The 57,671-nt window shown below is 40.2% G+C and carries 45 protein-coding genes and 1 pseudogene; 28 read left to right on the plus strand and 18 right to left on the minus strand.

Annotated features, from left to right (window positions below; genetic code table 11):
- The 3 genes and pseudogenes from RMY16_RS09755 to RMY16_RS09765 all read right to left on the minus strand — a co-directional run.
- A pseudogene (locus tag RMY16_RS09755) lies at positions 1-229 on the minus strand (hypothetical protein); the annotation flags it as partial.
- Between the two features lie 97 nt (positions 230-326).
- On the minus strand, positions 327-1,568 hold the full coding sequence (locus RMY16_RS09760) for an aminoglycoside phosphotransferase family protein (RefSeq protein WP_322736180.1): 1,242 nt from the start codon (positions 1,566-1,568) through the stop codon (positions 327-329).
- Between the two features lie 1,204 nt (positions 1,569-2,772).
- A complete protein-coding gene (locus RMY16_RS09765; protein WP_322736181.1) occupies positions 2,773-3,093 on the minus strand; it encodes a TMEM14 family protein in 321 nt (106 codons plus the stop codon).
- Positions 3,094-3,180: 87 nt separating this feature from the next.
- Here RMY16_RS09765 and RMY16_RS09770 point away from each other — a divergent pair, with 87 nt between their 5' ends.
- From RMY16_RS09770 to RMY16_RS09780, 3 genes are all read left to right on the plus strand, one after another.
- The gene (locus RMY16_RS09770; protein WP_322736182.1) at positions 3,181-4,530 is read left to right on the plus strand and encodes an ATP-binding protein; all 1,350 of its coding nucleotides are present in this window, start codon (positions 3,181-3,183) and stop codon (positions 4,528-4,530) included.
- Positions 4,531-4,776: 246 nt separating this feature from the next.
- Positions 4,777-6,066, plus strand: coding sequence for a tellurite resistance TerB C-terminal domain-containing protein (locus RMY16_RS09775; RefSeq protein WP_322736183.1), 1,290 nt, complete (start codon positions 4,777-4,779; stop codon positions 6,064-6,066).
- 94 nt (positions 6,067-6,160) lie between these two features.
- Positions 6,161-7,489 (plus strand): ATP-binding protein, encoded by a 1,329-nt coding sequence (locus RMY16_RS09780; RefSeq protein WP_322736184.1) that lies wholly within the window; start codon positions 6,161-6,163, stop codon positions 7,487-7,489.
- A gap of 46 nt (positions 7,490-7,535) precedes the next feature.
- Here the strand turns inward: RMY16_RS09780 and RMY16_RS09785 are convergent, their stop codons facing one another.
- The 3 genes from RMY16_RS09785 to RMY16_RS09795 all read right to left on the minus strand — a co-directional run bounded on the left by RMY16_RS09785 (position 7,536) and on the right by RMY16_RS09795 (position 10,003).
- Entirely contained in the window at positions 7,536-8,018 is a 483-nt protein-coding gene (locus RMY16_RS09785; protein WP_322736185.1) for a cupin domain-containing protein, read from the minus strand.
- A 138-nt stretch (positions 8,019-8,156) separates the two neighbouring features.
- Positions 8,157-8,744 carry a Uma2 family endonuclease gene (locus RMY16_RS09790; RefSeq protein ID WP_322736186.1) on the minus strand — a complete coding sequence of 196 codons (588 nt, stop codon included), beginning with the start codon at positions 8,742-8,744 and terminating at the stop codon, positions 8,157-8,159.
- Positions 8,745-8,815: 71 nt separating this feature from the next.
- Positions 8,816-10,003 carry an AGE family epimerase/isomerase gene (locus RMY16_RS09795; RefSeq protein WP_322736187.1) on the minus strand — a complete coding sequence of 396 codons (1,188 nt, stop codon included), beginning with the start codon at positions 10,001-10,003 and terminating at the stop codon, positions 8,816-8,818.
- A gap of 177 nt (positions 10,004-10,180) precedes the next feature.
- Here RMY16_RS09795 and RMY16_RS09800 point away from each other — a divergent pair, with 177 nt between their 5' ends.
- Positions 10,181-11,113, plus strand: a complete 933-nt coding sequence (locus RMY16_RS09800; RefSeq protein WP_322736188.1) for an aspartoacylase — start codon at positions 10,181-10,183, stop codon at positions 11,111-11,113.
- Positions 11,114-11,215: 102 nt separating this feature from the next.
- On the opposite strand, the gene RMY16_RS09805 is transcribed toward RMY16_RS09800, so the two are convergent.
- The 4 genes from RMY16_RS09805 to RMY16_RS09820 all read right to left on the minus strand — a co-directional run bounded on the left by RMY16_RS09805 (position 11,216) and on the right by RMY16_RS09820 (position 15,930).
- A complete protein-coding gene (locus tag RMY16_RS09805; RefSeq protein WP_322736259.1) occupies positions 11,216-12,010 on the minus strand; it encodes a Tab2/Atab2 family RNA-binding protein in 795 nt (264 codons plus the stop codon).
- 267 nt (positions 12,011-12,277) lie between these two features.
- The gene (locus RMY16_RS09810; RefSeq protein WP_289799149.1) at positions 12,278-12,547 is read right to left on the minus strand and encodes a YciI family protein; all 270 of its coding nucleotides are present in this window, start codon (positions 12,545-12,547) and stop codon (positions 12,278-12,280) included.
- Between the two features lie 150 nt (positions 12,548-12,697).
- Positions 12,698-15,148 (minus strand): phenylalanine--tRNA ligase subunit beta, encoded by a 2,451-nt coding sequence (gene pheT / locus RMY16_RS09815; RefSeq protein WP_322736189.1) that lies wholly within the window; start codon positions 15,146-15,148, stop codon positions 12,698-12,700.
- Between the two features lie 284 nt (positions 15,149-15,432).
- Positions 15,433-15,930, minus strand: coding sequence for a hypothetical protein (locus RMY16_RS09820; RefSeq protein ID WP_322736190.1), 498 nt, complete (start codon positions 15,928-15,930; stop codon positions 15,433-15,435).
- A gap of 301 nt (positions 15,931-16,231) precedes the next feature.
- Here RMY16_RS09820 and RMY16_RS09825 point away from each other — a divergent pair, with 301 nt between their 5' ends.
- Entirely contained in the window at positions 16,232-16,357 is a 126-nt protein-coding gene (locus RMY16_RS09825; RefSeq protein ID WP_322736191.1) for a hypothetical protein, read from the plus strand.
- Positions 16,358-17,169: 812 nt separating this feature from the next.
- Positions 17,170-18,333 (plus strand): hypothetical protein, encoded by a 1,164-nt coding sequence (locus RMY16_RS09830; protein WP_322736192.1) that lies wholly within the window; start codon positions 17,170-17,172, stop codon positions 18,331-18,333.
- Positions 18,334-18,585: 252 nt separating this feature from the next.
- On the opposite strand, the gene RMY16_RS09835 is transcribed toward RMY16_RS09830, so the two are convergent.
- Positions 18,586-19,971, minus strand: coding sequence for a response regulator (locus tag RMY16_RS09835; protein ID WP_322736193.1), 1,386 nt, complete (start codon positions 19,969-19,971; stop codon positions 18,586-18,588).
- A gap of 747 nt (positions 19,972-20,718) precedes the next feature.
- On the opposite strand from RMY16_RS09835, the gene RMY16_RS09840 reads away from it, so the two are divergent.
- The 22 genes from RMY16_RS09840 (at position 20,719) to RMY16_RS09945 (ending at position 49,586) form a co-directional block, all read left to right on the plus strand.
- A complete protein-coding gene (locus RMY16_RS09840) occupies positions 20,719-21,393 on the plus strand; it encodes a vWA domain-containing protein (protein ID WP_322660910.1) in 675 nt (224 codons plus the stop codon).
- Positions 21,394-21,444: 51 nt separating this feature from the next.
- Positions 21,445-22,227, plus strand: coding sequence for a PP2C family serine/threonine-protein phosphatase (locus RMY16_RS09845; RefSeq protein WP_322736194.1), 783 nt, complete (start codon positions 21,445-21,447; stop codon positions 22,225-22,227).
- 57 nt (positions 22,228-22,284) lie between these two features.
- Entirely contained in the window at positions 22,285-24,447 is a 2,163-nt protein-coding gene (locus RMY16_RS09850) for a tetratricopeptide repeat protein (RefSeq protein WP_322736195.1), read from the plus strand.
- Positions 24,448-24,774: 327 nt separating this feature from the next.
- Positions 24,775-25,548 carry a glucose-1-phosphate cytidylyltransferase gene (gene rfbF / locus RMY16_RS09855; RefSeq protein WP_094351583.1) on the plus strand — a complete coding sequence of 258 codons (774 nt, stop codon included), beginning with the start codon at positions 24,775-24,777 and terminating at the stop codon, positions 25,546-25,548.
- 102 nt (positions 25,549-25,650) lie between these two features.
- The gene (lhgO, locus tag RMY16_RS09860) at positions 25,651-26,865 is read left to right on the plus strand and encodes an L-2-hydroxyglutarate oxidase (RefSeq protein ID WP_322736196.1); all 1,215 of its coding nucleotides are present in this window, start codon (positions 25,651-25,653) and stop codon (positions 26,863-26,865) included.
- Between the two features lie 441 nt (positions 26,866-27,306).
- Complete coding sequence (locus RMY16_RS09865; RefSeq protein WP_322736198.1) at positions 27,307-28,335, plus strand: SDR family oxidoreductase; 1,029 nt, start codon at positions 27,307-27,309, stop codon at positions 28,333-28,335.
- Positions 28,336-28,556: 221 nt separating this feature from the next.
- Positions 28,557-29,510, plus strand: a complete 954-nt coding sequence (locus RMY16_RS09870; protein ID WP_322736199.1) for a glycosyltransferase family 2 protein — start codon at positions 28,557-28,559, stop codon at positions 29,508-29,510.
- Between the two features lie 37 nt (positions 29,511-29,547).
- Entirely contained in the window at positions 29,548-30,555 is a 1,008-nt protein-coding gene (locus RMY16_RS09875) for a glycosyltransferase (RefSeq protein ID WP_322736200.1), read from the plus strand.
- A 50-nt stretch (positions 30,556-30,605) separates the two neighbouring features.
- The gene (locus tag RMY16_RS09880) at positions 30,606-31,448 is read left to right on the plus strand and encodes a phytanoyl-CoA dioxygenase (protein WP_322736201.1); all 843 of its coding nucleotides are present in this window, start codon (positions 30,606-30,608) and stop codon (positions 31,446-31,448) included.
- A 21-nt stretch (positions 31,449-31,469) separates the two neighbouring features.
- Positions 31,470-32,315 (plus strand): phytanoyl-CoA dioxygenase family protein, encoded by an 846-nt coding sequence (locus RMY16_RS09885; RefSeq protein ID WP_322736202.1) that lies wholly within the window; start codon positions 31,470-31,472, stop codon positions 32,313-32,315.
- A gap of 132 nt (positions 32,316-32,447) precedes the next feature.
- Positions 32,448-32,993 carry a dTDP-4-dehydrorhamnose 3,5-epimerase gene (gene rfbC / locus RMY16_RS09890; protein ID WP_322660926.1) on the plus strand — a complete coding sequence of 182 codons (546 nt, stop codon included), beginning with the start codon at positions 32,448-32,450 and terminating at the stop codon, positions 32,991-32,993.
- A gap of 362 nt (positions 32,994-33,355) precedes the next feature.
- Positions 33,356-34,669, plus strand: a complete 1,314-nt coding sequence (locus RMY16_RS09895) for an NAD(P)H-dependent oxidoreductase (RefSeq protein WP_322736204.1) — start codon at positions 33,356-33,358, stop codon at positions 34,667-34,669.
- A gap of 285 nt (positions 34,670-34,954) precedes the next feature.
- The gene (locus RMY16_RS09900) at positions 34,955-36,055 is read left to right on the plus strand and encodes a glycosyltransferase (protein WP_322736206.1); all 1,101 of its coding nucleotides are present in this window, start codon (positions 34,955-34,957) and stop codon (positions 36,053-36,055) included.
- Positions 36,056-36,177: 122 nt separating this feature from the next.
- Positions 36,178-38,406 (plus strand): polysaccharide biosynthesis tyrosine autokinase, encoded by a 2,229-nt coding sequence (locus RMY16_RS09905; RefSeq protein ID WP_322736207.1) that lies wholly within the window; start codon positions 36,178-36,180, stop codon positions 38,404-38,406.
- A 914-nt stretch (positions 38,407-39,320) separates the two neighbouring features.
- On the plus strand, positions 39,321-40,028 hold the full coding sequence (gene hepC, locus RMY16_RS09910; RefSeq protein ID WP_322736208.1) for a heterocyst development glycosyltransferase HepC: 708 nt from the start codon (positions 39,321-39,323) through the stop codon (positions 40,026-40,028).
- A gap of 337 nt (positions 40,029-40,365) precedes the next feature.
- Positions 40,366-42,216: a heterocyst formation ABC transporter subunit HepA gene (hepA, locus tag RMY16_RS09915; protein ID WP_322736209.1), complete on the plus strand. Its 1,851-nt coding sequence runs from the start codon at positions 40,366-40,368 to the stop codon at positions 42,214-42,216.
- 183 nt (positions 42,217-42,399) lie between these two features.
- Complete coding sequence (locus tag RMY16_RS09920) at positions 42,400-43,560, plus strand: glycosyltransferase family 4 protein (RefSeq protein ID WP_322736210.1); 1,161 nt, start codon at positions 42,400-42,402, stop codon at positions 43,558-43,560.
- 64 nt (positions 43,561-43,624) lie between these two features.
- Positions 43,625-44,617, plus strand: coding sequence for a glycosyltransferase family 2 protein (locus tag RMY16_RS09925; protein WP_322736211.1), 993 nt, complete (start codon positions 43,625-43,627; stop codon positions 44,615-44,617).
- A gap of 199 nt (positions 44,618-44,816) precedes the next feature.
- Positions 44,817-46,013: a glycosyltransferase family 4 protein gene (locus RMY16_RS09930; protein ID WP_322736212.1), complete on the plus strand. Its 1,197-nt coding sequence runs from the start codon at positions 44,817-44,819 to the stop codon at positions 46,011-46,013.
- Positions 45,931-46,887 carry a glycosyltransferase family 2 protein gene (locus RMY16_RS09935; protein ID WP_322736213.1) on the plus strand — a complete coding sequence of 319 codons (957 nt, stop codon included), beginning with the start codon at positions 45,931-45,933 and terminating at the stop codon, positions 46,885-46,887. Before RMY16_RS09930 ends, RMY16_RS09935 begins: the two co-directional genes overlap by 83 nt.
- A 63-nt stretch (positions 46,888-46,950) precedes the next feature.
- On the plus strand, positions 46,951-48,420 hold the full coding sequence (locus RMY16_RS09940; protein ID WP_322736214.1) for an O-antigen ligase domain-containing protein: 1,470 nt from the start codon (positions 46,951-46,953) through the stop codon (positions 48,418-48,420).
- Between the two features lie 32 nt (positions 48,421-48,452).
- On the plus strand, positions 48,453-49,586 hold the full coding sequence (locus RMY16_RS09945) for a glycosyltransferase family 4 protein (protein ID WP_322736215.1): 1,134 nt from the start codon (positions 48,453-48,455) through the stop codon (positions 49,584-49,586).
- Between the two features lie 126 nt (positions 49,587-49,712).
- On the opposite strand, the gene RMY16_RS09950 is transcribed toward RMY16_RS09945, so the two are convergent.
- The 7 genes from RMY16_RS09950 to galE form a co-directional block, all read right to left on the minus strand.
- Positions 49,713-49,925, minus strand: a complete 213-nt coding sequence (locus RMY16_RS09950; protein WP_322660947.1) for a hypothetical protein — start codon at positions 49,923-49,925, stop codon at positions 49,713-49,715.
- A 221-nt stretch (positions 49,926-50,146) separates the two neighbouring features.
- A complete protein-coding gene (gene ubiG / locus RMY16_RS09955; RefSeq protein WP_322736216.1) occupies positions 50,147-50,908 on the minus strand; it encodes a bifunctional 2-polyprenyl-6-hydroxyphenol methylase/3-demethylubiquinol 3-O-methyltransferase UbiG in 762 nt (253 codons plus the stop codon).
- A gap of 108 nt (positions 50,909-51,016) precedes the next feature.
- Entirely contained in the window at positions 51,017-52,285 is a 1,269-nt protein-coding gene (locus tag RMY16_RS09960; RefSeq protein WP_322736217.1) for an ATP-grasp domain-containing protein, read from the minus strand.
- Positions 52,286-52,477: 192 nt separating this feature from the next.
- Positions 52,478-53,350, minus strand: coding sequence for an isoaspartyl peptidase/L-asparaginase family protein (locus RMY16_RS09965; RefSeq protein ID WP_322736218.1), 873 nt, complete (start codon positions 53,348-53,350; stop codon positions 52,478-52,480).
- Positions 53,351-53,364: 14 nt separating this feature from the next.
- Positions 53,365-55,053 (minus strand): GTPase HflX, encoded by a 1,689-nt coding sequence (hflX, locus tag RMY16_RS09970; RefSeq protein ID WP_322736219.1) that lies wholly within the window; start codon positions 55,051-55,053, stop codon positions 53,365-53,367.
- Between the two features lie 372 nt (positions 55,054-55,425).
- Positions 55,426-56,382: a UV DNA damage repair endonuclease UvsE gene (uvsE, locus tag RMY16_RS09975; protein WP_322736220.1), complete on the minus strand. Its 957-nt coding sequence runs from the start codon at positions 56,380-56,382 to the stop codon at positions 55,426-55,428.
- A 119-nt stretch (positions 56,383-56,501) separates the two neighbouring features.
- Complete coding sequence (gene galE, locus RMY16_RS09980) at positions 56,502-57,488, minus strand: UDP-glucose 4-epimerase GalE (protein WP_322736221.1); 987 nt, start codon at positions 57,486-57,488, stop codon at positions 56,502-56,504.
- Positions 57,489-57,671 lie beyond the last annotated feature (183 nt).

Genomic DNA, 57,671 nt, shown 5'->3' on the forward strand with positions numbered 1-57,671 from the left:
TTTGTAGAGAGCCATTGTAATAGATTCCATAGAGAAAATTTCGCAGTAGTAGAGTAAGATACTTCTGTTGTAAATCTACGGAATTTTTCTGAAATCTATCGGCTATTTTAGTCGGCAGAGCAAAGGGTTGATAATTGGGATGGTAAATACAAAAATTTGACTCAATCTGGATATTCTGAGCAATATCAAATAGAGAATTTAGCGATTGATTGATAGAGGAATTTAGCATTAATCCATTCAGAAATCAAACTGTAATAAAATAGAAGAAGTCAAAATACAGAATTCAGAATTGTGTATTCTTCTTCAGATTGTTCTACTCTTTACTACTAACAACCACGTAGCCGAGTTTTTTCGTAATAAATCCGAAGTAACTGCTGCTCTTTCACAGGCTGAGGAAATTTATGAATCTTTGCCACAGGATTCAGGATTTCTGACTCTGATATTCCGAAAATGGTCAGTACAGCTTGCTCTGGCATTACAAGTAAACTTTTAGCTACTTGCAACATACACAGTTCAACATTGTTAAAGTGTTTCTGGCACGTAATTATCTCCTGAATTTGATGAATTAGTGCTAGTCCCGCAAACTGGATAACCCTCGAAATAAAGTCACTGCGGTATTCTAAAATCATCGGGAAAGCATTTATATAAGCTCTAATTAAGGCAATAATTGAAGGTTGTAAAATCTCTAGCGGTGTTAACGCTAAATGTAGAGATTCTTCTAACTCAATGGTAGGGTCTACTACCAGACTCTTGAGCCAAATTTCTAAATAGCTTGCCAGTAAAGTTCCTAAATCAAAGGCTGGGTCTCCCCAAGAACAAGCTTCCCAGTCAATTAGTCGTATAAGACAATTGTCTAGTTGCTCCCATCTGGAATGAACCAAAATGTTGTTCAATTTCAGGTCGTTATGAGTTAAGCAGCAAGGATTCCAGCTATATGCCAAATCTGCGATCGCAGATTCCAAACTCTCGTATTCTTGATAAAGAACATAGAATTTTAGTGCATCCGTGGGAACAGTCCCAAGAATCTCCGGCCCAATTGACCCTACCCCTTGAGCTGGATTGTAAAACCCGTAGCGAAACTCTCCTTGGGGAGCAGTTGCCATAAAATCCCGATATTCTCGGCGGTTGTAGGTGGCGCGATGCAGTCCCGCCAAAGTTGTGCCGATGGCAGAGGCAATTTCTTGTGGAAAAATCTCATTATTGTGGTACAATGTCGCAAGCTCTAGATATTCATTCAAGTAGCTACGGACAAGAATCGAATTTTCTTCGTCAAAATGCACTACTAATGGCGCGATTGCTGAAGTATTACCTAAAACTGGAAACTGTTGTAGCAACTGGTGAAACAGCCACTCCTGAAACAATTCATGAGGCGCGCCGTCATTGTTGTTAACGTTACGTTTTTGTTTAATGAGCAGTTGGCGATTATCTGCTAAAGTCACTAGTAAATTGAAATTGTTCTGACTACTTCCTGGCAACTCAGATTTGTCTGATGGGCCATCTTCTGAGCTACACAGACCCGCCTCTTGCAGATACTGGATAACATTATGAGAAGACAGTGATAATACCATGTATTATTTCCTACTTCATTAAATTACTTAAACTTATCGTGTCAAATTTGCTTGGTCTTAAGAGTTTTTAGTAGATAGGAACTAATGCAAGAAGAGAAATGTGAATAACAATAAAGATTTCTACAATCTACTAATATCTCATATTTGGGAGTAAAACCTGCCAAAATGGCACCAAGTCTTTTGCAATTCCTTTAAAATTTGCTCCAAGATGCCGTGACATCTTTACACTTTATCAGCATAGTTACTTAGATACATCTAGAGTAAGTTTTGTGGTAAAGCCTTTTTTGTGGCCAAGAAGCATCCCCAGCAAAAAACTGATTGGTAGCAGATGTTGTTTGATGTTCAGTAGTCATCCTCAAAGCAGCGAAGAATTTGAATAATCCTTCGCGATACGAAGCATGACATTCAACACTATTACTTTTATTTATCATCACCAAGCCAAAAAAACCGGAGTTTTTTAGCAATTAGTAATTATTTTTTGATTTAATTTTCAGAATTGGTGTCTGGAAAGCTTGTTATCACGTTATTTTCGTCACCTACAAATTGTAGATGACTATGGGCGATCGCAAACAAAGCCTATATGAGCGCATCTTATGTAAGTGTACTTTTGTCAAGCTTGAAACACGGCATTTTTCAAGTATGATTTGTGATTACCAGTTGGCGGATAACTGTTAAAACTTTAGCCTGAGAATGCACAAGCCTACTTTGGATGGGGTATTGTCTATCAGAAGAAAGGAAAGAATAACGCCGCACTATCAGAATATAATCAGACGCTAACAAAAGATGAAAAACTCTTGTCAGCCATCTTTAACCTTGGCTACATCAAGTACGAAATGGAAGATGTGGAAAGGCAATTCAACAGTAGTCTCGTAGAAGCGTAACAGCGATAAAATTTTTGCTTTTCTCTCTCTACTCTCTGTGCCTCTGTGGTTGAAAAGTAATTTATTTAACTAAAAATGCACAGAAAACACAGTCCCAAGAGCAATTATTTGCCAACAATTTTGCTCACCTTGATAAAGGTACTGTGCGCCCCTACCCGTTTACCTTATTTAGACAGAAATCGCCATAACTCATTGAGAATGCTAGAAGTTATTAGGCAAGGTAACAACCTACAGTAATATAAATGTACTAATATAATTCAAAGCAGGGAAAGTCATGCCATACCAAAAAAAACAGGAGGGTGGTTATTGCTGAGAGACTAATGCTACCTTAAAGCCACAAATTGATTCACCATCACCGCCAATGCCAGCATACCCAAAATTGTCATTAATCCCGCAGGCATAAACTTGCGTGTTTTTGCCAGTCGAAATGCAAAGAAAACTACTAAAACAGTAGTAACTAACACTGCTAAAATCGCACCCCAAGTTTGTCCTTGGAGTTGAAAGTAAGCGGCAAGTATTAGTAATAAACCGCTAATGCTACCACTTAGGAGTGAAACTCTACTTGTAGCTTGAATGTAGCCAATAACGCCACCCACTATCGCTAATATGCCGTAGGCAAAAGCAGCAACTATACTTAAATTCATTGTTAAAACCTATGTAGACTTTGACTTTACTGCCAGGGTCAGCAGACAATTTACCATAGCTATTTAGCTATACCACACAGTTGATTAATGGATAATAAAGCGATGCCAATGGCAATTACTTCCTCATATACAAGGGTTCAATATCTCCAGCGCCAAGCAGCCTCACTTTTACTGTACCAATCTGTTCTGCAAGGTGAAGTGGGGATAGCATTTCTGGAACTGTTGCAAGCTATACGTTACACTGAAGCCGATGCACGGGGTTGTCTCCAAGCCTACGGTAGTTACTTTCACGCTTTGGCTGCTAGAAATCAAAACTGGGAAGACTATTTAATTACTCAAATTCTCTTTTCTGACAATCCTTTTACAAGGTTGGCGGGAGTGCGAGAATTTGAAGATTTGCCTCCAGCTTTAGTAACAGCAGTTCAGCATGATTTACAAGTATTGCAAAGTCTCTATGAGTGTAGCAGCGCGTCTTTGAGCGAATGGGTACAAGGCGTAGCTCACATGCCGATTTCACCAGTAGTGTGGTATAAAGAGCAAGAATTAGTAGGAGTAGAGACAAAATTTACTACATATCTACAAGAGTTAGATAATTGGGGTGATGCTGTAGAAGAGTTAGCAGCTTATTATCGGCAATGTGGCTCTGGTTTATTTGCAGAATATCGCGCTTTACGATGGCAATCTGGTCAGTTTATCGGTATTAGGTATTCTGACCCAGTTAAACTGAGTGCGCTTGTCGGTTACGAATCTCAAAAAGATGCTTTGCTGAAAAATACAGAGTTTTTATTATCAGGAGAGATGGCACTACATGTATTACTTTACGGTAGTCGCGGTTCTGGCAAATCTTCTTTAGTGAAATCTTTGTTGAATGAATATAGCAATCGCAGCCTCCGCTTATTGGAAGTAGCAAAATCTGATTTAAAAGACTTACCAGAAATCGTGGAACATTTACGGGGTGTGTCACAAAAATTTATTATCTTTGTCGATGACCTTTCATTTGAAGAAGATGATGATGCCTTTAAAGCTCTCAAGGTAGTTTTAGAAGGTAATTTAACTGCGCGACCTCAAAATGTAGTAGTGTACGCTACTTCTAATCGCCGCCACCTGATTCGAGAGTTTTTTGTGGATAGACCTGCACCAAAGGATAACGAGGAAATCCATGCCTGGGATACGATGCAGGAGAAGCTTTCATTTAGCGATCGCTTTGGTTTAACCTTAACTTTTGAACCAGCCAATCAGAAAACTTATTTAAAAATTGTACAACATCTAGTGGCACAAGCTGAAATTAATATTACCCAAGAAGATTTGGAATTTCAGGCATTACAATGGGCCACTCGTCACAATGGTCGTTCTGGACGTACAGCACGACAGTTTGTTGATTTTTTAAAAGCAGATTTAACACTTTTCAATACAAATAATAATATATCCAACACGTAATATTAAATTTTATTGGTGATTGTACTTTTTTGTGATTTACACAACAATGCTATGCACCAGTCAGTCAAATTAAATGTTTGAGAACGACTATGATACTAAAGCTGACAAATATGCCTTGTTTCCCTAAACAAAACAATGGATTAGCAACTACTTACATTAAGCATTTTATATGTATATAATTTTTAATTAAAAATTACTATGAGAGCTACTTATTCAGATAATTTAATTACGCTAAAAACCAGCAATATGCAATCAGTAACGATCAGCAATCGATTTATACTAGTGATAGTTGCCTTTAGTGTGAGTTTTGGTCTTAGCCTTGTCCCAAGCTGGGATTTTAATAAAGCCTTTCTCACAGGTGTAATTACTGCCGTTACTATCCATACAACAGCATTATTCATAGACAAGCGACGCAGAAATTATGAAATGTTTGTTATAGGTTCTCTGCGCAAGCGAATTAAAGATATGGAGGGATTAAAGGCTCGCGTTGTCAGAGAAATAAATCAAATTCAAGAACATCATAATTTATTATATGCTGAATCACAACAGTTGCAAAATCAAGTCATAGAAAGCCGTAGCAAAAGAGATAGCCTACATCGAGAATTAAGAACCTTTGCAGGACAAAAGAAGCAATTAGAAACAGAAGTTAGTAGTCTGCAAACTGAAATTAACAATTTGCAGAAAAATCAAACTGAATTGAACAATGCATTTTCTATCCTCACAGCAGAGAAGCGCCGTCTAGAGTCAAATTGTAATGTATCTCGTGCTGAAATCACCCAATTACAAAGCCAAATTTATGAGCTACAACACGAGAAACAAGAAGTTGAAAGTAATTTAACTCTTTTAGGCAGACTCAAACCCCAATTAGAAGAAAAATTATATGAACTGCGAATTACAATTCAAGAGCTAGAAGTTGAGACAAACCAAAATAATCAATTGTTGGTAGCAACGAAAACCGAAAGAGAAAATATCCAAGCTATTCTTAATTCTTCACAAACTCAACTAGCAGAATACAAAGCCGAGTTACAGCAACTACAAGGGCAAGTTTCATTATTGCAAGAAGAACGAGACTCATTACAAAATCAAGTATGGGAATTATTACAACAAGTAGAAACCTTGAATCCAGAGCCTTTGTCGGAGAATTCCCAAGAAGATGATATTGAATTGTTTCCATTTTCGGAAATAATTGAATCTTCAAATGTAATTGTCAATTCGGAAGTTGAGACATCGGAAAATATCCCCGAAGAATGGACTAATTTTCTCGGAAATCTTCCAGGACATGAATTACAAGTATTAAAAGCTATAGTTGAACAAGATAATCCCAATAGTGCTATTAAAAAAATTGCCGAAGCAAATATTACTATGCCAAATTTATTAATTGATTCTATAAATGAACGGGCAAATGATACTATTGGTGAATTAATAATTAATTCTGATTCGGAAAGTCCAAAAGTTTATCAAGAGTATATAACAGATGTCAAAAAAATGATAGCGATGTATGAAGACCTCATGGCTAGACATACTTCGTCAAATTAAATTGTTATTGCCGTCGTAAGATTTAGTAGTAAGGTGATGTACCTTACCTACTTACTGCGTGCTTCTACGTTTAGAATAAAGTGAAGTGTAATATATGGCAAAGCTCAAAATCTCGAAAAAAATTTCCACTGCTTTAATCAATTCTCTTGGTACAGGGGTCGTACCAAGAGTGGGAGTTGAATATATCGCGGTAGGTCGAGAAAAAGAACTCAAAAGCCTATTACAAAATCTTGACGATATTGCAGAAGGTGTCGCAGCATTTCGCTTCATAATTGGTAACTACGGTTCTGGAAAAAGTTTTTTATTGCAACTAATTCGTAACCGCGCTATGGAGCAAGGTTTTGTAGTAGCTGATGCTGATTTAGCCCCTGAACGCCGATTAGCTGGAAGCAACAATGAAGGTGTAGCCACTTATCGAGAATTAATGAGCCACCTAGCTACAAAAACTCGTCCTGATGGTGGTGCTTTAGTCTCGATTTTAGAAGGATGGATTAATAAAATTCAGCAAGAAGTGGTTAAAGAAACTGAAATGCGTCCCAATGACGATGGTTTTGATGACCAAGTTGAATCAAAAATTAGGGAAGTAGTTCAGTATATTGAAGATTTAGTTCACGGTTTCGATTTTGGTAGCGTGATTATCGCTTATTGGCGTGGCTACCGATTGGATGATGATAATTTAAAAAATGCAGCGATGCGCTGGTTGCGCGGAGAATTTACTACTAAGGTTGAGGCGAAAGCTGCTTTAGGAGTGCGGGTAATTATTGATGATGATAGTTGGTATGACTATATAAAACTCTTTGCTAAATTTGTTGCTGAAATTGGCTATAAAGGACTGTTAATTTTAGTTGATGAAGCTGTACATTTATATCAAATATCTACCACCGTTACACGAGAAAAAAATTATAATCGACTCCTCGCAATGTTTAACGACACCATGCAATGTAAAGCAGAACATCTTGGCATTGTTGTTGGTGGAACAACTAAATTTTTAGAAGATCCTAAACGAGGACTTTTTGCAGACCAAGCTTGGCAAAGACGCACAAAAGAAAGCCGTTTTGTTGCACAAGTTAATGTTCAGGAACATTTAGGGTCAGTAATTCGACTAAATCCGTTGAGTGAAGCAGAAATTTTAACGCTTTTGCAACGTTTAGCTGAGATTCATGCACTCAATTTTGGTTATGAACAGACTTTGACAAATCGTGAGTTGAAGGAGTTTGTGCAAGAAATTATTAATCGCTTGGGTGCAGAAGCCTTACTCACACCAGGGGAAATTGTGCGAGATTTTATGAGTGTGTTGAATATTCTTCACCAAAATTCAGGAATTGCGTTTAGTGAATTAATTCATGGCTCTAAATTTAAACCTACTGCTATGGGTAAGGATGCAGATGTGGATGAGGATGGCGCAGCCGAATTTAGTTTGTAATTAATAATGAAGACACTGAGCCAGAAGAACAAGCAGATTGAAAAATTTATCTGTTTTCAGGATTAGTTAAAATAACTTTTGGTTGATTAGCATTAAATAGAGAAGCAGACAACAGAATAATCGGTTTGTTTGTTTGGTTTTCTCCATAATGAACCATTCCGGCAGATTCAACTAAAGAATCTCCCACTGTCATCTGTATAGTTTTTCCTTTTTGAAGAATCAACTCTGTGCCGTTAGCTTTGGTAACTTTAGCTTCTCTTTCCACAACAGTAAAAGTTAAAGTTCCCGCTTCTACATGTACAACCTGCATTCCCGGATGAGTATGAGTAGGGAGTTTTGCTCTTGGTGCAATGGTATAGCGTACAAGCTCAAGAATCTGCTTTTGATCTTGAGCAGGATAACCACTCGTTAAAACTTCACGGGTAACAGATTGAGTGTAAGTATTGGGTGAGGAAATTTCTTGGCTTTTAACAACTACACTGCCAAAAGCTAGGATAGCTAAGGGGAGAATCAAAGACAGTTTTCTCATATTAAAAGTTTTTTGTTTAGGCAATACCTTTAATTAAATCATTTAAAGCATAAGGTATCAGTATTTAAACGTGTTTCAGAGAATAGAATACTCTTTTACGCGTAGGCGTAGCCCGCCGTAGGCATCGCACCAACAAAATCATTCACTAGCACTGTCTGGAAACAAGCGACTCAAGTCTAATAAAGTATTTTCAAATCCAGGAATCGCCACTGACTGGTTAGATAGAGAAATCTGCTTGCTGAGATAGCTAAACTTATTTTGAGCATTTTGATACGGTTGGCTATGACGCTCAAGTTGACGAGCCGATAAATTCACAATCCAGTAATGAGAAATTCCGGCTTCTGCATACAATGACAACTTGATTGTTTGGTCGTAATCTATGGTTTTATCCGAAATTTCAATTACTAACAAAATATCTTCGGGATAGGGATGATGAGTAAGATAATCTTCATCTCTTCCTCTTGCAATGACAACATCCGGCTCAGGTTCACTTTGATTAGGAAGGGTAATAGGATCTTGTCCACGGATGACTGCTCCATCGCCTAAAAGCCGATCCAATTGACGGCATAGGATAGAACTACAAACTGTATGAGGCGTTCCCTTTGCTGTCATTTGAATCAGTTCCCCTCGAATCAATTCAATACGATCGCTCTCTGTCAGAAATCCGAGTTCAATCAATTGATGGTATTCTGCGATCGTAAATCGCTTAGGTGTCACAACATTCATGAGACATCTTTCCAATAGTACTTGTACACTAGCAGAGATTAAACTGACTGCGTTGTTTACTGCCGCAGGTATCACAATGCCTCAAACTGCTGCCAACAAAGGTACAATGCACGCGGTACGTGAAAACATCCTTTCCATTTGCCGCCTTTGAGGTTCAACAATACTTCTCCACGGCGATTGAGATAGCCAAACCACTCACCGTATTCTGAATCAGCAAAGTGTGACCAGGCGTAATCGTGCATCTTTTGATACCATTTCCAACACGCCTCACGCCCACTCAGGCGATAACCCATTGCTAATGCAACCAAAGATTCTAGGTGAACCCACCACAGCTTTTGATCCCATTCCAATTGTTGTGGGGGATGACCATCTGCATCCATAAAGTAATACAATCCGCCGTACTCGCTATCCCAAGCAAAATTCAGGATGTTTAACACCACATCAACGGCTTGGTTGATAGTTTTGGTGTCGTTTTGGCGACGGGCGATGTCCATGATAAACCACATCGCTTCGATACCGTGACCTGGATTAATCAGTCGTCCTTCAAAAGAATCTATGTGAGAACCGTTAGGGGCAACGTTTTCGTACATTAGTCCCCGTTCTTGGTCGAGAAAATCGGTCATCACTTCGCGGACTGTCTCAGCTAAGACATTCTCTAGTGTTTCTTTTGGCAACAACCATTCCATTTCTAGAGTCAGGTTAGCTAAAATCATCGGTACAGCCAATGATTTCATCGGGCGTGTGCCGGGATAGGTTTTATTATATTTGCCCTTTGGATTGTCCTTGCGGCGTAATACGTTGTTGTAAGCCTGTATCGCTACATCCTTTGCCCATTCTTCACCGCCAGCGAGTGCATATTTACTAAATGCCATCGCCGCAAAGCAATCAGAAAAGATGTTGTAAGGGTGAACCAATGGTTTCCCTTCACGGGTGAGGGCAAAGTACCAGTTACCATCGCTATCTCTGCCATGTTGGGCGAGAAAATTAGCGCCGTTGCTGGCAATTTTTAGCCAATTTTCGCGCTTTTCTAACTGGTTGTAAAGCATGGAAAAAGTCCATACTTGGCGGTTTTGCAGCCAGATGAATTTGTCTGTATCATAAATTTTGCCTTCGCGATCAAGGCAGGTGAAATAGCCGCCTTGCTGCCAATCAAGAGAATATTTTTCCCAAAAGGGGAGTACGTCCTTAAGGAGAGCGTTTTTGTAAAGTTCAGCGTAGGCGTAGCCCGTCGGAGGCATCGCTTGAAAGTCCTTCTCCATAAATTTGCTCCCCTTTTATACCAAAACCAACAGCTTAACAGTTATCATATTTTGACTCGAACATGGAGCGATTGAGTCAGGCTTTTACAAGATTTAGTCAGCAGCAGGTATACTTCTATCTTGGATCTTGCACCATTCTCAATAACTGTAGGGTAGTTTTTTAGATATGAGGTTGTTATGAGTCAGATTGAACGAGTTGCGATCGTTGGAGGAAACCACGGTAATGAGTTAACAGGAGTACATTTAGTCAAGAAGTTTCAGCAATATCCTAATTTAATTAATAGGGCAAGTTTTGAAACTCTGGCATTACTTGGCAATCTCAAAGCTATTGAAGAAGGCAAACGATACATTGAAAAAGATTTAAATCGTTGTTTCACTAATCAAGGTTTACAAAATCCCCAACTCTCAAGTTATGAAGATATGCGGGCAAAAGCAATTCAACAGATATTGCAACCGCAAAATCAGCCTTTTGTAGATGTAATTGTTGATTTGCACAGCACAACTGCCAATATGGGGTTAACTCTGATTTTTTGTGATATGCATCCTTTCTTGCTGCGGTTAGGCGCTTATTTAAGTTCTATCAATCCTTTGGTGAAAGTCTTTATTAATCAAGAATCCAAAGAACATGGTTTTCTCCGTTCTTTGTGCGAATTGGGTTTTGTTATAGAAGTTGGTGCCGTAGCTCAAAATGTTTTAAACGGCGAATTATTTCAAGAAACAGAACAGCTTATTTATGCAGTTTTAGATTATTTTGAAAGGTGCAACCAGGGGAATATTCCGCAGACAACCAACCACCTTACACTTTATAAATACATTGGAACTGTCGATTATCCTAGAAGCGATGCCTACGGCAAGCGGTTCCTGAGCGCAGCATCTCGTAGAGAAGGGCTGCCCCTACGCGGGGAAATTCAAGCCATGATTCACCCCCAGCTTCAGTTTAGAGATTATCAACCTTTGCATCCAGGCGATCCAATGTTTCTGACTTTTGAAGGAAAAGATATTTTATATGAAGGAGCGTCTACTGTTTATCCTATTTTTATTAATGAAGCAGCTTACTACGAGAAAGGAATTGCGATGTATTTAAGTCAAAAGCAGGAAGAAATAGTTTAAGTTGTTCATTGCCTTTGTCTCACTTTTATCTCTATTTTTATTCTCTAACACCTCTAAACCACAAATCCCAGAACTACAGACAAATATTTTTGGCAATTAATATCAATTTTCTGTCTGCAATAACCAAAAGCCGCTATAAGTCATACCAGAATCATCGGGTTGAACTAACAAAAAATGTAATCCTCGGCAATGCTTTTTGCGTTCTTCAAATGCTTGGGCTGCTGTTGTAATTTCTGGATCTTCAAATGTGGCAACAATCCATCTATCCACCAAGCTAGCTTCTAATATTAAGCCATCCGGTGCGCCAGAAATGTAGTTCAAGCTGACGGCACGGGCTTGCTGCAACCACCGTGCTAGGCGCATTGATTGCCGTCCTCCATAAATTACTACACCAGGAACGGGGACTGTTGATGCCAAACCTAAATTGATCGGTTTGAAATGTTCTGGGATGTGCAAAACGGGAATGGGGCGATCGCTAAATCTCGTTTCTACATCACCAGCAGCTAGAGTCGCAAAACGCCATTGTTCTCCCCAAAGGTTTTCTGGTAATGGTGCTGGGGGTGGTTTATCCAGCGTTGAGGGATATTGCTTTTCTTGTAACCACTGCTTTAACGCCAAGGTGTGGCGGGTAGGTTCGACATTTATACTTAAGTTGCGTCCAGCCGCCTCAATTAAGCTTAGAGACTGAGGACGAAATACCTGAATTACATCTGGCAATTTTTCACCAGCAGCTAGCTCAAGTTGAGTCGCAACCCAATTAGAATTTGCTGCTGACTGGAGACAGCTAGCTTCATACTCAAAGCTGCGAGTTGCGTCACAAATCAACAAGTCCCATAAAATTTGTCCAGACGCATCTTGTGAGGGACGACGATAAAAATCAACCTGCCAAATTTTCATATTATGTGGGGAATGGGCATTGGGCATTGGGCATGGGGCATGGGGCATGGAGGTATGGGAGAGATGGATGAGAGTTAAAACTAAAAGTTTTAGGTTCAGAGGCTCAACTTCCGAGTTAAAAGGCTCAACGTTCATGCTCAAAAGCTCAACTTCCGAGTTCAGAGGTTCAACTTCCGAGTTAAAAGGCTCAACGTTCATGCTCAAAAGCTCAACTTCCGAGTTAAAAGGCTCAACTTCCGAGTTCATTTCCCCATACCCAACACCAATTTATAAAGCCTGAATCCATTCTTTGACTGAATATTCAGTCCAGATGCCATTTTTCCAGTAAGGATCGTTTTCAATTAACTGGCGCACAGTGGCTTCGTCTTCGGCTTCGTAAATCCCAAAAACTTTTGTAACATCCTTGGTGGGGCCGATAGTAATCAGCACACCGGATTCTTTCTGTTTTGCTAATCCGTCTAAATGAGCTTGACGATAGGGGGCGCGTTTTTCGATAACGTCTTCGCAGTAAGTTCCCCAGAGTACATATTTAGGCATGGTTAAGACTATTTTGAATTTTGGATACTTCGACTTCGCTCAGTACAAGTTTTAGATTTTGGATTTTAGATTTTGCAGCCAGTGCATCGGGGAGTAAGAAATGATTAATTTCTCACTCCTAGCAAATGACAAATGACAAACGACAAATGACTAACTTCTCAAGTTAACACCGAATTTTTCCACCAAAGCTTCGCGGACTTTATTATGTACTGGTTCGACTTCAGCCTCAGTCAGAGTACGATCGCTAGCCCGATAAATTAAGCGGAATGCTAAACTCCGCTGTCCTTCGGGGACGTTTTCACCCCGATATTCATCAAATAATTCCACCGATTCGAGCAAATCTTTACCAGCTTTGGTAATTACTTTTTCAATTTCGACAACTGAGATTTTCACGGGTGCGAAAAAGGCAATGTCGCGATCGCTAGCTGGATATGTAGAATAAGGCTGGAATGTGGGGACGAGAACTTCATCTTCTCCCAGAGAATCTAAAAGCACATCTAGATCCAACTGGAAAACATAAACGGAATCTGGTAAACCTTTTTCTCGTCGCAATTGGGGATGGAGTTGCCCAAAAATCCCTAGTCTGTTACCCCGAATCCACAGGGAAGCGGTACGTCCTGGATGTAAGCGATCGTCACGGCGATCGGGTTGAAATTCGATTTGCAAGCTCAGTTGCCGAAATACACTTTCTAAAATGCCTTTGGCTTCAAACCAGGTGATGGGTTCTTCGCGTCCACTTTTTGACCATTTGCCAAGGCTGCGATCGCCTCCGATAATTCCCGCCAAGGCTTCTGTTTCTTGCAAACCGTCTTCTTCTTGCCAGAAAATTTGCCCGATTTCAAAACCGTTAAGGGCACCATTACCCTGCTCTAAATTGTATTGAAAGGCATCAATTAACCCAGATATCAAATCGGTTCGCAGCGCTGAATATTCAACAAATAAGGGGTTTGACAGGACTATATTTCTGTCTTCTCCTGGTTTGACTAAAGAATAGTGGATTAATTCTGTCAATCCTTCAGCTCGGAGGAAAGCTCGTAATTTGCGAATCAGTTCCTCGTCTAAAGGCAGATAACCAGCTTCCGCTTTTTCTGGTAAAGTATCGCAGAATTTGTTGTAACCATAGAGACGGGCGATTTCTTCAATTAAATCAATTTCTCGCTCTAAGTCGCGGTAACGATAGGGTGGGACAGAAACAGACCATGTAGGTTGATGGCTGCTATCTTCTCCTGAAGAAGTTAACTGACACCCCAATGCAGTCAGGATGCGCTCAACATCTTGTCCTTGGAGTTCGCCTGTGTCCTCTTCTAAATCGATGGGCCCTAATATCTGATTAACTCGTTCTAAACGCAGGGCGATAGAACGACTCCAAGTAGACGGATCGGGGCGGGTGTCGGCAATTTCTTGCTGGACAATAATTCCACTGGCTAATTCGCTAATTAAGGATAAAGCGCGGCGATTAGCTATTTCCAATTCAGCTCGGTTAACTCCCCGTTCGTATCTGCCAGAAGCCTCACTTCTTAAGCCCACACTCCGAGAAGAACGGCGAATTGCCACGGAATCGAATAAAGCTGCTTCTAAAACTAGACTTTGAGTACCTGCATGGACTTCTGTTTCTTCTCCACCCATGACTCCCGCTAGTGCAACGGGCCTTTCGTTAGCCGTGATTAACAAATTTTGGGATGCTAGGGTGCGAGTTTGCCCATCTAGGGTTTTGAGCGATTCTCCATTATTGACGAAGCGAACGCCGATGGTTAAATTTTCGCTACTTGCAACAGATTTTAGGCGATCGCCATCAAAGGCGTGCAGTGGTTGTCCCCATTCCAACAAAACGTAGTTAGTAATATCCACAACATTACTGATGGGACGTACCCCAGCCGCCCGCAAACGCTGTTGCAACCATTCGGGAGATGGAGCAATTTTCACCTGTTCAATTACCGTACCGATGTATGCAGGACAAGCTTGGGTATCGGCAATTTTTAAAGCTAAATTTCCGGCATTTTTGGGAATAGATACTTCAGCAGGTTCAGGAATGCTCAACTTTCCACCCGTTAAAGCGGCTACTTCTCTGGCTACACCTACCATACTTAAAGCATCAGCGCGATTGGCAGTTGCGGTGAGGTCTAAAATTACATCATCTAAACCCAACAACGGCCGCACATCACCACCCAATGGTAAATTTTCCTGGGTAAAAATATGAATTCCGTCTACATCGGTGGGCAAACCGAGTTCCTTTAAAGAACAAATCATGCCCTGAGATGGGACACCACGTAGTTTTGCAGGTTTGATTTTTAAATCAATTTTGGGTAAGTAAGTACCCGTAGTTGCTACAGGCACATAGATATCTGCCTTCACATTGGCAGCGCCACAGACAATATTTAAAGTTTCACCTGTACCGATATCCACTTGGCAAACACTCAATTTATCGGCGTTGGGATGGGGTTGACGCTCAAGCACTTTGCCGATCACCACGCCATTTGCCCAAGTGCGGCGGTCTTCAATCTCTTCAACCTCAAACCCCGCCATTGTCAGGGTTTCGGCTAATTCTTCTGGACTAAGTTTTATCTCTACTAGTTCGCGCAGCCAATTTAGAGAAATACGCATGGAGTGTGCTTGTTTTAGGAATCGTCTTTTGCTCTTATTTTAGGGTGCCTGCTAGCGATCGATGGCTACTCGCCCTGCAAGGCGTACCCTTTCACTTGAACAATCCTACTACGTTAGACTGGCAATGTAAAAATTAAGTAAATACTGAGAATGTATCTACGCAGGGAAGTATGACATTATTTTTATTTGGTTGATTTTGACTTAAACTACATACGCCCGGATTTTTCACAAGTGAGAAATCCGGGTGTTTTGTTTCAGACAAAAGCGTGTCAAAAGTTGGCCATCTAATTTTTACTAACAACAATTTTAACAATGTAGTCTTTGAGTGCGATCGCCTTTTTGCTATTTGGGTACGGGGAAACCCCTATCAATGTCACCGAATATTTATCTAAAAATTGAATTGGTAAAGCATCACGACCTGGCACAAGGGTTAGCGTTAACGTTGAAACTTGCTTACCATTTTTTATGATGTCTAATCCAATAATAACTTGCCCTTGCCAAATACAAGTTACATCAGAAGGGCACCGAGAATCCTGGATAACTTTTGAAAATTTGATTTCAATATTTTCAGTGGGGAGGTAGGCTGTCCTTCCATATCTAAGATAAAATGGAGTATTTAAAGTAGTTCCAACTCTAGCCATCAATTGCTGATGATTACCTTGAGCAATTGATTTAACTTCTATGCTTGAAGGCTTGATATTTGATAATATTCCATAGCTAGGAAGACAATTTGCTCCACCAATCAATGTTAATATAACTGCTGCGCTTACTACACTTTTCATTTTTTATACTCCATAGTTAGGAATTTTATTATTAGTTGAGCCAGAAAGCAAACTTATAAATTATTCTGTTTTCTACTAGAGTGAAGCTTTAAAAGATAAAACAAAAGATAAAACGCAATTAGCTAACTTTTGTGTGTGGGCGCAGCCCGCACTTCTCTACGAGATGCTGCGCGTAGCTTGGTTCCCCGAAGGGGTACGACATGGTTCGGCTCCCTTCCCTGCGGGACGCTACGCCTAGATTGCTTCTCCGGGGTGGTACCACTGCGCTACCTCGGCTCCGGCTCCATCGAGCAAAGTCGAGATGCTCGGCACAAGTCAGGGCAAGCTGCTCACCAGCCGCTCTGTTACCATCGTAGACATCGCTTCTTGGATAACCATTACGATTGAGAGCCATTTGGTTTCTCACGCTTTAGCTAAAATACCATAAAACGAGCAATCTAAATACACAAGCTTTTTTCTGATTTCAAGAACTTCAACACAACAGCGCTTTTCAAAGAACTCGTTGCTTAATTTATCTGGAATATTCACTCTAGTTTTACTTTTTAGCATTATTACTCCATAGTTGAGCAATTATTACATTATGTAAAAGGGACATTATTTTTTCTCTGTTCTCAACAAGCCCAGCTTTTTGCGATGAGCAATGACCACGATTTTACAAGGCGTAGCCCGTCGTAGACATGGTTTTGATGGAAAATAATCAAATAATAAATGCTGCTTTTTTCGTTGGTTCTTAATATTAGTTGGATCAAGAGTAATTTAGATGTGTTTGCTCTGGCGATCGCAGAAATTGAATTTTTCAAACTCGATAAAACCTCATAAGTAATATTTTCTTACTTACACTTAATAGACTAAAAAAATAAAATTTTATTTTTTTAGTGTAATCGCATTGTATTTTATTCTAGAACTCCAAAGAGTTAAATTTGCCCTGTTTGAGCCAAAAAAGAACTGCAAATACTCCTACTCAAGCATTCACCATAAGGATTGCCGGACAATTTATTGAAATCTACCTGAACAATATCGAAAGAATAGACAATCGAATCTAAAGAATCGGCAATCCAATCTAAATTTTGTTCATTTGAAATGGATATCTAATTTTGTATACTTTTGCTAAGTATAGTGTTTGCTGTTTTTATTAGTATTTCTTTATTGAAAATGAAAGTAAAAAAATGCTTTCATTCATGTCGTTGATCTTCCTCTTGATAGAGGGATTTCAGTTTGGGTAATAGGAGTTCAATTCTAATGGCAACTTCTGACAATAGCAATCAAACTGTTGGGTCACAAAGTACTAACAACAATCCAACTGGTAATGGTAATTTTTCTTTCAGTGATGGCAAATGGCAGTCTACCGATGGCAGCAGTTTAGATGGTAGCAGTGCCTCCGGTGGCGCTGGTAGTGGTAGTAATACTTTCGCTTCCTTCATCGGTGGTGGCAACTCATCCACAACCAGTGAAGATGGAAAGTACAAATATAATTACGAGCGACCACTTGACGAGCGGGCTTTAACTGATACTAATAATCCGTTCAATCAACTCATTGGAGTCCTTGACGGTGATATTAGTGCGTTAGGTGGTAGCAACCCTTTTTCTGGTGGTGGCGCATCTGGTGGTAACGCATCTGGTGGCGGTAGCAACCCTTTTTCTGGTGGTGGCGCATCTAGTGGCGGTAACAACCCCTTTGCTGGTGGTGGCGCATCTGGTGGTGGCGCATCTGGTGGTAACGGCAACCTCCCTGCTAACTTACCATTTGGCAACACTCCGCCCTCCAAGGAAAGTGGTAGCAACCTACCTGAAACTGGCAACGGTCAACCTGTACCTTATAAGAGCGACAACTGGATATCTGATATTAAAAAATTAGATGGTGCAGATGCGATCGGTAACAGTGGCCAAGGTAACGGTAACTGGCTATATGGTAGTAACAACACAACCGACGGTAATGGTAACTGGAATTTTGGTAGCGATAACACAACCAACGGTAACGGTAACTGGAACTACGGTGATGGCAGCAAAACCGAAGGTAATGGCAACTGGGGCTTTGGTAGCGATAGCGCAACCAACGGTAACGGTAACTGGAACTTAGGCAATAACAATGACATCCTTGGTAATGCTAATACACTACCTGGCAGTAAAAACGATATCCTTGGTAGTGGCAACACTGCCAATGTAACTAACAGCAATCTCCTTGGAAACCGAATTGAAGCCAGTGGTGATGACAAAACACTCGTTGGTAATGAAAGCTGGAATTTTTCTGTTGGTGGCGAACTGATATCGCTAGGTAGTACTACGCCCAGCCAAGATATAGGAACTGATGTCAGAAGTTTACTCAGCAGTTCTGACCTTGTAACATCCGCCATATCAAATCCAGGCTACAACAACCCAAATTATGATTTCTCTACCATAGCCTAAAAGTTTGTAGCAGACATGAGCCAGTTTTTGCATCGGTAAGCCTGTCTATTGTGGCAATAGGCCTTTTCGCCAACTTGAGTTAATTACATTCTGAATACAATACTTCTGGGTTAAGCTTTGCAGTGTGCAAGAATCAACCTTCTAGCACTTCAAAAAATTCAATCTGTAATTAACCCAGAAGTATTACTCTTTGAAAGGTAGTGGGTAAGCTACAGATTCTTCTAATTACAAATTACCAATTACGTAGTTAATTTAAGTCAGATGCATAAAGACTATTTTCAGTAATTCGGCGCGAGTAAAGGGTTTAGTCAGATATCCAGAAGCCCCAACTAATTTCGCTTTTACTTTGTCTACAATCCCTTTATTCCCAGTGACAAAGATAATAGGAGTGTTTTGAAATAGTAAATTATTTCGTATAATCCGGCACAACTCATAGCCATCGATTCCTAGCATGTTTAAATCCAACAAAATTAAATCCGGTTTGTGCCTTATAATTGACAAAACTGCTTTCACTGGATCGTTAATAGTCACTACAGAAAAATTTTCGTTTTCTAAGAAATAACTGATTTCTTTAAGAATTGTAGGGCTATCATCTACGGAAACGATTTTGTGGACTTTTTGTACCGTTACCGTAGCAGCCGTTACTCTTTGGGAAGCAGAATTTATGTTATTTGATATTGTTGATTCTTGAAAGTTTTCTTTTGGAGGAGTAGAAATCTGTGGTAATCGTTGAACAGGAACTATTTTCTCTTCAGGAATATTTGGAGAAGAATTGACAGAGCTACTTAGTTCTTGTTTGGTGTCAACTAACCCTGAAATCAATTTTGAGAAAAGCGATTGCTCCTCAAAAATCTTTGGTAATTTATCAAATGGTGGATCGGGTTCATGGAGGATAATCGCACCCTTAAGAATGTAAGGGTATAAATTGCGAGCTAATTGAATTTCATCTTGATTCAAAATTACAGCCAGATGACACAGGCTAAAACCCTTCATCCAGTTAATTAAATCTGGCTGTAGATTTGGTAAATCTTGATCGTCAAACTTGCTGTTAATCAACAGATATGGACGTTGATATAGAGAAGAAATTTTAGGTACAAAAGCCTGCCAATTCTGTAATCTTACTTGGCAATAATCTAGAATTTTTTCTACACCTAGCCTGCAAATTTTTGGCATTTTCTCAATTGGTTCTGTTAATTCATAAGTACCTTCTTTGATGAGTAAAAATGATTCAATGACCTCTTTAACTAATTCTTGAATCAGCACTGCTGCTTGTGTAGAATGTAGATGTTGTTGACTAACAAGCCAGGATATAGCCTGATACTCAGCAGGGTGGCTTCTCGAATTACTGTCATCTTGGATTAGTTGACTGTGTGAGTCAGGTTCAAACATCAGCCGTACTTGAATGCGAACCTCGTTAGTAAGGAGTGGAATTTGCTGGCTGAGGCGTCGCAAATGGCGTTCTAGTCGATCAAAGGGTTCCACGGAATGGGTAGCGTAAGTTATTTTGCCCTGTTCTAAGTAAATCGACCAAGCAACTGAGTTACTCAATACTTGTAAACAAGTACTGTCGGAACAATTGGATAATTGTCTTAACAAACTTAGAGGGCGTAGTTTGGTGAATGTACCTGAGTTATTCATATTTTTCAAGTTTTTTGCGGAATCAACAACCGAACATTTGTAGATTGAAAATATGATCTATAAAGTATTCTCTTCTTTGTAATATCTTTCTAACCACAAATTATTTATTTGAAAATATGTACATATATTAAAAAATGTAAGGTTTCTAAGTCGTTTGTTACATTTAGCACATTTCACTGAATCTGTCTCAAAGAGCAAGTAGGTATGAATAAAGGTAAGCATCTATCATAGCTAGATTATCAGTAGATGTTGGTTAATTCTGGATTTTACTAACTACTGACAACTTTTGAGTGAAGACCTTAATAATGACGTTTATTTATGCCCACTCACTTCAAGATGCAAATTTGATTCCAACTTCGCGTAGTTACACTGGTATACTTCTAAAGTTAACAAGCTTAATTATGGTTAATTACTTTTCCTTAAAGAAACGATTCTTCTACATAAAATCTTTAAAAACTTATCTAGGAAAGTTTACGTATTTATTGTACTGTAGGTTTAATGGATATAACTTTTTGGTAGATACATTACAACAGGTAATGCTGGGTTTTGATAAACTCTTTTTTGCTAAACTAAGCTGTGCTCAAGTTCATCTTAAATATATAGAGAACTTCATGAAAATAATTTGTTTAATAAAGATTAGAGCATCTACCAATAGATACTATATTCTGTAGTCGCCTTGGCGATTGAAACTATATACTCTGAGCAAAGGGAAATAAAGCTTTGGACTTTAACATAACACAAAAAGTTATGCATGATACATTAAGACTTGATGAAGTAGTAGAATTTGCTGAGAACCCAGAACCCCGTTGTCCTTGTGTACTTTTATTAGACACATCTGGGTCGATGCAAGGAGAGCCGATTGAGGCTTTAAATCAAGGTTTACTAAGCTTAAAAGATGAATTAGTCAAAAATTCCTTAGCTGCCAGACGGGTGGAAGTGGCGATCGTCACTTTTGATAGTAATATCAATGTAGTACAAGACTTTGTGACTGCCGATCAATTCAATCCGCCGATTTTGACAGCCCAAGGCTTGACTACAATGGGTGCAGGAATTCATAAAGCTTTGGACATAATTCAAGAGCGGAAATCTCAGTATCGTGCCAACGGGATTGCTTACTATCGTCCTTGGGTATTTATGATTACCGATGGAGAACCGCAAGGTGAGTTAGAGCAAGTGGTAGAGCAAGCATCCCAGCGCCTACAGGGAGACGAGGCCAACAAGCGGGTAGCATTCTTTACAGTTGGAGTAGAAAATGCGAATATGACGCGTTTAAATCAAATAACTGTACGTACTCCCTTAAAGCTTAAAGGATTAAATTTTATCGAGATGTTCGTCTGGCTGTCAACTAGTATGTCGGCTGTTTCTCATTCACAAGTAGACGAACAGGTAGCACTACCGCCGATTGGTTGGGGAACTGTTTAATGGAAAATCGCAGCTTGATGTTTACACAGCTAGCTGCTTGAAAAAAAATTTATGAACATATCAAAACAGATTGCTCAATGGCGGATTGTGGCTGCGTCTGTATGTGGTACAAGCCACTTAAAAAACAATCAATTATGTCAGGATGCTCATCACTGGCAGATATTGTCAGATAATGTTTTAGTGGCGGCCGCAGCAGATGGCGCGGGTTCTGCTAGCCTTGGAAAAGTGGGAGCGATGGTTGCTGTGGAGACAGCAATCGAAAACATTTCAACCAAAGGGCTGACCCGAAAAAGTTTGACTGATGATATCCTGGTGCGATCGCTCTTAAATGATGCCATACTAGCCGCCAAAAAAGCTGTAGAGGATGAGGCGGCTACTTGTGACAAACAGCCTCAAGATTTAGCAACTACCTTAATTATGCTGGTTGCCACACCAGAAGTTGTAGCTGTAGTTCAGATAGGTGATGGTTTGGCAGTGGCAAAAGATCGTCTAGGCAATCTGCTGGCACTAACTACGCCTGACAGCGGTGAATACATCAACGAAACCACTTTTTTAACTTCGCCTAATGCCTTAGATGCAGCACAAATGAGATTATGGCGCACAGACATAGTAAACGTTGGTATTATCACCGACGGATTACAAATGCTGGCTTTGAATATGGTTGTTGGCGAACCTCACAAACCATTCTTTTTTCCACTGTTTGAATTTGTCGCCAATACCGAGGATAAGACAGAAGCGAAGGAGCAATTAGTAAAATTTTTACGCTCAGAGCGGATTACGCAACGCACTGATGATGATTTAACACTCATTATAGCCGCATTCAACGACTCATGAGCAATCGATTTACAGGTTTCACATCTTACAATAACTTCCGTTAGCGGTAATTTCATTATGCAGGTACTACGTTGTTCCCCCAGAAAAGAAATCCTCAGCCTCAATGTCAGTTTGGGACGTGGCGGTGAAGCTTGTGTTTATGCAGTGCCATCCGATAACGACTTGGTGGCGAAGATTTACCACAAGCCAACCACTGCCCATGCTGAAAAACTCCAGGCGATGCTTGCCAACCCGCCAGAAAACCCTACGGCGAGTTTAGGGCATATCTCTATCGCTTGGCCAGAGGATTTATTACGGGCGGCAGATGGCAAAAATAGCATCCTGGGCTTTTTGATGCCACGTATTCAGGGGATGCGTCCAATCATCGACTTTTACAACCCCAGAACCCGTCGGCAACACTGCCCTTTATTCAACTATCAGTACCTGCTCCGCACGGCTCGTAACTTGGCGGCAGCTTTTGCCGCTTTGCACGCTAGTGGATATTGTATTGGTGATGTGAACGAGTCTAATATCCTCGTCAGTGATACGGCACTGGTGACTTTGATAGATACAGACTCTTTCCAAGTAACCGACCCAAACAGCGATGTTGTTTATCGCTGCCCAGTAGGTAAACCAGAGTTTACTCCACCAGAACTACAAAATAAAACTTTTGCCCAGCACGATCGCGAAATCTCTCACGATTTATTTGGGTTAGGGGTGCTAGTATTTCAACTTTTAATGGAAGGCACCCACCCCTTTTCGGGGATTTTTCAAGGTGCAATTGAGCCACCACCTTACGAAGCCCGCATTGCATCGGGTCATTTTACTTACAGCCAAAAGCGCTACGTACCCTACCTACCTACTCCCATTGCCCCCCCTTGGGAAATTCTCCATCCCAGCTTACAAGAACTATTTGTCCGTTGTTTTGAAGAGGGTCACAACAACCCACAGTTGCGCCCCAGTGCCCAGACTTGGCTCTCAGCAATCGCTGAAGCCGAAGATTCCCTGATTACCTGCACAACAAATCCCCAACATCGCTACAACAACCACATGCGTAGCTGTCCGTGGTGCGAACGTACCGTGCGATTAGGTGGACGCGACCCCTTTCCATCACATCGGGCTATAGAAGCTAGAGAACATCTCCAACCGCGAATCAAAGCGAAAAAACGCTACAATCAGACACCGCATTTTCCGCAGCGCGCCATGTCACCGCAGCTAGCTAATTACTGGCAGCCAATGACTCCCAGCGGTTCATATAAACCTTCCAAAAAGTCAAAGTTGTACCCGATTATTTGTTGTTTGCTGGGTTTTGGTTTATTGGGATATGCAGACTTAATGATTAAATTTACTCAGCCGTTGGTTTCCCAAAATGCTTACACCCAACAAACAATCAAACCTTCCCAGCCAAATAACAAACTCAGCTTTGCTGATTCTTATCAGCAGGGTTATATTGCTTACAAAGAGCGAGACTATGACAAAGCAATTGTCAACTTTAGCCAAGCAATTGAACAAGAACCGACACACGCTAGAGCAATTGTAAATCGTGGCAATGCCCGCTATAACTTGAAAGACTATGAAGGAGCAGTTACAGATTATAGCCAAGCTCTGAAAATCAATCCCAATCAAATCAAAGCTCTGGTAAATCGGGGCAATGCTCGCTATATGCTCGCCGAATATAGCAACGATCCCGATCGGGAATATAATCTAGCGATCGCAGACTATAATCGAGCCATTGGTCTGGATAATAATGAAATTGAAGCTTATGTCAGACGGGGGATTGTCCGCGCCCAAATGGCTAAATACAGCGGTGAATCTCAACAAGCCTACAAAAAAGCGATCGCAGATTTTACTCAAGCCATACAACTTAATATCTCCAAAGCCGAAGCTTACTTCCAGCGGGGCGTTGTCTATTATCAAATTGCTCAATATAGCAGCAATTATCAGCAAGAATATAATCAAGCGATCGCTGACTTTAACCAAGCATTAACTCTAAGCCCTAAACTAGCAAAAGCATATCTCAAACGAGGTATGGTTCGCTATGAACTGGCACAGTATGGCGGTAGTGAATCTAACAAAAACCAAGCGAAAGCTGTCGCAGATATACAGGCATCTGCCAAAATATTTCTTGAGCAAGATGACATGGATAATTATCAACAAGCACTCAGTAATATGTGTGTAGTCATCGAAAACAAATGTGACCCTTTATTCCAAGGCTCAAGTAACATGGAAAAAACTAACTAGAAATAAGTAACTTTTGTTACTTGTATATTATTGGTTTTGATTGAAAAAATCAAGCCTGACTAGGGTTAGCGCCAGCTAACCCTAATTATTTTATCGGTGATATTTTTATTTCATTGAGTAATTTATTTCTGTATTTATAGATATTCATAGAGCTTTTATATAGAAAAGATTTTAATTTATCTTACCTTTATAATTTCATCGGAAATTACAGTTAGATTATTGACGGAGAAACAGAAATCAGAAATACATTTCTCTCCCTTGAAGTGCATCCTCTTCATCTCGAAAAAGTCGAATAATCATATCCCTACAAATCTCCGAGGTAATTGCATGAAAGCGGTGATTTTGGCTGGAGGTCTTGGTACACGCCTCAGTGAAGAAACCAGTGTTAGACCCAAGCCGATGGTTGAGATTGGTGGTAAGCCAATTCTCTGGCACATAATGAAAACATACTCTGCCCACGGCATTAATGACTTTATCATTTGTTGTGGTTACAAAGGTTACATCATTAAAGAGTATTTTGCTAACTACTTCTTACATATGTCAGATGTTACCTTTGACATGCGCTTTAACCAGATGAACGTGCATTCTGGTTATGCTGAACCCTGGCGTGTCACCTTAGTAAATACGGGTGATAATACAATGACAGGCGGACGCTTAAAGCGAATCAGCGAACATCTTGGTAATGAGACTTTTTGCTTTACTTATGGCGATGGTGTCAGTAATATTAATATCACCGAGCTAGTTAAATTTCATAAAGAACAAAATAGCTTAGGAACACTCACAGCCGTTCAGCCGGCTGGACGTTTTGGTGCCATTTCTTTAGGATATGAGCAAACCAAAATCACCAGCTTTCGGGAAAAACCTGAAGGTGATGGAGCTTGGATTAATGGCGGTTATTTTGTGTTAGAACCAGAAGTAATCAACTTAATTGCTGATGACTCTACGGTATGGGAGCAAGAGCCATTAGAAAAGCTAGCTGATATGGAACAGCTATCTGCTTTCAGACATGATGGGTTTTGGCAACCAATGGATACTTTACGTGATAAAAACTATCTCGAAGGGCTGTGGAAAAACAACCAAGCTCCTTGGAAGGTATGGTAAGAAGAGTTAGGAGTTATGAGTCAGGAGTCAGGAGTCAAATAACAAATGACAAATGACAAATGACTTTATAGATTTACTGTAATTTGAAGTGCGATAATACTAATGTATGATTTTGCGATTATAGGTGGGGGAATAGTTGGACTCTCAACAGCGTTGGCTTTAGGAAAACGCTATCCCAATGCCCGGATTTTAGTACTAGAAAAAGAGAGTCAATGGGCATTTCACCAAACTGGTAATAATAGCGGGGTAATTCATTCTGGTATTTACTACAAGCCAGGGAGTTTCAAAGCTAAATTTTGTCGTGATGGTTCTCGTTCAATGGTAGAATTCTGCCAAGAGCATGGAATTGACCATGAAGTTTGTGGTAAAGTAATTGTCGCCACTGAAAAACAAGAACTACCACGCTTAGAAAATCTCTACCAACGCGGCTTAGACAATGGCATAGAAGTCCAGAAAATCAGCCCCGAAGAAGTCAAGGAAATTGAACCTCACGTAAGATGTGTAGGTGGAATTCGTGTATTTTCAACTGGCATTGTTAATTACAAGCAAGTTTGTTTGAAATATGCCCAGCTTATTCAACAGCAGGGTGGAGATTTGCACCTGAATACGAAAGTTCTGAAAATCTCTCCAAGTGGTAAAAATCAGGTATTGCAAACAAACAAGGGTAACTTTGAAACCCGCTTTGTAATTAATTGTACTGGATTGCATAGCGATCGCACCGCCAAACTAGGTCAAGTTGAACCCCAAGCCAAAATTGTGCCATTTCGGGGAGAATACTACGAACTCACCCCAGAAAAACGCTATCTAGTCAAGACACTAATCTACCCAGTTCCCAATCCAGATTTCCCCTTCCTGGGTGTCCACTTTACCCGGATGATTGATGGTAGCGTCCATGCAGGGCCAAACGCGGTTTTATCCCTTAAACGCGAAGGTTACAAAAAAACCGACTTTGACTTACAGGATTTTATGGAAGTCATCACCTATCCCGGTTTCTGGAAGTTAGCAGCTAAACACGCTGATGAAGGCATCCAAGAAATCATTCGTTCTTTTAGCAAAGCAGCCTTCACCAGAAGTTTACAAAAACTAATTCCCGAAGTGCAAGCAGAAGACTTAGTTCCCACCCATGCAGGAGTTCGCGCTCAAGCCTTAATGAACGATGGCAAGCTTGTAGACGACTTTTTGATTGTTTCCGGTCAAAACTCCATTCATGTTTGCAATGCTCCTTCTCCTGCTGCCACATCCTCTCTAGAAATCGGCAAAGCACTTGTAGCAGAAATTCCCCAACTTTCGCATCTAGAGAGTGTAGTCACTGCATAGATATCATAGTTGTTATTTCCGGGACTGCTGAATAAAAGGATGAATCTTGTATAGTCGGCATCTTTTCCAGCCTGGAAATACAAGAGACGGGTAAGATACCTATCTCCCAAGAAAAAAGTCTAGTGCATCAATTAAGAACCGCTATAGAGTCCTGCTACCCAATGGGCTAGTCGGCAACTATGTAATAACTGTTAGCCGTATACATAGCGCTTCTGGTTTTAGTCCAATGACCATAACCCCCAACCCCTTCCCTACAAGGGAATGGAAGTAAGATTCAAAGCCTCTCTCCTCTTAGGAGAGAGGTTTGGAGAGAAGTCAAGTTATTGCATACCAATGAAAAATATAGCGGTTCCCTCTTAGATGCAACACCCTATAGGGCAATATCTGTGCGTCCCTACTAAACGAAAAATTTAACTCATCAATACAAAGGAATTAACCACAATGAAAATATTAGTAACTGGTACAGAAGGCTATCTAGGTTCACTATTACCACCTCTGTTAATCGAACGAGGACATGAAGTTATTGGTCTAGATACCGGCTTTTATAAAGTTGGTTGGCTTTACAACCCTAGTGGAGTGACACCCAAAACCCTCAACAAAGATATCCGCAACATCACCCCTGATGATTTGGAAGGGATTGAAGCCATAGTTCACATGGCGGAACTCTCCAACGACCCAGCCGGGCAATTAGCGCCCAATATTACCTACGAAATTAATCATGTAGGTTCAGTTCGTCTAGCTAGCCTAGCTAAGGCTATGGGTGTGCGCCGTTTTGTATATATGTCTTCGTGCAGTGTCTACGGTGTTGCTACCGCAGGTGATGTCACAGAAAAATCCGCAGTTAATCCCCAAACAGCCTACGCAGAATGTAAAACTCTGGTAGAAAGAGATGTCGCACCACTCGCTGACGATGACTTCTCTCCCACCTTTATGCGGAATGCAACAGCCTTTGGTGCTTCTCCCAGAATGCGCTTTGATATTGTTTTAAACAACTTAGCAGGGTTGGCATGGACTAGCAAAGAAATCAAAATGATTAGTGATGGCACACCTTGGCGGCCATTAGTCCATGCATTGGATATTTGCAAAGCAATAGTTTGCACCTTAGAAGCACCACGAGACATTGTACATAACCAAATCTTCAACGTGGGAGATACAGCGAATAACTATCGCGTTAAAGAAATCGCGGAAATTATTGCTGATGTTTTTCCAGATTGTAAATTGTCCTTTGGTAACAACGGCGCAGATAACCGCAGCTATCGCGTATCCTTCGAGAAAATCAACACAATCCTACCTGGATTTAAATGTGATTGGAATGCCCGACTTGGTGCCCAGCAGCTATTTGATTTATTCAGTCAAATACACATGGCTGAAGATACTTTTTTGTTTAGAGGATTTACTCGTTTAAAACAGCTAGAGTATCTAATTCGGACAGAGCAAATTGACAAAGATTTCTTCTGGAATAAAAAATAGCTCAAGTTGCCTAGCCGCAACGGAAAAACAATCTAAGCTTCCGAATCAATACTATTTGATTCGGACTTATTCCATCCATCAAATTATTTGCAATCAGCAAGTTAAATTTTATGGCGCTCACCTCAGCATTAGTAATCGAGTTAGCCATCTGAAAGCTAAATAAATTGCCGCTAGACTGCATCTCTACATTTTGAGAAAAAGCCAAAGAAACAAAGCAGAAGATGAATAAATTGCTGACTATCGCAATTCCTACATTCAATCGTGCCCAGATTTTAGACAAACAACTTACTTGGTTAGCTAAATCTATTAAAGGGTTTGAGTCTGACTGTGAAATCTTTATTTCTGATAATTGTTCTACAGATAATACCCAAGAAGTTATTAATAAGTGGCAGACAATTCTTAGTAATGTCACATTTACATCAAATAGGAATAGTGAAAATATCGGGGTCATGGGTAATATTGTCTGTTGCTTAAAAGCTCCAACTAGTAAATATGTTTGGACAATTGGTGATGACGATCCAATTCAAGAAAAAACCCTAGATTATGTGTTAACAATACTAAAAAAACATTCAGATTTAGCACTAATGTTTTTAAACTTCTCTGGTCGTCAAAAACAAACAGGTCAACTTGTCGTCGAACGCTGGTTGAATAGCGATAACGACGAACTAAAAGTTGATGGTAAAACTGTATTTCAAAGTTACCTGAATGAAAATTTTGGTGGTGTACTTTTTATATCAGCAGCAATTTATCGTACAAATCTAGTGCAACGCGCTTTACAAAAATGGCCGTCTGCTACTAGTAATTGGGCATCTCAAGCATATTGGACTGCATTTTGTGCTGCTCATGGAAGTGTCATCGTCACTAAAGACACTTATTTAGAATGTACTATGGGCGCTAGTCTTTTGGATCTCGACCCGACATGGAACTTTAAAATGCGATATGCGTACATACCTGAAGTTTATATAAAACTACTAAAAGTAGGATATTGTCATAAATTTTGTCAGGAAATGATGTGGCAGAATTTCCATCAAAAAACTGACTTGAAAATCCTATTAGGTGCTTTAAAACGTTGGCCTTTATTGACAATCAAGATATTTATTTCTTACCTACGTTTGTTAAGCATATCAGCTTGGGCAATTCTTTTTCCACCCAAACAGCTAGAGAGTAACCTGTAACCATTCATATATCAATTTCTTAACTCCTATTTTTACTATGCAGAAATTACTGACCATTGCTATACCGACTTATAATCGTGCTGAATTACTGGATAAACAGTTAGCATGGTTAGCTCAAGCTATCAAAGGTTTTGAAGATGATTGTGAAATTTTAGTTTCTGATAATTGTTCAACAGACAATACTCAGGATGTGATTAAAAAATGGCAAATAATACTTAGCAGTATTCCATTTAAATCAAATAAAAATCCTCAAAATTTAGGCGTTGTCAAAAATATTATGTATTGCCTAAATTCTACTACAACAAAATATGTTTGGACGATTGGTGATGATGACCCAATCCAAGATAGAGCCATTGCTTATGTAATTAGCAAACTTAAGCAATATGAAGATTTATCATTATTGTTTCTCAACTTTTCCGGTCGGAACCAAATTACTGGTGAACCAGTTCATCCACCAACAATTGTTGGTAATCGCTGGTTTGATATAGATAGCGAAGATGGTGATGGTGATGGTAAAGCTATATTTGAGCATTGTTTTTCAAAAAGTGTCGGTGCAGTCATTTTTCTGACTGCGACAATCTACCGCACTGATTTAGTGAAACGCGCTCTACAAAATTGGCAAGATGCTGAGAATAACTGGATATCTTTAGCATATTTAGCCGGGTATTGTGCCTCTAATGGTCGTGTAATTGTCACGAAAGAGACTTATTTGGAATGTGTTGTGGGTGTGAGTTATTGGCAGAAAGAACCAAAATCTGCACTATTAATGCAATACAAACACATACCCGAAGTAATTTTGAAATTGGAGCAGAGTGGATATTCTAAGCAGTTTTGTCGGCGAATGCTTTTACAAAACGGTAAAGAAGTCAACTTAAAAGTTTTCTTAGGTGCTTTAAGAAGATGGCCTATGTCTGCCATTAAGACAGTAGTCCCATTTTTGGCTTTAGTTGGTTTATGTGCTTTTGACGTGATGGTTTCTAAAGAATTTAGTTTAGCAGAATCAAGTGAAATATCTCCTCAAGAAATGCGAAATTATAAACCATAAGCTACTAAACTACTGATAAATTACCATTGAAATTAGAAAGAATTTCCCGCATGTTTAATGTAATTAAACGCAAAATATTTACACTATCCGCTGACTTGCAATATTATCTAGCTCGTTGGAAGCATAGCAGAAATCTGCCAGCATTGGAAGGGCGCGATCGCAATATCCTCAAGGCTCTCAAAAAAGACGGTGTTTATGTCACAACACTGGCAGATTTAGGCTTCAACTCTAGCTCTGAACTTCTCAAAGCTGCTTACCAGCAATTGTCTCAGATGGAAAATCCCAACAACGACCATCTAGATGAAAAGCTACCACAAATTTACACAGTTACAGGTTTACCAGAATTTTATGCCTGGGGAATAGAGAAAAGACTTCTCAATCTCATCGAAAACTATATTGGTCTGCCTATTGCTTTTCACGGTGTACATTTACGTAAAGATTTCCCTAGCAAACATCAGTTTGGCACACTACTATGGCATGGCGATTCCGAAGACCGTCGCATTATCAAAATCTTTATTTACTTGAATGATGTCAAAGAGAAAACTGGGCCTTTTGAATACATTCCCCGCTCTTTAACTTCCTTATTTAGTTGGAATTATATGCGGCTTTATTACAAGCTTTGGAGGTCAGGCTATAGGGGCATCGATGATGAAAAAGTAAAACCAGTCATCCCCAAATCAGCTTGGAAATCCTGTTCAGGCCCAGCAGGTACTGTCTTGATTGTAGATGCGAAAAATACTTTGCATCACGGCACAGTTCGCACAGAAGAACGCTCAACACTATTCTTTTGTTACACCGCCAACCCTCCTGAAAGACCAGAACTCTGTACCCAATACTGGGATGATACTTATCCCAGAGCAGAGTTAAGGCAGCAAGTCGAAAATCGCCAATAGTGTACTCAAATTAGTCATGCAATGCTGATCAAGATTAAACGCAAAATATCTTCACTGGTATCTGAGGTAGTTTACAGATTAGCACTTTTAAAACACGCTGCTAATTTACCTGTGCTAGAAGAAGGCGATCGCAAAGTTCTTGATGATCTTAAATGTGATGGTATTCATATTACCACACTTGCTGAATTGGGATTCGATTCAACACTAGAATTACTCAAGGCAGCTTATGGTTATTCGTCCCAAATGGAATCTGGCAATCATGACGATTCACATAAAAAATTTCCCCAAGTTTACACAGTTACATATTTACCTGAATTTGCTACTTGGGGAAGTGAAAAAAGGCTCCTAAACATCATTGAAAACTACATTCGTCTGCCAATCATTTTTCATGGTGTACATCTCCGCAAAGATTTCCCTAATAAAAATCAGTTTGGTACACAACTATGGCATAAAGATGCAGAAGACCGCCGCATGATCAAAATTATTATTTACTTAAATGATGTTGAAGAAAAGCATGGACCCTTTGAATATATTCCAGCCTCTTTAACCTCTTTATTTAAATTAAACTATTACCGTACTTACTACAAGCTTTGGAAATCTGGTCATTTAGGCATCACAGATGAAGAACTAAATGAGATTATCCCGAAAGAGGCTTGGAAATCTTGTACAGGAGCGGCAGGAACAGTCATTATTGTCGATCCCAAAAAAGCCATACATCACGGTACATCACGCACAGAAGATAGGCTAACTTTATTCTTGTGCTACACTTCTAATTCTCCCGAACGTCCAGAAGTTTGTACTCAATATCGAGACAATACTTTTCCAAGACCAAAGTTAACTGAACCAGTCAGTAATAGCGCCATATAGTTCAGTTAAAGCAAGCTGCTTGTTACTATAAAAATCTGCTCAAGACTATTCTTGATAAGATTTTTAACAAGTTAAGTTTTCAAATTTGCCAAGTTTTCTTGTCATCAATATCTTTATCAAGGTTATTCATTCATGATTTTCACTCAGACTGCACTCAAAGACGCATTCATCATTGATTTAGAAGAAAAGCCAGACCACCGTGGTTTTTTCGCTCGGTCTTTCTGCGCTCAAGAATTTGAAGCACACGGATTAAAGCCAACAGTTGCCCAATGTAACCTGTCTTTTAACTATAAAAAAGGCACTATCCGGGGAATGCACTATCAAATTCTGCCAGCCGCAGAAACAAAATTAATTCGCTGTACTAAAGGTGCAATCTACGACGTAATTATTGATATGCGTCCTGAATCCCCTAGCTTTTTATCACACATTGGTGTAGAGCTAACCCCAGAAAATCGCCGCGCTTTGTATGTTCCAGAAATGTTTGCTCATGGCTATCAAGCGCTCACCGATGAGACTGAAGTTGTATATCAAGTGGGTGAATTTTACACCCCAGGATATGAAAGAGGTTTACGCTATGACGACCCATTCTTTAACATTGATTGGCCTCTAGATGTGACTGAAATCTCCGAGAAAGATTTAAATTGGCCTTTGTTGAGAATGATGACTGTTGGTGTATAGAATATTTCTCTGTGCCAGGTGTTTTTCGCACAATACACTGGTTCCTCTGTAGAAGATAAGGTACTTCCAAAAAACATACCATCGCTATAGAGGCAGGGAGCAGGGGGAGGGAATATGCAAGAGCAAATAATACCCAAGAAAAGTTTGCCCAAGCCTACAGAAATGCTGTGGAGCAAATTATCAAAAATTATAGCTGGAAAAACAGACTGCTGTGATAGCATCTAGCAAGCAACCATTTAGTAGCTATCATTAATGATAATTTCCATGAAAATGTACTTAATATTTAGCTGTAAAAAATTATTAAGTGCAAAATTATCGAGAATTTGTAACACAACAAACAGTTCTAAAAAGGAGTTTAGTTCATGATTATTATCGATCGCGCCTTACAAGCCCGTGCAGCAGCAGGAAATCCTATTAAAGTGGGAATGATCGGTGCTGGTTTTATGGGTCGAGGAATTGCCAACCAAATTGTCAATTCAGTGCCAGGAATGGAGTTAGTTGCTATCTCTAATCGTCAGATTGGTGCAGCTAAACAAGCTTATTCGGAAGCAGGAATTGAAGATATTCAAGTTGTTGCAACTATCAGCGAATTAGAAGATGCGATCGCTAACGGTAAATATGCAGTCACAGAAGACGCTAAGTTACTGTGTCGGGCTGAAGGCATCGATGCATTAATCGAAGTCACGGGTGCAGTGGAATTTGGCGCTCAGATTGTTATGGAAGCGATCGCCCACCGCAAACATGTAATCATGATGAATGCCGAACTCGACGGCACCATTGGCCCCATCCTGAAAGTGTATGCCGACAAAGCAGGCGTGATTCTCAGCGCTTGTGATGGCGATCAGCCAGGGGTACAAATGAACCTTTATCGCTTTGTCAAAAGCATTGGTTTAACTCCCTTATTGTGCGGTAACATTAAAGGACTCCAAGACCCCTATCGCAATCCCACTACCCAAGAAGGATTTGCTAAACGTTGGGGTCAAAAGCCCCACATGGTGACTAGCTTCGCCGACGGAAGCAAAATTTCCTTCGAGCAAGCGATCGTTGCCAATGCCACAGGCATGAAAGTCGCCAAACGGGGAATGCTGGGATATGACTTCAGCGGTCATGTTGATGAAATGACCCAGTTATATGATGTTGAACAACTCAAAGAACTGGGCGGCATCGTCGATTATGTAGTTGGAGCAAAACCAGGCCCAGGCGTATATGTATTTGCCACTCACGACGACCCCAAGCAACGCCACTATCTCAACTTATATAAATTAGGCGAAGGCCCACTTTACAGCTTCTATACTCCTTATCACCTCTGTCATTTTGAAGTTCCCTTGTCCGTAGCGCGTGCTGTTTTATTTGGTGATGCCGTGATGTCTCCACTAGCAGGCCCGTTAGTAGATGTTGTCACCACCGCCAAAATCGACCTGAAAGCAGGAGAAACCCTAGATGGCATCGGCTACTACATGACCTACGGACAATGTGAAAATTCCGATATCGTCCAACAGCAAAATCTTCTACCAATGGGTTTAGCTGAAGGGTGCCGCCTCAAAGGAGATATTTCTAAAGATCGAGTCCTCACTTATGAGGATGTAGAACTACCTGAAGGCAGACTTTGCGACCAATTACGAGCCGAGCAAAATGCCTATTTCGCTCCAGAAAAAATCTTAGTAGCAGTTGGATAATATCGGTTCTAAAAACATTTGCCACAAATGAATTAGCTGTAGGGGCGTACAGCTGTACGCCCCTATATATTTGTCGCCAGAATTTCATCAAGAGGATAGAAAGCTATACTGCGGGACACTAAAGTTGTTGATAGTAATACCAATTTTAAAAAAGAATGCGACAGATAAACACGGACATACCTTCGTTCTGTCTAACTTTCTTAATTTTGAATTTTGAATTTTGAATTGGTACAACTTGCTGGGGAGCGTTTAAACAAACCCGATCGAAACTTTAGGTCAAATTTCATGAAAATTGCTCTCGTCCATGATTATTTAACCCAGCGAGGTGGGGCAGAGCGTGTGTTTGAACTGCTTTGTAAGCGCTATCCCGAAGCAGATATTTTCACATCTTTGTACGATCCTCAAAAAACGATCGATCTAGGCGATCGCATAGTTAATACAACCTTCTTACAAAAGATTCCTGGTGCAGCAAAATATTTCAGGTCGATGGCTCCTCTATATTTTCCTGCCTTTCGTGCCTTGGATTTGCAAGACTACGATTTAATTATTAGTAGTAGCACCAGCTTCGCCAAAGCAGTACGAAAAAATCCTAATGCCCACCATATTTGTTTTTGTCATAACGTCACCCGTTTCTTATGGGATACAGCAACTTATTTAAGAGAGTACGGGGACTATAGATATTTTGCTCCTTTAATCGAACAAGTATTTCAAGTCATGAGAAAGGTAGACCTGAAATATGCACAGGAGCCTGACCTTTACATTGCTAATTCTAGTGTTGTTGCCCGCCGAATTGAAAAGATTTATGGCAAAAAGGCAATGATGGTGAACTATCCAATTGATACTAGTAAATTTGTTTTTTCAGATATAAAAGATGAATATTATCTGGCCTCCGCCCGGATGATCAGTTATAAGCGACTTGATATAATAGTCGAAGCTTTTAATTGGTTGGGGTGGCGGCTATTAATATCTGGTGACGGGCCAGAACTAGCACGGTTAAAATCCAAAGCATTACAAAATATTGTGTTCTTGGGACACGTAAGTGATAGAACCCGCAAAGACTTGTTTTCCAAAGCCAAGTCTATTATTGTCGCAGCCTTAGAAGATTACGGATTAGTTCCAGTCGAGGCTAACGCTAGCGGTACACCAGTTATTGCTTATGGAGCGGGTGGAGTATTAGATACTCAAATACCAGGTGAAACAGGAGTCTTTTTCAAAAGACAAACACCCGAATCTCTACAAATTGCATTACTAGAAGCCAACGGCATTTCTTGGGATTACGATCGCATCCGTAATCATGCAGTAGCAAATTTTTCAGAAAATGCATTCTTTGGCAAGGTTGAGCAAATTATCAATCAAGCTTGTGGCGTGCAGCAATTATTCATTTGATTTCTGAATTTTCCACTATCAGATTATCTATTTATTTACTCTCTCCTCATTGGCGGCTCGTAAAAAAATAGGTATTCTTCGGAGAATCTCTTAGCGTAAGTCTTGAAGACAAGGATATAAAAGTGGTTCAAACTAGTCTAAATCCTCATCTAGTTCCAGCTTCTGAAAATGAACCAAGTTACGGGCAAATGTTTGCCGTATTTGTGCGAAGATTTCCTTGGTTCTTAGCAGTATTAATTAGTTCTATTGCGATTGCCAGCATAGTAACTGTAAAGACAAAGCCTACTTATAAAAGTTCTATGCAACTGCTAGTAGAACCTAACTATCAAGGTAAAACGGAAGGTGGTGCGGGGGTAGACAATCAGTTTACTGACTCTAATGTGGTCATAGATACTGCAACTCAGCTTAACTTGATGCAAAGTTCGGGACTCATCCAAAAAGCAGTTGATAAACTTCAGTCTAATTATCCAGATATAACTTCAGCTGAAATTAAAGCTTCTTTGGTCTTAACTCAAATTAGGAGCAAAGAAGATAATGTCGCTACAAAAATCTTTCAAGTTGAATATACTGCTGGAGATCCTGAAAAAACCCAAAAAGTTTTGGATGCAATTCGACAAGTTTATCTGGAATATAACAAACAACAACAGACTTCGCGTTTACAAAAAGGTCTGCAAATCATCAGGGAACAGTTAAGTAAAGCCAGTGAAGAAGTAAACGCGGCTGAGACAAATTTACAAAGATTTCGCAGAAATCAGAACTTAATCGATCCAGAATCACAGGCCAAAGCAATTGAAACAGCTTTAAATAATCTTTCCCAAGAAAGACAGACAACTCGCGCTCAGTATGGGGAAGCTTTAGCACGCCAAAAATCTTTAGAAGAACAACTTAACCGTTCTCCCCAAAATGCTTTAGTTGCTTCTCGTTTGAGTCAGTCTACTCGCTATCAAGGCTTACTAAACGAAATCCAAAAAAGCGAATTGGCACTAGCACAAGAACGCTTACGCTTTACAGATCAAACTCCGAGTGTGCAAAAGCTCAAAGAACAGCTTCAGGGTCAGAAGGAATTATTGCAACAAGAAGTAGGAAGAACTTTAGGCGGAAAGTCTGCTGGTGCATTCACGAATGGAGATTCTCTTCTCGAAAAAGGACAGCTGGGCCAAATCGATCTCAGCCTTGCTGGTCAGTTAGTAGAAACGCAGACAACTATAGTTGCTTTAACTGCTCGCGATCAAACTTTGGCTCAGAAAGAAAACGAGCTACGTTTTGAAATCAAACGCTTCCCGCCTCTGTTGGCTTATTACAATCGGATGCTACCACAGTTGCAATTTAGCCGTGAAAGGTTAGAGCAGCTTTTAAGAGCAGAACAACAATTGCGACAAGAACTTTCCAAGGGTGGGTTTAATTGGGAAGTGGTGGAAGATCCCCAAAAAGGCGCACAATTAGGCCCCAATCTCCAACAGAATTTGCTGTTAGGTGCTGTGGTTGGCTTAATGTTAGGAGGCATTGCTGCCTTTCTTCGTGAATCGGTTGATGATGCAGTTCACACCACTGCTGAATTAGAGAAGCAAATGGCCATGCCGTTGTTGGGAACAACTCCCAAGTTACCGCCAGCCAAACCCAGAGAATCAATGATCAAGTTGCCTTTTGGCAAGCCAGAAGTTCTTGCTCCCTGGACGATTCAGGTATTGCAATCTCCACCGCGTTGGGAATCGCTGGATCTGATTTACAAAAACATTGAACTTTTAAATACTGTCACTAATTTAAAATCTTTGATGATTACCTCGGCTTTAGCCGATGAGGGTAAATCAGCTTTGGCATTGGGTTTGGCAATGAGTGCTGCTCGTTTACACAAAAGGGTACTGCTGATTGATGCCAACTTACGCGATCCCAGTTTGCACCACCAACTGAATCTTCCTAATGAGCAGGGACTTTCAACTTTATTGGCGAGTGATACAACCTTGCCCAACCAAATTAGTCTTCAATACTCAGGCTCCGCCTACATCGATATTTTGACCGCTGGCCCCAAACCTACCGACCCAGCTAATTTGTTGAGTTCCCCTCGGATGATACAATTAATGGCAGCATTTGAGGAAAACTATGATTTGGTTCTGATAGATGCGCCCCCAGTTCTCGGTTTAGTGGATGCCATGCTTACCGCATCATCTTGTCGTAGTGTGATTATGGTGGCAAGCATTGGGATTGTGACGCGAAGTCAGCTTAATCAAGCGACAGCTATGCTGAGTAAGTTAAATCTGATTGGGGTTGTAGCTAATGGGGTATCAAATAGTAGTAATTATGTACCTAATGTCAAACAACAGCAATTAGCTCTACGTCAAGCTGTAGAAAAGTAGCTAGTACTGCAAGGCGGAATTCGTAATTCGTAATTCGTAATTACCATTACGTAAGTGTTTTAGACATTTCAAATGGGTGGCTTATTTACGCCGTACTGTACTAGTACAGCTAAATGATAAATCCCCGACTTCCTAAAGAAGTTGGGGATTTTGCGTTTTTGATTTTTTCTCGTTTTTAGCCAGAGGTTAGAAATGCTGTTAATTGGGCTGCTGCCGCGAGTAAAAGAGGCGGAGCCTCAAGGACGGGCATTCCCAGTCTGAGACTGGGAACGAGACAATCTCTGCTAAAAGCTGGTTTTAGACTGCTTTTATCTTAAATTGACAGCAATGATTCATGAATTGTCCCTGCGTTTTGATGAACCAAATTGAATTTTGTTGCTATCGGGAAGAATTCAGTATATTTATGCTATCTTTATGATTTTTAAGAGAAATCACTGACTCTTTGAAGAATAAATAAAGAAGTTATTTGAGCGATCGCTATTTCTATATAGTCTTATATTCTAGAGATTAAAGCACCTTCATAAAGGCTAGAAGACAAGAGCAGACTGGTTTTTCAAATCTATCGAGACAATGAACACCTCAGCGTAATTAAACGTTGACATAGATTCATGGGTAATTTCCCTCTACACTTCTCTACTGTCAGTAGTTTCCGGAAAATCAAGATTTGCCCATGAATGTTAATAGTAGCGGTGATTGCTACCTATGTAATTAGTATCTGTCTAATTTGTACATCTCTACATCAGCAGAATTCTACGCAATACGTGCTTGGCTGAGTGGCAAATACTATAGCATATTTTTGCCCTCAATTCTCTCCAACTTTTTGGACTTACAACAAGATTCGGATTTGGGTCTTTGGCATTGATAGCCTTTGATAACGCCTCAGTAATTCACTCCTGTATAAACCCAAAGACATTATGACAACTTCAATAATTCCAACTCTAGAGAATTTATATGATGTAACCCAGTCACACCAAGATAATCGTGGGTACTGCACACTCCAGTGGCGGCGGGGTAAGCTGCTGGTGAAGCCGCTTGGAGGAGTGAAACAACCATATCTGGCTTCATTAGATAATAAGCGATCGCTAGTAGAATGCTTACAACATTCTCCAGTAAGTTTGGTCAGCATAGATCCAAAATTGGGTGAGACTTTGCTCAAATTTTGGGCAGATGCATGTGAAGAAGCTCAAAAACCAATATTCTTAAACATACCTGCTGGCAATAAATTACCTAACCAACCTTTCAGACAATTGCACCGAGTAATTGATTGGATTACTACTTTCGTATTGCTGCTATTAGTAAGTCCAGTCATGTTGGGATTAATTGTATTAATGCAGGTTTACTCGCCAGGGCTACTTTTTTGTCATGAATGGCGTGTTGGGGAACGAGGTAAACTCTTTCAAGCAATAAGTTTTTGCACCCACAATAACACACCGCTAGAGCGTTGGATGGGTAAATACAATCTCGACAATCTGCCACAGTTATTTAACGTGCTACGGGGCGACATGAGTTTAACCGGATCTCGTTGTTGGACTTTGGAAGATGCAGTACAGCTAAATAAATTACCAGAAATTACAGCTTCCTGGGAAGTAGAGGCACAGTCTCACCCCATACAGTTCGGTTAAAGCGAAAAAGGAAAAAGGTGAATTCAAACCTTTACCCCTTACCCTTTGCCCTTTTCCCAAACCACAACGGATATTAAAAGTGCTGATCCGAACCGTATTATAGTCTCATCTGTTACATCTGGATAGCCAAACTCTGTAATTTATCGGTGCGATAATTGATGATTTTATTTATCGCACCGAGGCCCAAAAAATCTATTTATGTAGCATACGATTCCAGGTAATTAGTTTTCCAAACGCGATAAATCGCATCTTTACATCAGGGTTTTGTCGCTCATTCTGAACTCTGTATCTATCTACAGAGGTCTATCTACCTTGCCAAACTATTATGATAAAATCCATGAATTTCCAGCTTCCTCAACCACTCAGCAATCTGCTCAAAGCTAGCAGCTTTTGGCAGGATAATTATTTGATATTGCGAGAATTTAAACACTTTCGCAAAATTGCAATTTTAGCTCTGATATTCTCTATTCTGGCGGCAACCTTTGAAGGTGTAAGTATTGGTTTCTTACTTTCCTTTTTGCAAAGCTTAACTAGCCCCAATGCTCAACCTGTCCAAACAGGAATAGAATGGTTCGATCTTTGGATTTTGGGAGCTAAGACATCAGCAATTAATCGTTTGTATCGCGTATCTTTGCTGATTTTATTCAGTACTTGGTTACGTGCTACCTTCAATTATTTTTCTCAAGTCTATACTGAATTATCTCAACTACATCTTGCCGATCGCTTACGCAAGCAAATTTTTGAACAGTTACAATCCTTATCGCTAAGTTACTTTAGTAAAACTCGTTCTGGTGAACTAATTAACACAATTACTACAGAGATTGAAAGAATCAGACAAGGTTTTAGTGGTGGAGCTTTCTTAGTAACTAGAGGACTAACAACCTTTGTCTACTTAATATCAATGTTTTTGATTTCATGGCAATTGACAATAATATCAGTATTACTATTTACACTTTTAGGTGTGGGGTTGTCAAACCTGAATGCTAGAGTCAGAGAATCAAGTTTTGGCATGACAACTGCTAATGCTAATTTTACATCAACAGCCATAGAATTTATTAATGGTATTCGCACTGTTCATTCTTGTGGTACTCAAGAATTTGAGCGTCAGCGTTACTATAAAGCTAGCGATAAAGTAATAAGTAGCACAACAAAAGTTGTATTTACCTGGACACTTGTGAAGCCAATTGCCGAAGGAGTAGCGACTACGGTATTGATCGGAATGATTATTTTGGCATTCACTAGTCTTGTCACTAATGGAACGCTACAAGTTGCTTCTTTGCTAACTTTTTTCTTTGTACTATTTCGCTTTATCCCATTTGTTCAAGATATTAATGGCACTAGAGCATATCTCAGCACTTTACATGGTTCAGCAGACAATATTAAAAATCTGTTGAAAAGTGATGAAAAATATTACTTTCAAAATGGCAGAGTTCAGTTTAAGGGATTAAATAGGTCAATAGATTTAGTATCTGTGGATTTTGGCTATGATGATGAAAATCTAGTGTTGCATAATATTACCCTGACGATTGAAAAGGGAAAGATGACAGCTTTGGTTGGAGCATCTGGCGCTGGTAAAACAACTCTTGCTGATTTGATTCCTCGATTTTATAATGCTACAGATGGATATATTTACATTGATGAAATCGATATCCAGCAGTTTGAAATTAACTCTCTCCGTCGCAAAATAGCTGTCGTCAGTCAAGATACTTTTATTTTCAATACTAATGTTTGGCAGAATATTGCTTACGGAACTCCAAACGCGACGAATGAGGAAATTAAAGAAGCCGCTAAACTAGCGAATGCACTAGAATTTATTTTAGAAATGCCCGAGGGTTTTGATACCCAATTAGGAGATCGGGGTGTTAGGTTATCTGGAGGACAAAGACAGCGAATTGCTATTGCACGAGCTTTACTACGGAACCCAGAAATTTTAATTTTGGATGAAGCAACTAGCGCCTTAGATTCGCTATCTGAGCGCTTAATTCAAGATTCATTAGAAAAGCTATCTGTTGGGAAAACAGTAATTGCGATCGCTCACCGTCTTTCTACTATTTCTAAAGCAGATAAAGTTGTAGTTTTAGAACAGGGACGGATAGTAGAGCAAGGTAAGTATCAAGAACTATTGGAACTAAAAGGCAAGCTTTGGAAATATCATCAAATGCAGTATGAACTAAGGCAGCCAGATTAGAAACAACATCCAATTATCAAAGTAAGTACAACATATTCACGGCTGTAGAGATGTACAGCCGTAAACCCCTAAATATGTATCAGCAATTTTGCAAAATAGTAAAATAATAAGATTTTAAACACTTATTATCTCTATAAATAAGTTATTAAAATTAGTCCTATATACTTAAAAGTAATAGAAAATATGTCCCAGGAAATCTTTGACAAAGACCTAATTTATCAATGCTCAAGTTTTGGTGTCGGTGGGAGCGGAGGTGTTGAAACTTATTTAGCGTCTCTGTTTGAACATCGACCACCTGATGTTAGCGATCGCGTGATAAAATCACTTAAAAATATCGATCAAAGCCAGTTCAAACTGCTACACATTCACAGTCCAGATTTGCTATTGCAGCTTACAGGCGAATGTCCTGCTATCTTCAGCGTTCATAATCACTCATTTTACTGCCCTAGTGGCACAAAGTATTTAGCAGAGCAACAGACAATCTGCGATCGCAACTTTTCTTACTTAGGATGTACCTGGGGTAAATTAGCAGATAAATGTGGTAGCCGTAGACCTTTAAGAACTCTTAGAGAACTTCAAACCACTCATCAGTTTTTAGATGTCTTGAAAAGGCTCAAAATTACTTTCATTGCGAATAGCGAATATGTGCGGCAAGAGTTAATTCAAAATGGTGTATCCCCCAAACAAGTTATAACGCTACACTGTGGAATCTCTTTACCAGAAACAGCAAGTTCACCCCTAAGCTTGGAAGTACATCAAAATCATCGAATTTTGTTTGCTGGACGAATTGTTTCTGATAAAGGTCTGGAATGGTTACTCAAAACCTTAATACATACAGACCCAAAAATTCAACTTGATATTGCAGGTGAAGGTTGGGAACGACCACGATTAGAAAAGTTAGCAAGCACACTCGGATTAAATAAGCGAATCACTTGGCATGGTTGGTGCGATTCGGATAAATTAGATAAACTTTATCAACAGTGTTTTGCAGTCATCTTTCCCAGTGTTTGGCCTGAACCTGCCGGTCTTGTAACTCTAGAAGCATACTCTCGTTGTCGACCTGTAATTGGTAGTGCAGTCGGTGGAATTCCAGAACATTTACGAGATGGAGAAACGGGTATTCTTGTTCCAAGCAATAATATCCAAAAGCTGGCTGATGCTATTAATGAATTGTCTAGAGATTATCAAAAAAGCCGATATATGGGTGAGCAAGGTCATACTTTATTAATGAAGGAATTTACGATGGCTGCTCATATAAATAATCTCCGAACAATTTATGCAAAAACAATAGCTGAATTTCCTTCCCAAGCCAAGAAATTATATAGTATCTCTACAGCTAAATAAGCTGAATTTACTAAAAATATCAATTATTGCATCTTTTACTTAGAAAATATCAAGGTAGAAAAATATGTCATTACATCAAGAATGTCAACAACCTTTAGTCAGCGTTATTATCCCCACCTATAATCGACCAGATTATCTCAAGCAAGCGATCGCAAGTGCAATAAAACAAACTTATCAAAATATTGAAATTATTATTTCTGATAATTGTAGTTCCGAAAATCCTCAAGCAATTGTCGCATCTTTTGGTGATTCACGCATTAAATTTTGGCAGCATCCGCAAAATGTGGGGATGTTAGCTAATCAGCAGTATGGTTTCAATATGGCGCAAGGTAAATATGTTGCTAGTCTCCATGACGATGATATTTGGCATGAAGACTTTTTAACAAAGCTTGTACCACCACTAGAAGCGAATTCTGATTTAATTCTCGCTTTTTGTGACCAATATATTATAGATGCTAATGGCATAATTAATCATGCTGGTACTGAAGAAAATACACGCGCTTACAAGCGAGACAAACTAGCAAAAGGAATTTATAAACCTTTTTCCAAAATTGGGTTAGTAGATAAAAGTATACCTACTGCTGCATCTTGCGTGATTCGGAATAATTTGGTGGATTGGTATAGTATTCCCTCAGAAGTTGCTGGGATGTGGGATTTATATTTAACCTATCTATTTTGTATATCTGGTTATGGCGCTTACTATTGTCCAGAAAGATTGACGCGATATCGTGCCCATGAGCAAACTGATACTATGCTCAGTGGTAGTCGAGATGTGCAAGCAAAAATTCGCAAAGCGAAAAGCGAAATGTTTTGCTATCAAGTATTTATGGAAGACCCTCTATTACAGGAATTTAGAACTCATTTTCAACAGAAATGGTTAGAAGCTAATACTACTTTGGGAATTGGTTTGCTACGAAGTGAACAGATAGCCGCAGCACGTCCTTATTTTTGGCAAGCACTGAATCAACAAAAATTTAATGTGCGAACTATGGCAGCACTTAGTCTTAGTTTTACGCCGCAATTTTTAGCAAGTAAGTTAATAGGAATATCGAAATAATATATCAATATCTCTGAGTTGAGGAATTTATTTTACCCCACCCTAACCCTCCCCTTGTAAAGGGGAGGGAACTAGATTCTCTTGTTTCCCCCCTTTATAAGGGGGGATTAAGGGGGGTAATTCGACTTGTGTGTACACCGTGGGAAGAGGAGGGTTGGGGAGGGGTGATTCAAGGATTTTATCCTTAAGGAAGTAGTGTATGAAACTTTGTATTGTTACTCATAAAATCAAAAAAGGTGATGGTCAAGGACGGGTAAACTATGAGGTTGCTAAGGAAGCAATTCGTCGTGGTCATCACTTGACATTATTAGCTAGCGAAGTCGCACCAGAATTAGAAGAGAATAGCCAAGTTAATTGGATTAAAATTCCAGTCAAAGGCTATCCTACAGAATTTATGCGTAATTTCATCTTTGCCCAGAAAAGTGCAGATTGGTTACGGAAACATCGCTCTGACATTGATTTAGTTAAAGTCAATGGAGCAATTAATCTGGCTGCGGCTGATGTGAATGCTGTACATTTTGTCCATAGTTCATGGTTGCGATCGCCTGTTCATATTTCTCGCAACCGCCGCGATTTATATGGTTTCTACCAGTGGCTATTTACGGCTTTTAATGCCCGTTGGGAAAAACAAGCTTTCCAAAAAGCGCAGGTTGTGGTGGCTGTATCCGAAAAGGTAGCCCAAGAATTAGTCAACATTGGTGTACCGCGTTCTCGAATTAAAGTAATTGTCAATGGCGTTGACTTAGAAGAATTTACCCCTGGCCAAAGCAATCGCCAAAAATTAGGTTTACCGGAGAATGTCACCCTAGCCCTGTTTGCTGGAGACATCCGCACACCCAGAAAGAATTTAGATACAGTACTACACGCCTTGGTGAAAGTTCCCGATTTACATCTGGCAGTGGTAGGTCATATCGAAGGTAGTCCCTTCCCACAACTAGCAGCATCCTTGGGGTTGAGCGATCGCGTGCATTTTGTGGGATTTCGCCGTGATATCCCCGAAATTATGCGGTCAGTAGATTTATTTATTTTTCCTTCCCGATATGAAGCTTGTAGCCTCGTATTGTTAGAAGCACTTTCTTCAGGACTACCAGTAATTACTGCCACAGCTACCGGGGGTGCAGAGTTGGTGACACCAGAATGTGGCATCGTCTTACCTGACTCAAATGATATCGATGCTTTAGCTGTGGCGATGATGTCCTTGGTAAGTGTAAATATGCAGCAAATGAGTCAAGCTGCTCGTTCTGTGGCAGAACAACACAGCTGGACTACTATGGCACAAACTTATGTGGATTTATTCGAGGAGTTAAGCAAGAATGCGGAACACCGTTCTGATACCGACTTATCGCCGTCCACAAGACCTCTCACGCTGCCTTTTGGCGCTACAGGAGCAAACTAAACCAGTCGATCAGGTGATAGTGGTTGTCCGCGATACGGATGCAGAAACTTGGCAATTTCTTGCTCAATACACAGCGCACAACTTGCCGTTGCATACCGTGAAAGTGACACAACCGGGAGTAGTAGCAGCTCTCAATGCCGGATTAGCAGCAGTGGAGGGCGATATTGTTTCCATTACTGATGATGATGCCGCACCCCACCCCGATTGGTTAGAGCGGATTGCAGCTTACTTTACCTGCGATCGTCGCCTCGGCGGTCTGGGAGGGCGTGATTGGATATACCACGGCAGCAAATTAGAAGACGAATCCCGCCCAGTAGTCGGACAGTTGCAATGGTTTGGGCGAGTCATTGGCAACCATCACTTGGGAGTGGGAGAACCCCGCGAAGTCGATATTCTCAAGGGCGTAAACATGAGTTTTCGTACCCAAGCGATTGGACAACTACGCTTTGATGAGCGGATGCGTGGTACTGGAGCGCAAGTACACTTTGAAATGGCATTCACCCTGACATTAAAGCGGGCTGGTTGGAAAATAATTTACGATCCTCACGTTGCTGTAGATCATTATCCAGCACAACGTTTTGATGAAGATCAGCGAAATAACTTTAATGAAATTGCCTTTATTAATTTAGTCCATAATGAAACCTTAGTTTTACTAGAGCATTTACCATTTATCCGCCGGATTGCATTTTTGTTTTGGGCAGTATTCGTGGGTACATGCGATAGTTTGGGCTTAGTACAATGGCTGAGATTTTTACCTAGTCAAGGGCAGTTGGCGGGGAAAAAGTTATTAGCATCCTGGCGTGGACGTTGGCAAGGATATAAACAATTCAAAATTCAGAATTCACAATTCAAAATGAGGCAGAGCCTCGAATGACTTCATTCCCAGGCTAGAGCCTGGGAACAAGTTCAACTTATTTATATGTACATCTAAAATTGAATGAATTCTAAGCAGATACTTTTCAATAGTTTTTTACAAGAAAACTATTCTCCCGAAGAGCGATCGCTACAAGGTTGGATGGCGATCGCAGGCTTTATATTACTAACTGTAGTTTGCTATTTTGCTGGTGTTACTGCCGCATTGCGCCTAATTTACCCAGCGACAGCTTTAGTAGTAGCCTTATTTTTATACTTGCGGCATCCCATTCTCTACATTGGCTTTACCTGGTGGATTTGGTTTCTCACACCCTTAGCGACTCGCTTAGTTGATTATCGGGTAGGGTGGGATGCTAGCCGTCAAATGCTTATAGCACCGTATTTAGTGGTGTTTATAACTATAGCAACATTTTTGCGACACTTTCCCCGCGCTTCTCGCCAAGGGGGTTTGCCGTTTGTTTTGGCTTTTATCGGAGTTTTCTATGGCTTTCTCATCGGTCTAATTTACAACCCACCTATTCCTGTAGCACGGGGATTGATGGATTGGCTTAGTCCGATTATTTTCGCTTTTCACTTATTTATCAACTGGCGAGATTATCCCAGCTATCGCCAGAATATTCAGCGAACATTTCTCTGGTCTGTGTTGATTTTAGGAACTTATGGCGTATATCAATTTGTAGTAGCTCCTGAGTGGGATAGATACTGGCTCATCCAATCAAAATTATTCATGAGTTCTGGAAACCCTGTACCTTTTGGGATGCGCGTCTGGAGTACATTACACTCAGTTGGGCCCTTTGGTTCGGTTATGCAGGCTGGGTTACTGTTATTATTTACCGCTTCAGGAAGCTTAATTTTTCCGGCTTCAGCTGTTGGTTACTTATCTTTTTTATTAACACAAGCACGTACTAATTGGGGGGGCTGGTTATTTGGAATAATTATGATTATGGGTTCAGTCAAAGCCAAAATTCAAATGCGCTTAATTACCATAATTGTGGTCATGGCTATTTGTGTTGTGCCATTGACAACTATCGAACCAATTGCTGGAGTAGTAGCAGCACGTTTTGAAACCTTTTCTAATATTCAAGAAGATGGCAGCTTTAAAGATAGATCGGGAACTTACGACAGAAATCTTGGTTTAGCACTTTCTAATGCTTTAGGTAATGGCTTAGGAAATATTTGGAAAGTCAACGAAAAAACTGGTCAAATTGAAGTAGTGGTAATTGATAGTGGCATTTTAGATATGTTTTTCACCCTTGGTTGGTTTGGAGGCATATTTTATATGGGTGGATTAATCTTTTTGATTATTAGTGTTAGCAGCTATGGTGAAGGTCGTTTCGATAGTTTTGTCAGTGCTGCCCGTGCCATTGGGATCAGTTCTGCTTCCCAGTTAGTTATCGGTAGCGGGATGTTGAGCGTCTCAGGGATGATTCTTTGGGGATTTTTAGCTATGGCTATGGCAGGACATAAGTACTATAGCAATCCTCAGATACTCTCCAATATTCCTAACTTCTCTAATAAATCCAGAATCTCATAAATTTTACAACTTAAATAGGACTTTTATAGATTATGAAAGTAATTATTGTCATGCCATTAGCCGAGCAACGAGGCGGTGGTGAAATGATGCTTTGGGATTTGGTGCAACAGGGACGTAATGCTGGTGTTGAGTGGCTGGTGATATTTTTAGAAAACGGCCCGATGGTCGCACAAGTAAAATCTCTCGGTATTGATGCGCGAGTTGTAGAAAGTGGACGTTTACGCCAAATCCACCGTTTTATTGGCGCTGTTTTGCAGATTGCTGCGATCGCCCGTCGCGAACGTGCAGATATAATTGTCAATTGGATGTGGATCACGCATATATCTGGAGGTTTGGCGGCAATGCTGGCGGGCTTGCCTGCTGTGTGGTATCAACTAGAAGTACCTAGTGATAAAACTTGGTTGGTGCGACTTGCTACTTTAATTCCGGCGCAGGCAATTATTACTCTTTCGCAAGATGGTAAGCAAGCGCAGGCAGAGATTTGGCCCCACAGACCAACACCTTTGGTTTATCCTGGTGTCGCATTAGACCGATTTGAGCCGAATGCTTTACCAACTCCTGAAGAAGCACGGCGAAAACTAGGCTTACCTTTACACGGGCCGTTGATTGGAATTGTGGGACGATTGCAACGATGGAAGGGAATGCACGTATTGGTGCAAGCAATGCCCAAAATTTTACAGAAGTATCCCGATGCCCATTGTGTAGTGGTTGGCGGTAAACACGATTTAGAACCGGATTATGAGGACTTTTTAAAAGCCGAAATCACCGCTTTGGGCTTGAAAGACCAAGTAATTATGGCTGGACTACAGCGTAATATCCCGGAATGGGTGCAGGCGATGGATGTATTTGTTCATGCATCAGATAATGAGCCATTTGGGATTGTGATTATTGAGGCAATGGCATTGGGTAAACCTGTAATTGCTGGCAGTGCAGGCGGCCCGACAGAAATTATTACCGATGGCATGAATGGACTATTAACACCTTACGGCGATGCGGATAAATTAGCGATCGCAATTCTCCGCTATCTTGACGAGCAAGAATTTGCCCAGAGTACGGGAGTCGCTGCCAGACAACGCGCCCTCGATTTTTCAACGCAGAATTATGCTCAAAACTTTATTAGTGCAATTCGCTCTGTAATGCCTAGTCCTTTATCACAAAAGTTTTGATAGCTTTGTAGTAAGCACTTTAGTGCTTAAAAACCCAAAACTAAAGTCCTTACTACAAACGCATTTACGCAATCCTTCAGTTATTTACCATCTCTTACTTACTTCCAATTTTTAATTTACTTAAAATTATCTTAAAGCTAGTAGTTGATGACTAAATTGTTGAAGTTGAGATTGAACCCAACTACCGCCATGAGCTATACATTCATAGCAGATATCTCCATAGCATTCGCCTTTGTCATTGCATACAATTAATCTGGCTTCATGTGTCTGAAAGTTTTCCTGGCAAATTAAACATATTTTGTTGATTTTGTCTGTATTGCATTCAATTTGAAATTTCATTTTTGTTAACCTTTTTTAAAATACATTTGGATAAAAACAAATCACATATTTTATTTATGACTTTTCTAAAGAATTTACATCTACAAAAAGAAGTATATGTTTGAATTTCTCAAAGCATAATTAATAGATTTCAATCTATTCTTAAAAACCAAATACTTGTAGCCTGGCTTTTACTTGATTTAAAACAAAACTACAATGCTAAAGCTTTACAATAATATTTATCAACTTATTTTCACAGCTTTATCAATGTAGCAGACAGAAGTATCATTGTTAATTTTGATTTCAAACAATTCTGCTTTTTCACCTTTAATTTGATTATTCAAGCCCTTAAGTAGGATACTTCTCAATGTTTTAAAACTACTCTCACCTGTCAAATCAAATCCTTTAATTTCAAAATCTGCAAAGCCAGTACTTTTCATTACTTCTATCATTTCTTTGGGTTTAATAAACTTATTCCAGTCATGAAGTCCGGGTGGTATATGCTTTAGGGTATCTTCTAAAAGCCAAATCATTATAAATTTAGACTTGAAATTTCTATTAATTGTGTCAAATAAAAATAATCCATCCTGTTTTAAAACTCGATAAGCTTCGGAAAAAACTTTTTTCCAATCTTCAACATGCTCTAATACGTCAAAGCACAAAACAACATCAAAGCTATTTTGTTGGTAGGGAAGGTTTTCAGCTAATGCTCGCTGATAATCAATTTTTAAATTACTTAATCTAGCATGTTGTTGGGCTATTTTAATTGAATTAAAAGATAAATCTATTCCAGATACATCAGCGTTTAGATTGGCTACAAATTCACAAGCTAGTCCTCCCCCACAGCCAATATCTAAAACTTTCAATCCTTTCCAATCTGGCACTAAATTAGAAAAAAACTCGAATTTTGACTTGTTTAGATGATTAGAAACATATAAAATTTCATCTTTATTCCACCATTTGTCTGCGTTCAAATCGTAGTATTCTAAATTATTTCTTTTCATTTTAGCCTCGCATAAAACGAAGTTAACCCATTTATGAAGTTAGTCAAATAACTTTCATTCATACAATAAATAAAAATTGGTAACGCCGAATATCAACAGTGATCCTGTTTAAGGGAGCCATTGTAATCCCTTATCCTGTAATTTTTGCTCGATATGCTGCATTTCCTGGATAGTTTTTCCAGTAACGATCGCATAAATTTCAGTGTAGATTTTCCCATATTTGGCCTTCTCTAAAGCCGACAGGATAATCAAGTCTTTGCGATCTAGTTCTTGTTTTAAAGTCCCTAAAATTGAATCTAATGTTCCTTCCATACGGTAGTCACTAGAATATTTAGCTACTTCCTTCCCCAGTTGCAATAGGGTATGACGCTGCAAGCATAACGGAGTCGATCCATTGACTCGGAAATTGGCATCGATCGCATAAAATTCTCCGTCTCGATCTTCCAACACATCGAACCCAATCACGCCGAAATAACCCTGTTTGTGAGCATACTGACCAATGGCAGCAATCATCTCAAAAAACTTGTTCATGTCAGTGTTGCGGTAGTCAATCAGTCCGCCTAAATAGTTGCCTTCTGGAGTGACAAGTTGGCTGGTAGTACCGATGAGGGTTATCTCTCCTAGCTTGTTGACATAAAACTGTACGCAGTAATTCTGCACTTCATTCTTGACGAACTCCGAAACAATAATCGTATCGAGCAACTTAATATCAAGATATTTCTTGATTTCTTCAAAACAGTAGTTAAAATCGCTGGGATTTTTGATGATATAAGTGCCTTCTCCTGAGAGTCCGTGGGACGTTTTAATTAAATAGGGGAATTCTGGTAATTCAATGTCTTCGAGATTGGTTTGGTGCAGATTGTAGCTCTTGTATTTTGGACATTGCACTCCCAGTTGGTCTAGGGTCACTTTGCTGAGTAAACGGTAATGAGTGTCTGGAGGAACAGCGTGTTTTTCAGGTTTGAGGCAATCAAAGGGAAATAAAGTAATCAGTTTGTCGAAGTGTTCGCTCTGGCTAAGGTCATCTAGATAAGTCGAGCAATTCATCATCGACCTATTGGAGTGGCTGCTAAAATGCTCTTGCCAGTAGCCAATGAGCGACTTTGACGGTGGTATAATCACAATTCCAGGAATGCGATCGCCTAACACAGCCAGATTTTTCCAAGGTTCCTTCTGACAAATCTTGTCGAAGGAGGTTTTGGTGGCTTCACTACTGCCATCTTGAATAAAATATTTTTTCCGGTTGGGATAAGCAGCCCAACTGCCAGTTGCAGGGTAATTTAAAATAAACCCATAAGATGCATCTGTGATGTCTTGAGCAAACAGATCAGAAAGAGTACTGCCTTGAAAATAATGAAAGTTGTATTTTGAGTTCATCTACTCCTCCGAGAAACCGCATCCATAAAGGGATGCGGTTGTTTATAAAAAATGATTTTCCTAGATTTCCAAGTAACACTAACTTGAAAAAAGGCTATATATTCAAACTTGAAAACTCAGACTGAATTTGGTTTCATTAATTACGCATAAACTTAGCGTAGCCAGACGTAACCCATTACGAATTGGTATGAGTTATTTCTTGGTAAAGGCAGCCACCTTGTCTTGCCCTGCGGTCATATAAGCACAAGCCATGTGTGATGAGTTATACGCCCAGCCAACGCGTCCTTGACGATCTATGAGGATGCACCCAGCTTCACCTTTAACCTTAGAAACCAAAGCGTCAATTGCCATCTGTGCTGCTTCATCTGGATGTCGATCGCCACTCAAAAAATCGATCGCAGTTTTAGCCAAAACCACCGGGATAATCGACTCGCCATCACCTGTTGTTGAGCAAGCGCCGATTTTATTATCAGCGTACAAACCACAGCCAACAAGCGCAGTGTCACCGACGCGACCTTGTTGCTGCTTCGTAGTCCCGCCAGTTGAAGTACCGGCAGCTAAGACGCCACTGCTATCTAAAGCTACACAACCTATGGTGTTGGGGCGATCGATAACTTTTCGATCTTCCTTCCACTGCTGCCATTGTTCTTCGGCTACTAAGTCTTCTTTTTTACACATTTCGGCACCACAATCTATGGCGAAGCGTTCTCCACCCCGCGCTACTAGCAGCCTGGGTTTTTCATCCATAATTTTTCGGGCAACCGAAATTGGATGACGTATACCTTGAACTGCTGCAACTGCTCCCCAACTTAAAGAGCCTTCCATAATCGCCGCGTCTAACTCCACTTCTCCGTCGCTGTTGAGAGTTGCACCAAGACCAGCGTTAAATGTCGGGTCAGCTTCTAGAACACGGGTAGCTGCTTCAACAGCTTCTGCGGCAGTACCTCCGCTAATTAGCACTGCCCAACCAGCTTCTACTGCTGCTGTGCAGCCTGCATTGTTGGCTGCAACTTTATCGTCTGTGATGGTTTTTGCTCCACCGTGAACAATGATGGTCGGTATCATATAATTTTTTCTTGTTAGTATGAATTTTGTGGAACTGCAATCGCCTTCACAGGTTCGTCAATTAGTTGCAGCGATCGCATTTTTAAAGTCTCTAAACCGAAGTGCTGGGTTGCTGATATAAACACAGCTTGGGGATAATCTTGTTGAACTCTAGCCCAGGTTTCGCTATCTACTTTGTCAACCTTGTTAAAAGCAAGCAAACTTTTTTCTGGAATCTCAGGCATTTCTTCGAGTATTTCCAGGACACTTGCAATATGGTTTTCCCAAGCTGGATGGGACAAATCCACAACATGAATCATGGCATCTGCCTCAACTACTTCCTCCAATGTGGCGCGAAACGCATCTATCAGTGGTGGTGGGAGTTCGTGAATAAACCCTACAGTATCTGTGAGCAAAATCGACCTGCGTTCATGTGTTTCTGGTTCTGTAATTATTACTTTGCGGGTTGTTGGGTCGAGGGTAGCAAATAGTTGGTCTGCGGTGTAAACTTCTGCATTGGTTAACACATTCAGTAAAGTAGATTTACCAGCATTGGTATAGCCAATTAATGCCAAAACCGGAATTTCTTGCTGTTGTCGTTGTTGTCTAATACGGGCGCGATGTGCTTGTAATTGGTTTACTTCTTCCTGTAGTTGAGCAATTCGCCGTTGAATTGTTCGCCGTTCCGTCTCTAGTTTTGTTTCACCAGGGCCTCGCGTACCAATTCCCGCACCTAATCGAGACATTTCCTGACCGCGACCGCGCAACCGAGGTAACATATATTCGAGTTGCGCCAGTTCTACTTGTAATTTACCCTCTTGAGTGCGAGCGCGTTGAGCGAAAATATCCAGAATTACTTCTGTGCGGTCTACAACTCGGATGCCAATCTCTTGTTCTAAATTGCGGGCTTGAGATGCAGAAATATCTCGGTCAAAAACGATTAGATTAGCTCTTACTTTTTGAGCCAAAAGGGTAATTTCTTCAATTTTTCCCTTACCTACCACTGTTTGGGGATGGGCGCGATCACGTTTTTGCCGCATTGTATCGAGTACAATTCCCCCAGCACTTTCAACCAAACGCACTAGTTCTGCAAGTCCATCTTCAAATCGCTGAACAGAAACATCTTCTGTCTGCACTCCTACCAGCAACACCCTGTCTTGATCGGAAACAATTTCTTGAGATAGGAATATTCCATCCCCTGCGTCAACAATTTCTCTTTCCCATTCATGAACTAGTTCATCAAATTCCTGTTCGGTTAGATCGTCCAAACTTAAAGGAGGTGAAATTACCCAAGGACTTTCTGAATCGGGGAAAAGGTAAGTTAGAAAAGCTTCTTTTACTTCGCCATCAATTGTGGTTAATATGACAAGAGCATCTAAGCGCTGACGCATCATTGCAATCAATGCAGCTTCATCAGGTGGTGCTGATTTAACTTGAGTAGCAACACAACGGATTCCGCTTAAACGTTCTGCACTGCGCCGGGGTAATTCTTCAGGTGCAAGTTGAGTTTGACTGGGTGTTCCGACAGCAATTCGGATAACTTGCCCACGCCGATTTAGATAACAACAAATCGAGTGATGAATTTGTTGACTGATTGTAGCTAAGACTTGAGCAAATTCTGGCGTAATAAATCTATCTGCTGGTTGATTTTGCTCATAAAGCTGTTGCAGCCGTTTAATCTGACTAGCTTTGATGCCCTGAACATTGCCATAAATTTTTTGCATAAAACTAACAATTTAAAGTTTAGTTTTTATCTGTGTATATTGTTATTTTGGTCTTTTTAAATTCTGATTTAATCTACCAAGAGAAATAAGCAACTTAGCTATAGATAATTACCTCAAAATAAAGGTTCTAGAAAATCGTTTATAGACCAATGAACTGATATCATGTCCGGCTAATTAGTTATAATTTCCAAATCTAGGCAGAAAACCCAAAAGCCCCTCCCCTCTGCCCCTCTGCGGTCTTAATGATAAGTCTTTAACCGGACATGATATGAGGTATCAACCAAGAATGAGACTGTAAACGTGTAAGTTTCACTCTGGTTAACGTAAACACAACAGCAGAGGTGCAGAGAACATAGACTCGAAGTCCTTAATTTACGTACAATTATTGTTCATTAGCCACCTAGAATGCAAAAGTGCGATCGCTTCTTCTTTTTGTTTGGCTTCGACTTCGATCCACGGTGCTTGGTGGTAAACGTTAGGCATATCGGTAATCAAGTCGCTATGTTTTCTGTCATTGAAAGCTTGCTCACCATTGGAAATATGGACTAATTGCCAATCTGGATTTTTCCAAGTTTCTCGCGCTGCGTAAAACATGGATGCTACACTTGGATGATCGTAGCTATCCAAATTTTCGTGGCAAATATGGTGATGGGCATCAAATACCATCGGCACACTAGCTTGCTGACATACTGCTAAAATTTCATCGGCACTATAGGCGTATTCATCGTTTTCTAGAGTCAAGCGGCTTTTAATGTTTTCTGGTAGTTCAGAAATTACTTTTATTAGTTGTTCAGCCCGTTGAGATTTGCCACCATGAATATTCATCAATGACCAAGGCGATCGCGGTAATCCCAGTAAGTCAAGTATACGTGCATGTCCTGCTAAATTATTGATACTTGCCTGTACCACTTCAGGAGAATCAGAACTCAGCACTACATATTGATCTGGATGCAACACCATTCTGATACTCAATGCATTTGCTCGTTCACCGATTGTTGCTAAATCAGCGCTCATTGCCTCTAATATATTTGCGCCGATTTCGTCTTCTAAGTCACTTAGGGGAAATAAATTAGAAGACATCCGATAAAGCTGAATTTTATTCTGCTGACAAAAGGAGAGGGCATCATGTAAGCGCTGTAAATTATGCCGATACAGTTCACTCAGGGCACTTTCGCGATCGCTAAGGGAAAGTTTTAAGTATCGGGTGCGCGTCATTGTCCGAAAGCGCACTTGTTTGTCTGAGGTGATGCAAACTAGCCCTAAATAGGGCAGTGTACTTTTTTGGCACTGCTGTGCATTAGGTAAATTTGGAAACTCGATTACGCTCATTAACTAATACTAACTGATACTTGTTTTAAGACATTCTTTAATTTAAACAAGTTCTTCCATTGGCTTACGAATACCTAAAGAAGGAATTTCTAAGCCTTACAGGATGTTTTAAATTGTCTTTACTTATGTCGTTGTTGATGCCATTGCCAAGCATGGGCGATAATTTCGTTTAGATTAGGATACTCTGGATGCCAGCCCAATATTTTAGTTGCTTTGTCGCTGCTGCCAACTAAAATAGGAGGGTCGCCTGGTCTGCGATCGCGTTCTTCTATTTTAATTTCTTTGCCTGTTATCTCTTTAGCTGTTTCTATCACTTCTCTGACTGAAAAACCACTGCCATTTCCTAAATTAAATACTTCGCTCTCTCCACCTTTGAGCAGATATTCTAAACCTAAAATATGGGCTTGTGCCAAGTCAGTCACATGAATATAATCGCGGATACAAGTCCCGTCAGGTGTAGGGTAATCAGTACCGAAAATCAAAATAGATTCGCGCTTACCAAAAGCAGTTAGTAGTACTAATGGTATAAGATGAGTTTCAGGTTCGTGGTCTTCACCCAACAACCCATTAGGGTCAGCACCTGCGGCATTAAAATAGCGAAAACGTACAGACTTCAAATTGTAGGCTGCATCAAAATCAGATAGAATTCTTTCTACCATCCACTTGCTAGTAGCATAAGGACTAATGGGATCTTGCGGATGGTCTTCGGTTAGGGGAACGAACTTTGGTACACCATAAAGAGCGCAAGTAGAAGAAAAGATAAATTTATTAACTGATGCAGCAATCATTGCTTCTAAAAGTGTCAGAGTGCCTGCAACATTATTTTGGTAATATTTAGCTGGATCGGTGACAGATTCACCCACTGCAATATAAGCAGCAAAATGCATAACCGCAGTTATATTGTGAGTTGAAAATATATCATCGAGAAGAGAGCGATCGCTCATATCTCCAACAATTAATTTTACTTGCAAAACTTCTTCTACAAGTTCTCGATGTCCGTTCGACAGATTATCTAAAACAATTACTTCATAACCCGCGTTTTTCAAGGCTAATACAGCATGGGAGCCAATATATCCGGCTCCTCCCGTTACTAAAATAGTTGACATAATTTTGCGATGGGAAATTGGGAATGGGGAATGGGGCAAAACAGTTCTGAGTGCTGAGTAAAGAGTTAGGAGTTAGGAGTTAGGAGTTAAGAGTTAGGAGTTAAGAATTTTCCCCCTGCTCCCCGGTCACTGAGCGTAGTCGAAGTGCTGCTCCCCTGCCTCCCCTTAAAATTAGATTGCAAG

The organism is Nostoc sp. DedQUE12b (assembly GCF_034530835.1).
In the GTDB taxonomy this organism is placed as follows: Bacteria; Cyanobacteriota; Cyanobacteriia; order Cyanobacteriales; family Nostocaceae; genus Nostoc.

Bases quoted from the DNA above. Each gene is read 5' to 3' on its own strand.
- RMY16_RS09760 (WP_322736180.1), bottom strand. From the start codon at position 1,568: ATGGTATTATCACTGTCTTCTCATAATGTTATCCAGTATCTGCAAGAG.
- RMY16_RS09765 (WP_322736181.1), bottom strand. From the start codon at position 3,093: ATGAATTTAAGTATAGTTGCTGCTTTTGCCTACGGCATATTAGCGATA.
- RMY16_RS09770 (WP_322736182.1), top strand. From the start codon at position 3,181: ATGGATAATAAAGCGATGCCAATGGCAATTACTTCCTCATATACAAGG.
- RMY16_RS09775 (WP_322736183.1), top strand. From the start codon at position 4,777: ATGCAATCAGTAACGATCAGCAATCGATTTATACTAGTGATAGTTGCC.
- RMY16_RS09780 (WP_322736184.1), top strand. From the start codon at position 6,161: ATGGCAAAGCTCAAAATCTCGAAAAAAATTTCCACTGCTTTAATCAAT.
- RMY16_RS09785 (WP_322736185.1), bottom strand. From the start codon at position 8,018: ATGAGAAAACTGTCTTTGATTCTCCCCTTAGCTATCCTAGCTTTTGGC.
- RMY16_RS09790 (WP_322736186.1), bottom strand. From the start codon at position 8,744: ATGAATGTTGTGACACCTAAGCGATTTACGATCGCAGAATACCATCAA.
- RMY16_RS09795 (WP_322736187.1), bottom strand. From the start codon at position 10,003: ATGGAGAAGGACTTTCAAGCGATGCCTCCGACGGGCTACGCCTACGCT.
- RMY16_RS09800 (WP_322736188.1), top strand. From the start codon at position 10,181: ATGAGTCAGATTGAACGAGTTGCGATCGTTGGAGGAAACCACGGTAAT.
- RMY16_RS09805 (WP_322736259.1), bottom strand. From the start codon at position 12,010: ATGAAAATTTGGCAGGTTGATTTTTATCGTCGTCCCTCACAAGATGCG.
- RMY16_RS09810 (WP_289799149.1), bottom strand. From the start codon at position 12,547: ATGCCTAAATATGTACTCTGGGGAACTTACTGCGAAGACGTTATCGAA.
- pheT (WP_322736189.1), bottom strand. From the start codon at position 15,148: ATGCGTATTTCTCTAAATTGGCTGCGCGAACTAGTAGAGATAAAACTT.
- RMY16_RS09820 (WP_322736190.1), bottom strand. From the start codon at position 15,930: ATGAAAAGTGTAGTAAGCGCAGCAGTTATATTAACATTGATTGGTGGA.
- RMY16_RS09825 (WP_322736191.1), top strand. From the start codon at position 16,232: ATGCTCGGCACAAGTCAGGGCAAGCTGCTCACCAGCCGCTCTGTTACC.
- RMY16_RS09830 (WP_322736192.1), top strand. From the start codon at position 17,170: ATGGCAACTTCTGACAATAGCAATCAAACTGTTGGGTCACAAAGTACT.
- RMY16_RS09835 (WP_322736193.1), bottom strand. From the start codon at position 19,971: ATGAATAACTCAGGTACATTCACCAAACTACGCCCTCTAAGTTTGTTA.
- RMY16_RS09840 (WP_322660910.1), top strand. From the start codon at position 20,719: ATGCATGATACATTAAGACTTGATGAAGTAGTAGAATTTGCTGAGAAC.
- RMY16_RS09845 (WP_322736194.1), top strand. From the start codon at position 21,445: ATGAACATATCAAAACAGATTGCTCAATGGCGGATTGTGGCTGCGTCT.
- RMY16_RS09850 (WP_322736195.1), top strand. From the start codon at position 22,285: ATGCAGGTACTACGTTGTTCCCCCAGAAAAGAAATCCTCAGCCTCAAT.
- rfbF (WP_094351583.1), top strand. From the start codon at position 24,775: ATGAAAGCGGTGATTTTGGCTGGAGGTCTTGGTACACGCCTCAGTGAA.
- lhgO (WP_322736196.1), top strand. From the start codon at position 25,651: ATGTATGATTTTGCGATTATAGGTGGGGGAATAGTTGGACTCTCAACA.
- RMY16_RS09865 (WP_322736198.1), top strand. From the start codon at position 27,307: ATGAAAATATTAGTAACTGGTACAGAAGGCTATCTAGGTTCACTATTA.
- RMY16_RS09870 (WP_322736199.1), top strand. From the start codon at position 28,557: ATGAATAAATTGCTGACTATCGCAATTCCTACATTCAATCGTGCCCAG.
- RMY16_RS09875 (WP_322736200.1), top strand. From the start codon at position 29,548: ATGCAGAAATTACTGACCATTGCTATACCGACTTATAATCGTGCTGAA.
- RMY16_RS09880 (WP_322736201.1), top strand. From the start codon at position 30,606: ATGTTTAATGTAATTAAACGCAAAATATTTACACTATCCGCTGACTTG.
- RMY16_RS09885 (WP_322736202.1), top strand. From the start codon at position 31,470: ATGCTGATCAAGATTAAACGCAAAATATCTTCACTGGTATCTGAGGTA.
- rfbC (WP_322660926.1), top strand. From the start codon at position 32,448: ATGATTTTCACTCAGACTGCACTCAAAGACGCATTCATCATTGATTTA.
- RMY16_RS09895 (WP_322736204.1), top strand. From the start codon at position 33,356: ATGATTATTATCGATCGCGCCTTACAAGCCCGTGCAGCAGCAGGAAAT.
- RMY16_RS09900 (WP_322736206.1), top strand. From the start codon at position 34,955: ATGAAAATTGCTCTCGTCCATGATTATTTAACCCAGCGAGGTGGGGCA.
- hepC (WP_322736208.1), top strand. From the start codon at position 39,321: ATGACAACTTCAATAATTCCAACTCTAGAGAATTTATATGATGTAACC.
- hepA (WP_322736209.1), top strand. From the start codon at position 40,366: ATGAATTTCCAGCTTCCTCAACCACTCAGCAATCTGCTCAAAGCTAGC.
- RMY16_RS09920 (WP_322736210.1), top strand. From the start codon at position 42,400: ATGTCCCAGGAAATCTTTGACAAAGACCTAATTTATCAATGCTCAAGT.
- RMY16_RS09925 (WP_322736211.1), top strand. From the start codon at position 43,625: ATGTCATTACATCAAGAATGTCAACAACCTTTAGTCAGCGTTATTATC.
- RMY16_RS09930 (WP_322736212.1), top strand. From the start codon at position 44,817: ATGAAACTTTGTATTGTTACTCATAAAATCAAAAAAGGTGATGGTCAA.
- RMY16_RS09935 (WP_322736213.1), top strand. From the start codon at position 45,931: ATGCGGAACACCGTTCTGATACCGACTTATCGCCGTCCACAAGACCTC.
- RMY16_RS09940 (WP_322736214.1), top strand. From the start codon at position 46,951: ATGAATTCTAAGCAGATACTTTTCAATAGTTTTTTACAAGAAAACTAT.
- RMY16_RS09945 (WP_322736215.1), top strand. From the start codon at position 48,453: ATGAAAGTAATTATTGTCATGCCATTAGCCGAGCAACGAGGCGGTGGT.
- RMY16_RS09950 (WP_322660947.1), bottom strand. From the start codon at position 49,925: ATGAAATTTCAAATTGAATGCAATACAGACAAAATCAACAAAATATGT.
- ubiG (WP_322736216.1), bottom strand. From the start codon at position 50,908: ATGAAAAGAAATAATTTAGAATACTACGATTTGAACGCAGACAAATGG.
- RMY16_RS09960 (WP_322736217.1), bottom strand. From the start codon at position 52,285: ATGAACTCAAAATACAACTTTCATTATTTTCAAGGCAGTACTCTTTCT.
- RMY16_RS09965 (WP_322736218.1), bottom strand. From the start codon at position 53,350: ATGATACCGACCATCATTGTTCACGGTGGAGCAAAAACCATCACAGAC.
- hflX (WP_322736219.1), bottom strand. From the start codon at position 55,053: ATGCAAAAAATTTATGGCAATGTTCAGGGCATCAAAGCTAGTCAGATT.
- uvsE (WP_322736220.1), bottom strand. From the start codon at position 56,382: ATGAGCGTAATCGAGTTTCCAAATTTACCTAATGCACAGCAGTGCCAA.
- galE (WP_322736221.1), bottom strand. From the start codon at position 57,488: ATGTCAACTATTTTAGTAACGGGAGGAGCCGGATATATTGGCTCCCAT.